This window comes from Bacillus paramycoides (genome assembly GCF_038971285.1).
Lineage (GTDB): Bacteria > Bacillota > Bacilli > Bacillales > Bacillaceae_G > Bacillus_A.
The window spans coordinates 661,029-718,699 of sequence record NZ_CP152427.1 but is presented as its reverse complement, the minus strand read 5'-3'; the positions used below and the strand labels follow the sequence as shown (position 1 = coordinate 718,699).

General features: G+C 35.6%; 53 protein-coding genes and 3 pseudogenes (2 of these 56 cut by a window edge). 22 read left to right on the top strand and 34 right to left on the bottom strand.

Features of this window, described 5'->3' with window-relative positions; all coding sequences use genetic code 11:
* The 5 genes from qoxC to AAG068_RS03595 all read left to right on the top strand — a co-directional run.
* On the top strand, window positions 1-378 hold the 3' portion of the coding sequence (qoxC, locus tag AAG068_RS03615; protein WP_000729315.1) for a cytochrome aa3 quinol oxidase subunit III. 225 nt of this gene lie to the left of the window's left edge; the window shows 378 of its 603 coding nt (coding positions 226-603); the start codon falls outside the window, past its left edge; the stop codon is at window positions 376-378.
* Window positions 379-690 carry a cytochrome aa3 quinol oxidase subunit IV gene (gene qoxD / locus AAG068_RS03610; protein ID WP_000081349.1) on the top strand — a complete coding sequence of 104 codons (312 nt, stop codon included), beginning with the start codon at window positions 379-381 and terminating at the stop codon, window positions 688-690. It abuts the gene before it with no gap.
* Window positions 691-909: 219 nt separating this feature from the next.
* Entirely contained in the window at window positions 910-2,739 is a 1,830-nt protein-coding gene (locus AAG068_RS03605; RefSeq protein WP_342718145.1) for a monovalent cation:proton antiporter family protein, read from the top strand.
* A gap of 70 nt (window positions 2,740-2,809) precedes the next feature.
* Window positions 2,810-3,049 carry a DUF4022 family protein gene (locus AAG068_RS03600; protein ID WP_098669161.1) on the top strand — a complete coding sequence of 80 codons (240 nt, stop codon included), beginning with the start codon at window positions 2,810-2,812 and terminating at the stop codon, window positions 3,047-3,049.
* A 14-nt stretch (window positions 3,050-3,063) separates the two neighbouring features.
* Entirely contained in the window at window positions 3,064-3,501 is a 438-nt protein-coding gene (locus AAG068_RS03595; protein WP_342718143.1) for a GNAT family N-acetyltransferase, read from the top strand.
* Between the two features lie 350 nt (window positions 3,502-3,851).
* Here AAG068_RS03595 and AAG068_RS03590 read toward each other — a convergent pair.
* The 3 genes and pseudogenes from AAG068_RS03590 to AAG068_RS03580 form a co-directional block, all read right to left on the bottom strand.
* Window positions 3,852-4,121: pseudogene (locus tag AAG068_RS03590) on the bottom strand (hypothetical protein); the annotation flags it as partial.
* A 4-nt stretch (window positions 4,122-4,125) separates the two neighbouring features.
* On the bottom strand, window positions 4,126-4,326 hold the full coding sequence (locus AAG068_RS03585) for a helix-turn-helix transcriptional regulator (protein WP_000301182.1): 201 nt from the start codon (window positions 4,324-4,326) through the stop codon (window positions 4,126-4,128).
* Between the two features lie 239 nt (window positions 4,327-4,565).
* Window positions 4,566-5,858: an NCS2 family permease gene (locus AAG068_RS03580; RefSeq protein ID WP_342718074.1), complete on the bottom strand. Its 1,293-nt coding sequence runs from the start codon at window positions 5,856-5,858 to the stop codon at window positions 4,566-4,568.
* 280 nt (window positions 5,859-6,138) lie between these two features.
* Between AAG068_RS03580 and AAG068_RS03575 the strand changes: the two genes are divergently transcribed.
* Window positions 6,139-7,530: an amino acid permease gene (locus AAG068_RS03575; RefSeq protein WP_342718072.1), complete on the top strand. Its 1,392-nt coding sequence runs from the start codon at window positions 6,139-6,141 to the stop codon at window positions 7,528-7,530.
* Window positions 7,531-7,711: 181 nt separating this feature from the next.
* Entirely contained in the window at window positions 7,712-9,259 is a 1,548-nt protein-coding gene (locus AAG068_RS03570) for a DNA-binding protein (RefSeq protein WP_342718070.1), read from the top strand.
* A 35-nt stretch (window positions 9,260-9,294) separates the two neighbouring features.
* Here the strand turns inward: AAG068_RS03570 and AAG068_RS03565 are convergent, their stop codons facing one another.
* Window positions 9,295-11,016, bottom strand: a complete 1,722-nt coding sequence (locus AAG068_RS03565; RefSeq protein ID WP_342718068.1) for a DUF2339 domain-containing protein — start codon at window positions 11,014-11,016, stop codon at window positions 9,295-9,297.
* A gap of 135 nt (window positions 11,017-11,151) precedes the next feature.
* The gene (gene brnQ1 / locus AAG068_RS03560) at window positions 11,152-12,453 is read right to left on the bottom strand and encodes a branched-chain amino acid transport system II carrier protein BrnQ1 (protein ID WP_342718066.1); all 1,302 of its coding nucleotides are present in this window, start codon (window positions 12,451-12,453) and stop codon (window positions 11,152-11,154) included.
* Window positions 12,454-12,705: 252 nt separating this feature from the next.
* Between brnQ1 and AAG068_RS03555 the strand changes: the two genes are divergently transcribed.
* Entirely contained in the window at window positions 12,706-14,091 is a 1,386-nt protein-coding gene (locus AAG068_RS03555; protein WP_342718064.1) for a peptide MFS transporter, read from the top strand.
* 30 nt (window positions 14,092-14,121) lie between these two features.
* Here the strand turns inward: AAG068_RS03555 and AAG068_RS03550 are convergent, their stop codons facing one another.
* The 5 genes from AAG068_RS03550 to AAG068_RS03530 all read right to left on the bottom strand — a co-directional run bounded on the left by AAG068_RS03550 (window position 14,122) and on the right by AAG068_RS03530 (window position 18,139).
* Window positions 14,122-15,201, bottom strand: a complete 1,080-nt coding sequence (locus AAG068_RS03550) for a YHYH domain-containing protein (protein ID WP_342718062.1) — start codon at window positions 15,199-15,201, stop codon at window positions 14,122-14,124.
* A gap of 139 nt (window positions 15,202-15,340) precedes the next feature.
* Window positions 15,341-15,973 carry a class A sortase gene (locus tag AAG068_RS03545; protein WP_048527835.1) on the bottom strand — a complete coding sequence of 211 codons (633 nt, stop codon included), beginning with the start codon at window positions 15,971-15,973 and terminating at the stop codon, window positions 15,341-15,343.
* Window positions 15,974-16,088: 115 nt separating this feature from the next.
* A complete protein-coding gene (locus AAG068_RS03540) occupies window positions 16,089-16,562 on the bottom strand; it encodes a DUF2178 domain-containing protein (protein WP_342718057.1) in 474 nt (157 codons plus the stop codon).
* Window positions 16,555-16,773 carry a helix-turn-helix transcriptional regulator gene (locus tag AAG068_RS03535; protein WP_000154008.1) on the bottom strand — a complete coding sequence of 73 codons (219 nt, stop codon included), beginning with the start codon at window positions 16,771-16,773 and terminating at the stop codon, window positions 16,555-16,557. Before AAG068_RS03535 ends, AAG068_RS03540 begins: the two co-directional genes overlap by 8 nt.
* 112 nt (window positions 16,774-16,885) lie before the next feature.
* Window positions 16,886-18,139, bottom strand: a complete 1,254-nt coding sequence (locus AAG068_RS03530) for a 3D domain-containing protein (RefSeq protein WP_342718053.1) — start codon at window positions 18,137-18,139, stop codon at window positions 16,886-16,888.
* A gap of 646 nt (window positions 18,140-18,785) precedes the next feature.
* Between AAG068_RS03530 and AAG068_RS29870 the strand changes: the two are divergent.
* The 3 genes and pseudogenes from AAG068_RS29870 to AAG068_RS03515 form a co-directional block, all read left to right on the top strand.
* A pseudogene (locus tag AAG068_RS29870) lies at window positions 18,786-19,304 on the top strand (methyl-accepting chemotaxis protein); the annotation flags it as partial.
* Between the two features lie 132 nt (window positions 19,305-19,436).
* The gene (locus tag AAG068_RS03520; protein ID WP_342718049.1) at window positions 19,437-20,249 is read left to right on the top strand and encodes an undecaprenyl-diphosphate phosphatase; all 813 of its coding nucleotides are present in this window, start codon (window positions 19,437-19,439) and stop codon (window positions 20,247-20,249) included.
* 165 nt (window positions 20,250-20,414) lie between these two features.
* Window positions 20,415-20,715, top strand: a pseudogene (locus AAG068_RS03515) (hypothetical protein).
* A 50-nt stretch (window positions 20,716-20,765) separates the two neighbouring features.
* Here AAG068_RS03515 and AAG068_RS03510 read toward each other — a convergent pair.
* Window positions 20,766-20,969, bottom strand: coding sequence for a hypothetical protein (locus AAG068_RS03510; protein WP_342718047.1), 204 nt, complete (start codon window positions 20,967-20,969; stop codon window positions 20,766-20,768).
* 172 nt (window positions 20,970-21,141) lie between these two features.
* On the opposite strand from AAG068_RS03510, the gene AAG068_RS03505 reads away from it, so the two are divergent.
* Entirely contained in the window at window positions 21,142-22,293 is a 1,152-nt protein-coding gene (locus tag AAG068_RS03505) for a VanZ family protein (protein ID WP_342718045.1), read from the top strand.
* Window positions 22,294-22,300: 7 nt separating this feature from the next.
* Here the strand turns inward: AAG068_RS03505 and AAG068_RS03500 are convergent, their stop codons facing one another.
* The 6 genes from AAG068_RS03500 to bdhA all read right to left on the bottom strand — a co-directional run bounded on the left by AAG068_RS03500 (window position 22,301) and on the right by bdhA (window position 28,591).
* Window positions 22,301-23,614 (bottom strand): D-arabinono-1,4-lactone oxidase, encoded by a 1,314-nt coding sequence (locus tag AAG068_RS03500; RefSeq protein WP_342718043.1) that lies wholly within the window; start codon window positions 23,612-23,614, stop codon window positions 22,301-22,303.
* Window positions 23,602-24,774 carry an amino acid deaminase/aldolase gene (locus tag AAG068_RS03495; protein ID WP_342718041.1) on the bottom strand — a complete coding sequence of 391 codons (1,173 nt, stop codon included), beginning with the start codon at window positions 24,772-24,774 and terminating at the stop codon, window positions 23,602-23,604. The genes AAG068_RS03500 and AAG068_RS03495 overlap by 13 nt, the downstream gene beginning before the upstream one ends.
* Window positions 24,775-24,884: 110 nt before the next feature.
* A complete protein-coding gene (sph, locus tag AAG068_RS03490) occupies window positions 24,885-25,886 on the bottom strand; it encodes a sphingomyelinase C (protein ID WP_342718039.1) in 1,002 nt (333 codons plus the stop codon).
* A 73-nt stretch (window positions 25,887-25,959) separates the two neighbouring features.
* Window positions 25,960-26,811: a phospholipase CerA gene (cerA, locus tag AAG068_RS03485; RefSeq protein WP_274311282.1), complete on the bottom strand. Its 852-nt coding sequence runs from the start codon at window positions 26,809-26,811 to the stop codon at window positions 25,960-25,962.
* A 264-nt stretch (window positions 26,812-27,075) separates the two neighbouring features.
* The gene (locus tag AAG068_RS03480; protein ID WP_342718035.1) at window positions 27,076-27,420 is read right to left on the bottom strand and encodes a potassium channel family protein; all 345 of its coding nucleotides are present in this window, start codon (window positions 27,418-27,420) and stop codon (window positions 27,076-27,078) included.
* Window positions 27,421-27,538: 118 nt separating this feature from the next.
* Window positions 27,539-28,591: a (R,R)-butanediol dehydrogenase gene (gene bdhA, locus AAG068_RS03475; protein WP_342718033.1), complete on the bottom strand. Its 1,053-nt coding sequence runs from the start codon at window positions 28,589-28,591 to the stop codon at window positions 27,539-27,541.
* A gap of 225 nt (window positions 28,592-28,816) precedes the next feature.
* Here bdhA and AAG068_RS03470 point away from each other — a divergent pair, with 225 nt between their 5' ends.
* Window positions 28,817-29,971 carry an MFS transporter gene (locus AAG068_RS03470; RefSeq protein ID WP_342718031.1) on the top strand — a complete coding sequence of 385 codons (1,155 nt, stop codon included), beginning with the start codon at window positions 28,817-28,819 and terminating at the stop codon, window positions 29,969-29,971.
* Window positions 29,972-30,006: 35 nt separating this feature from the next.
* Here AAG068_RS03470 and AAG068_RS03465 read toward each other — a convergent pair whose 3' ends face one another.
* The 11 genes from AAG068_RS03465 to AAG068_RS03415 all read right to left on the bottom strand — a co-directional run bounded on the left by AAG068_RS03465 (window position 30,007) and on the right by AAG068_RS03415 (window position 42,099).
* Window positions 30,007-30,348 (bottom strand): hypothetical protein, encoded by a 342-nt coding sequence (locus AAG068_RS03465; RefSeq protein ID WP_342718029.1) that lies wholly within the window; start codon window positions 30,346-30,348, stop codon window positions 30,007-30,009.
* A 318-nt stretch (window positions 30,349-30,666) separates the two neighbouring features.
* Entirely contained in the window at window positions 30,667-33,066 is a 2,400-nt protein-coding gene (gene inhA2, locus AAG068_RS03460) for a M6 family metalloprotease immune inhibitor InhA2 (protein ID WP_342718027.1), read from the bottom strand.
* A gap of 464 nt (window positions 33,067-33,530) precedes the next feature.
* Window positions 33,531-34,178 carry a fructose-6-phosphate aldolase gene (gene fsa, locus AAG068_RS03455; protein WP_342718025.1) on the bottom strand — a complete coding sequence of 216 codons (648 nt, stop codon included), beginning with the start codon at window positions 34,176-34,178 and terminating at the stop codon, window positions 33,531-33,533.
* A 35-nt stretch (window positions 34,179-34,213) separates the two neighbouring features.
* Window positions 34,214-35,140, bottom strand: coding sequence for a ribose ABC transporter substrate-binding protein RbsB (gene rbsB / locus AAG068_RS03450; protein WP_029437476.1), 927 nt, complete (start codon window positions 35,138-35,140; stop codon window positions 34,214-34,216).
* Window positions 35,141-35,154: 14 nt separating this feature from the next.
* On the bottom strand, window positions 35,155-36,090 hold the full coding sequence (locus AAG068_RS03445) for an ABC transporter permease subunit (protein WP_001074633.1): 936 nt from the start codon (window positions 36,088-36,090) through the stop codon (window positions 35,155-35,157).
* 2 nt (window positions 36,091-36,092) lie between these two features.
* Window positions 36,093-37,577 carry a ribose ABC transporter ATP-binding protein RbsA gene (rbsA, locus tag AAG068_RS03440; RefSeq protein WP_342718014.1) on the bottom strand — a complete coding sequence of 495 codons (1,485 nt, stop codon included), beginning with the start codon at window positions 37,575-37,577 and terminating at the stop codon, window positions 36,093-36,095.
* Between the two features lie 18 nt (window positions 37,578-37,595).
* Window positions 37,596-37,991 carry a D-ribose pyranase gene (gene rbsD, locus AAG068_RS03435; RefSeq protein ID WP_342718012.1) on the bottom strand — a complete coding sequence of 132 codons (396 nt, stop codon included), beginning with the start codon at window positions 37,989-37,991 and terminating at the stop codon, window positions 37,596-37,598.
* Window positions 37,988-38,884 (bottom strand): ribokinase, encoded by an 897-nt coding sequence (rbsK, locus tag AAG068_RS03430; RefSeq protein ID WP_342718010.1) that lies wholly within the window; start codon window positions 38,882-38,884, stop codon window positions 37,988-37,990. Before rbsK ends, rbsD begins: the two co-directional genes overlap by 4 nt.
* A 13-nt stretch (window positions 38,885-38,897) precedes the next feature.
* Window positions 38,898-39,869 (bottom strand): ribose operon transcriptional repressor RbsR, encoded by a 972-nt coding sequence (gene rbsR, locus AAG068_RS03425; RefSeq protein ID WP_087953828.1) that lies wholly within the window; start codon window positions 39,867-39,869, stop codon window positions 38,898-38,900.
* Between the two features lie 138 nt (window positions 39,870-40,007).
* Entirely contained in the window at window positions 40,008-41,621 is a 1,614-nt protein-coding gene (locus AAG068_RS03420) for an MDR family MFS transporter (protein ID WP_342718007.1), read from the bottom strand.
* Window positions 41,622-41,640: 19 nt separating this feature from the next.
* Window positions 41,641-42,099 (bottom strand): MarR family winged helix-turn-helix transcriptional regulator, encoded by a 459-nt coding sequence (locus AAG068_RS03415; RefSeq protein WP_342718005.1) that lies wholly within the window; start codon window positions 42,097-42,099, stop codon window positions 41,641-41,643.
* A 272-nt stretch (window positions 42,100-42,371) separates the two neighbouring features.
* Between AAG068_RS03415 and glpT the strand changes: the two genes are divergently transcribed.
* The 6 genes from glpT (at window position 42,372) to opp4A (ending at window position 49,641) form a co-directional block, all read left to right on the top strand.
* Window positions 42,372-43,721, top strand: coding sequence for a glycerol-3-phosphate transporter (gene glpT, locus AAG068_RS03410; RefSeq protein ID WP_342718003.1), 1,350 nt, complete (start codon window positions 42,372-42,374; stop codon window positions 43,719-43,721).
* A 284-nt stretch (window positions 43,722-44,005) separates the two neighbouring features.
* Window positions 44,006-45,025, top strand: coding sequence for an ABC transporter ATP-binding protein (locus tag AAG068_RS03405; RefSeq protein ID WP_342718001.1), 1,020 nt, complete (start codon window positions 44,006-44,008; stop codon window positions 45,023-45,025).
* Window positions 45,012-45,938, top strand: coding sequence for an ABC transporter ATP-binding protein (locus AAG068_RS03400; RefSeq protein WP_342717999.1), 927 nt, complete (start codon window positions 45,012-45,014; stop codon window positions 45,936-45,938). The genes AAG068_RS03405 and AAG068_RS03400 overlap by 14 nt, the downstream gene beginning before the upstream one ends.
* A 14-nt stretch (window positions 45,939-45,952) precedes the next feature.
* Window positions 45,953-46,921, top strand: coding sequence for an oligopeptide ABC transporter permease (gene opp4B / locus AAG068_RS03395; RefSeq protein ID WP_342717997.1), 969 nt, complete (start codon window positions 45,953-45,955; stop codon window positions 46,919-46,921).
* 18 nt (window positions 46,922-46,939) lie between these two features.
* Window positions 46,940-47,845, top strand: a complete 906-nt coding sequence (locus AAG068_RS03390) for an ABC transporter permease (RefSeq protein ID WP_000880733.1) — start codon at window positions 46,940-46,942, stop codon at window positions 47,843-47,845.
* Window positions 47,846-47,859: 14 nt separating this feature from the next.
* Window positions 47,860-49,641, top strand: coding sequence for an oligopeptide ABC transporter substrate-binding protein (gene opp4A, locus AAG068_RS03385; RefSeq protein ID WP_342717989.1), 1,782 nt, complete (start codon window positions 47,860-47,862; stop codon window positions 49,639-49,641).
* A 103-nt stretch (window positions 49,642-49,744) separates the two neighbouring features.
* Here opp4A and AAG068_RS03380 read toward each other — a convergent pair whose 3' ends face one another.
* The 4 genes from AAG068_RS03380 to AAG068_RS03365 form a co-directional block, all read right to left on the bottom strand.
* Window positions 49,745-49,870 carry a DUF4027 family protein gene (locus AAG068_RS03380; RefSeq protein ID WP_000738295.1) on the bottom strand — a complete coding sequence of 42 codons (126 nt, stop codon included), beginning with the start codon at window positions 49,868-49,870 and terminating at the stop codon, window positions 49,745-49,747.
* Window positions 49,871-50,064: 194 nt separating this feature from the next.
* Window positions 50,065-50,487 (bottom strand): universal stress protein, encoded by a 423-nt coding sequence (locus AAG068_RS03375; protein WP_342717984.1) that lies wholly within the window; start codon window positions 50,485-50,487, stop codon window positions 50,065-50,067.
* Window positions 50,488-50,552: 65 nt separating this feature from the next.
* Window positions 50,553-52,004, bottom strand: coding sequence for a SulP family inorganic anion transporter (locus tag AAG068_RS03370; RefSeq protein WP_342717982.1), 1,452 nt, complete (start codon window positions 52,002-52,004; stop codon window positions 50,553-50,555).
* A gap of 156 nt (window positions 52,005-52,160) precedes the next feature.
* The gene (locus AAG068_RS03365) at window positions 52,161-53,408 is read right to left on the bottom strand and encodes a cell wall-binding repeat-containing protein (protein WP_342717980.1); all 1,248 of its coding nucleotides are present in this window, start codon (window positions 53,406-53,408) and stop codon (window positions 52,161-52,163) included.
* 174 nt (window positions 53,409-53,582) lie between these two features.
* Here AAG068_RS03365 and AAG068_RS03360 point away from each other — a divergent pair, with 174 nt between their 5' ends.
* Both AAG068_RS03360 and AAG068_RS03355 read left to right on the top strand, forming a co-directional pair.
* Window positions 53,583-54,260 (top strand): response regulator transcription factor, encoded by a 678-nt coding sequence (locus AAG068_RS03360; protein ID WP_048525043.1) that lies wholly within the window; start codon window positions 53,583-53,585, stop codon window positions 54,258-54,260.
* Between the two features lie 11 nt (window positions 54,261-54,271).
* Window positions 54,272-55,657, top strand: a complete 1,386-nt coding sequence (locus AAG068_RS03355; protein ID WP_342717977.1) for a sensor histidine kinase — start codon at window positions 54,272-54,274, stop codon at window positions 55,655-55,657.
* 19 nt (window positions 55,658-55,676) lie between these two features.
* On the opposite strand, the gene AAG068_RS03350 is transcribed toward AAG068_RS03355, so the two are convergent.
* Complete coding sequence (locus tag AAG068_RS03350; protein ID WP_342717975.1) at window positions 55,677-56,198, bottom strand: dihydrofolate reductase family protein; 522 nt, start codon at window positions 56,196-56,198, stop codon at window positions 55,677-55,679.
* Between the two features lie 97 nt (window positions 56,199-56,295).
* On the opposite strand from AAG068_RS03350, the gene AAG068_RS03345 reads away from it, so the two are divergent.
* Window positions 56,296-57,258: a helix-turn-helix transcriptional regulator gene (locus AAG068_RS03345; RefSeq protein ID WP_428845984.1), complete on the top strand. Its 963-nt coding sequence runs from the start codon at window positions 56,296-56,298 to the stop codon at window positions 57,256-57,258.
* A 33-nt stretch (window positions 57,259-57,291) separates the two neighbouring features.
* Here the strand turns inward: AAG068_RS03345 and AAG068_RS03340 are convergent, their stop codons facing one another.
* Window positions 57,292-57,671, bottom strand: partial view of a DUF4367 domain-containing protein gene (locus AAG068_RS03340; RefSeq protein WP_342717973.1) — the 3' portion only. Its footprint extends 1,054 nt past the window's final position; the window shows 380 of its 1,434 coding nt (coding positions 1,055-1,434); its start codon lies off the right edge, out of view; the stop codon is at window positions 57,292-57,294.

Genomic DNA, 57,671 nt, shown 5'->3' with positions numbered 1-57,671 from the left:
TTCACATGTGGTATCGTAATTCACGAAATGCGTAAGCATAACCAAAAAGCAATGCTTGGATGGTTCATCCTTACATTACTTTTAGGTGCAGGTTTCCTATTCTTCGAAATCGAAGAGTTCATTATGTATATTGGTGAAGGCGCGACAATTCAAACAAGTGCTTTCTTATCTGGATTCTTCGTTCTTCTTGGAACGCACGGAGCCCACGTAACAGGCGGTATCATTTGGGCGATTTGTGTTATTATCCAAATTTTAAAACGAGGTTTAACACCAGTTACAGCTCGTAAAGTATTCATTATCAGCTTATACTGGCATTTCCTTGATCTTGTTTGGGTATTTATTTACACACTAGTTTACTTGAACGGGATGGTGGCGTAAATGAGTCAAAATAACAACCAAGCAAACGGGCATGCGCATAGCGGATTCCCTTGGTCACACGTTTTCGGATTTATTTTATCGCTTGCACTAACGTTTCTAGCTCTATACGTGGCACTTTATACAAACCTGCCACTTTCAACGATCTTAACAACTATTATCATAATGGCTGTTGCGCAAGCGTTGTTACAATTAATTATGTTCATGCACTTAAAAGAAGGAGAAGGAAGAGTTCAAATTCTTACTATGATATACAGTTTCTTCGTTGCAACTGCAACAGTTGGTTTAACTGTATGGATCTTCTTCTCAATGTAATGTACATGAAAAGACTGCTGAGATTTCTCAGCAGTCTTTTTTTATTACTTCCCCTATTACATCCACATTACGGAATTAACAACAGAATCATGAAAAATATACTTATTATGACAAATGTTAAGAAAACTCTTTCTTTATGAAATCGAATCCATATGCGTTGCTTTTCTACCTATTATATGGCTAAATAAGTACTATATTTATTTGAAGGGAGAGAACGCAATGGAACATCACACTTCTGTTCTATCACTTATGGTTGTCGTTGCAATCGCGTTTTTCGTTCCCCTTTTGTTACAACGCTTTAAATTAAAAGCACTTCCTGTCGTTGTTGCAGAAATCATCGCAGGAATCTTTGTAGGTAAAAGTGGGTTTAATATTATTGAGCCAGATATGTGGCTTCAAGTCTTATCAACACTAGGATTTATCTTCCTTATGTTTTTAAGCGGTTTAGAAATTGATTTTTCTATCTTTAAACAAAAAGGGAAAAAGAATACGACAAACGAACCGAACACATTTCAAGCAGCAAGTATTATCTTCTTCTTTATTTTCATCTTATCTTATGCCCTATCATTACTATTCGTATGGCTAGGATTTGTAGATAATGCAATGTTCATGACTTTAATTATTTCAACTATTTCTTTAGGGGTTGTCGTACCGACATTAAAAGAGAATAACTTAGGAAAAACGGCAATCGGACAAATCATTTTATTAGTCGCTGTTATTGCAGATTTAGTTACAATGATTTTACTCGCTGTATTCGTCGGATTAAATTCTGAAAGCGGCCAAAGCATGTGGCTCCTTCTTCTTCTATTCGGCGCTGGTATTGTTATTTACTTCGTTGCAAAACGCTTTAAAAACATTCCATACTTAGATAGCTTAAAAGCTGGTAGTGTACAAATTGATACACGAGCTGTTTTTGCACTCATCTTAATATTAGTTGGGTTATCTGAATCCGTTGGAGCTGAAAATATTTTAGGTGCCTTCTTAGCAGGGGTACTCGTATCATTATTATCACCAAATGAAGATATGGTTGAAAAACTAGATTCTATCGGATATGGTTTCTTCATTCCTATTTTCTTCGTAATGGTCGGTGTAAATTTAGAGGTTTGGTCTATTTTTAAAGAACCTTCTAGCATGCTAATGATCCCAATTTTAATTGTGGGACTCTTTATCTCGAAGCTGCTACCATCACTCGTTTTACGAAAATGGTATCCACGTAATATCGTACTGGGAAGTGCCATCTTATTAACATCAACACTTTCTTTAGTTATTGCTGCTGCACAAATTGGTGAAAAACTAGGAATCATCAGTCCAAGTTTATCTGCTTCGCTTATTTTAAGTGCAGTTATTACTTGTATTTTTGCACCTATATTATTTAAAAAGATGTTCCCAAAAGTAGAAACATCAAAACCAAAGGTTTCTATTATTGGCGCGAGCAGAATTACCCTTCCGTTATCACTTGATTTAAAACGAGAAGATTATGACGTAACGCTTTATATGATGCGTCAAAATAAAATAAATGATGAGGAAGCAAAATCACATGACTTCCCTATCGTAAAATTAGATGACATCACAATCGCATCATTAACTGAACAAACAGCATTTAACGCAGACCGCGTTGTTGTTGCAACAAGTGATGATGAGCAAAACTTATTATTAGCAGAACACGCAAAAGAACTAGGTGTTGAACATGTTATTGCAAGCGTAGAAGATCCACTTCTACAAGAAAAAGCAACACAAGAGCATATCGCTGTATTCTCAACAATTAACTCTACACGTATTCTATTACGTGCACTTATTGATAAACCGAGTCTCGTTCGCTTAATTACAACAGCTAACGAAACGGTCCGTGAAGTTGAACTACGAAGCAATAAATATAACGGCGTGGCACTTCGCCGCCTTCCTTTTTTAGGTGATGTACTAGTCATTCAAATTTATCGTGGGAATAAAGCATTAATTCCACATGGTGATACGAGACTACAGCACGGTGATACATTACTTGTAACAGGTTCAAAAGAACATATCGATACACTAAAAAGCATATTAGAATAGAAAATGCCCCTCACATAATTGAGGGGCATTTTTTTCCATTTCATATGGTAAAATGTAACTATCACATATTATGAGGGTGGATCACATTATGTCTATTGTAACTTTAGCTCTTTTATTATTAGCGGAAATACTCGTTGCCATTATTCTCATCGGTGTTAGTATTGAAATTTGTAGTTACGGATGGAAAAAATCGAATGGAATAAAATATTCGTGCCTCCTACTTTCACTCCTTCTTGGAACTGCTAGCATACTCGGACTTCTCGCCGCACCTGCCTATTTCTTTATACAATTAACAGAAAAAGCCTTATAAGAAAGGATGTTAATATGATTACCGTGAAAAATATTGAGGGATCTGAAACTTACGTATTACGTCAAAAAATTTTGCGCCCCAATCAAACATTAGCAGATTGTAAATATCCTTCCGATTATGAAACAGACACCTTCCACTTAGGTGCATTTATAAACGATGAACTAATTAGTATCGCTTCCTTCTCAAAAGAAATATATCCCGACTTACCAACGGGTATTCATTATCGTCTACGAGGAATGGCAACATTACCTGAATTTCGAAACAACCGTGCTGGAAGCTCCTTAATTCAGAAGGCGGAACAAGTCTTGCAAGAGCGTCAAGCAAATATATTATGGTGTAATGGCCGAATTACTGTAGCTGATTATTACAAACGCTTAGGCTTCCAGGAACATGGTGAAATCTTTGAAATTGAACCGATTGGCCTTCATAAAGTACTATATAAAAGAATATAAGAAAAGCTTTCCGCAATACGGGAAAGCTTTTCTTATATTTCAATCTTCACTTCTTATTCTCTTCATATATATGTATATAAACAAACTAGGCACTAAAAAACAAGCAAACATAATAAGTCCTGTCATACTAATTTCCTTCATCGAAATATCCGGTGTTACAACGATACAAATGGCTAAAATCCCAATAATAATACCTACCGGAATAAAGTGAAACTTTAATCAGTGGGGGTTTTGTTCATCCCCCACTGATTATTAGTTGAACCAATCGGGCTTTTACGGGCAGTTGATCCCCCACCTAACTTCTTTGCTTCCCCTGAATTTTGAGGTGGGGGTCTTACTGCCCGTTAATGCGGGATAAATAATAACTTCATAAAATAACTACGTGATACTCCGCCCGTATGCTCATACACTTCCACTGAATTTTTCAGATTTAAAAAGTTAATAACTACTATCCCACACATAAATACCCTTAATAAATCCGAAACACTTTCATATCCTGCACCTTGCAAAACGTAGCGATAAAAAACAATACCTAGTATGACAATATTTTGTAAGATGAAAACGAGTCTAATATGTTTTAGCCTCTCAATCATTAAGCGTTCATCTTTCACGATTCTCATCCTCTCACTCCTTTTCCTCCCAAAATAAATCATTCAAAGTTTTATCTACTGCATAACAAATTTTCAAACATAAATCTAAAGACGGGTTGTATTTCCCCTTCTCAATTAAACTAATCGTTTGCCTTGTAACGCCTACTTTTTCTGCTAATTGTTGCTGTGTTAAATCTAACTGAACACGCGCGACTTTTATTTTACTTACAGCCATTCATGTTCCTCCTCTATCTATATTGTAACATATATATTCCATTAAGTAATTTATATTTTACTTATTTGACTATAACTTCACTTTATCCCGCTATTTATAAGCAGGAACATCCCTACCTCAATATTCGGCTAGAACAAAGTAGTTACGTGGGAAATTAACTGTCTCCACTGATTATAGTTTCACTTTATTATACACAAAAAAGGAGCCTCTCATAAGAAGCTCCCTCTCCTATATCTATATTATAAGAATAAATGACATCCAAATAAAATTGTAAATAAGTAGAGTAACGGATGTACCTCCATCCCTTTTCCTTTCACAATTTTTAAGACTGGATACACTAGAAATCCAATTGCAATTCCATTCGCAATACTAGACGTTAACGGAATACCAACGAAAATTAAAAATGCTGGTAACGCATCATCAAATTCATTCCAATTAATATCACGAAGACTTTGCGCCATTAAACTACCTACAATAATTAATGAAGGAGCTGTAATAGCGGCTACGCTTGATAAAGAAGCAATGACAGGGCTGAAGAATGCCGTTATAATCGTTAGACCGACTACTACAATACCTGTTAATCCTGTTTTACCACCCGCAGCAATACCAGCTGACGATTCAATCGTCGCTGCTGTTGGGCTTGTCCCAAAGATAGAGCCTGTAGTCCCACCAATTGCATCCGCAATAAACGCTTTACCAAAACGCTTCTCTGTATTATCTGTAATTAAACCTGCTTGTTTAATTAAACCCAGTAATGCACCTGTTGTATCAAATAACAGTACAAGTAAAAATGAAAATACAACACCGTATAATCCGTATTCAATTACATCTGAAAAGGCGTTGATTGGATTTGAAACGATAATTCCCTCTGGTAAATGAGGCATCGCAACAATTTTATCCGTAAACTTCAGTTGCCCGGTAAAGAAGGCTATAATTCCTGTCATAATCATACTAATAAATAATGCACCGCTCACACGTAATGCCATTAATACCGCCGCTAAAATTAAACCAATTAAAGTTAAAATAACGGCTGGAGAATGGAAGTCACCAATCGTAACTAAGTTAGATGGATGATCAACGATAATTCCAGATAGACGTAATCCGATAAAAGCAATAAATAACCCAATTCCACCTGCAATCGCATGTTTTAAACTGTCAGGAATTGCGACGATTAGCTTTTGTCTAAACGAAGTGAAAGATAATAAAAGAAAAATGATACCTGTTACAAATACTGCTGAAAACGCAATGACATATGTAATCCCCTCTGCCTGTTGAACAACAGAATAAGCAAAATACGCATTCATTCCCATAGCTGGAGCAATAACAATTGGATAGTTAGCTAAAAACGCCATACATAGCGTCCCTACAACAGTCGCAATAATAGTTGCCGTAAAAGCTTGATCAAATGGTACACCTGCATCAGATAATATTTTCGGATTGATGACAAGAATATACGCAAATGTAAAAAAAGTTGTGATGCCAGCTAAAAGCTCTTGCTTCACAGAAGTGTTATATTTTTGTAATTGAAACATGGTTATGTACCCTTCCTACATCTGAATTATTATCACACATTCTCTTCTTACTAGTATGTGAGAAAATATAATACTTAATCTTAACAATCAATAAAAAGAAGAGTCAATATATTCACTAATAGTTCGAATTTTAAGTTTAAGTCTGACAAGCACAGATATAGTACAGTTCATACTGATTATTTTTGTAGCACAACAGATAGAAATGTTTTATAATTTGAAATAGTTAAACATTTAGCAAACGCATTCAAATATCGTTCACTCTACAAGGGGGATTCTTCTTATGCAGCACACAAACAAATCTGGAACTTTAAACCGTGGTTTAAAAGAACGACATATTACTTTAATGTCACTCGGTTCAGCTATTGGCGTTGGACTATTTTTAGGATCTGCTTCTGCTATTAAACTAGCTGGTCCTTCTATTCTACTAGGTTATATGATTGCTGGACTCGTTATTTTTTTCATTATGCGAGCACTCGGAGAAATGGCAATTGAACAACCTGTTGCTGGTTCTTTTAGTAAATATGCTTATGATTACCTTGGACCACTAGCTGGCTACATTACCGGTTGGAACTACTGGTTCTTATGGGTTGTTACTTGTATGGCTGAAATTACAGCAGCTGGCATTTACATGCAATACTGGTTCCCAGATATCCCGCGCTGGACTTGGGCTTTACTCGCTCTATTATTAATGAGTGCTTTCAACTTCTTATCTGTAAAAGTATTTGGAGAACTTGAATTTTGGTTTGCTCTCATTAAAATCGTCACAATTATCTGTATGATAGTAGTTGGAGCTGGTATTATTTTATTCGGATTCGGAAACGGCGGTATCGCTACCGGTATTTCAAATCTTTGGTCACATGGTGGCTGGTTCCCAAATGGTTTTTCTGGATTACTACTCTCCATGCAAATGGTGTTATTCGCTTATTTAGGCGTTGAACTAATCGGCGTTACAGCGGGTGAAGCGCAAAATCCGAAAAAAACACTCGCAAAAGCAATCGATAATGTATTTTGGAGAATATTACTGTTCTACGTTGGGGCTCTATTCGTTATGATGGCAATTTATCCATGGAACGAACTTGGTGAGAAAGGCAGTCCATTCGTATTAACATTCCAGCAAATCGGTATTGCAAAAGCAGCAGGAATTATTAACTTTGTCGTATTAACAGCAGCTCTTTCTTCTTGTAATGGTGGTTTATTTAGTACAGGCCGTATGCTGTATACATTAGCTCATCAGAAAAAAGCTCCTGAAAGATTCGGTCGTTTAAATAAAAATGGCATTCCAAGTCAAGGAATTATAGCAACAGCTATCGTTTTACTCGTCGGTGTTATATTAAACTATCTTGTGCCCGCAAAAGTATTTACATGGCTCACTAGTATTTCAACTTTCGGGGCAATTTGGACTTGGGGTATTATATTAGTCGCTCAAATTAAGTTCCGTAAAAGTTTGCCTACGCAAAACAAACAAAAGTTATCGTATAAAATGCCTTTATACCCATTAAGTTCATATTTCTCACTCGTTTTCCTTGCACTCGTATTAGGTATAATGGCGTATTCAGAAGATACAAGAATTGCATTAATTGTTGGACCAATTTGGCTTATTGGTTTAACTATCGTGTATTACATGAAAGGTTTTCATAAAATTGATAAAGCACCTAATTCAAAAATTAGTTAAACAAAACATCCCTTTCTTATTACTTGGAAGGGATGTTTTTAAATCTATATAAATATTTCTCAACAAAATTCACGTTATTTTTACAAATTTTTAATATTTTTTATGTTTTCCGTCTTTATTTTTACAGAAAAATAAATTACATTATTAAAGCACATATATTTATTATTAGGGGGATTCTTCTATGAAGAATAAAAAATGGATTACATTTTCTTTAGCAACAGCAATTACACTAAGTATAGGGACTTCGTTCATACCGTCTACTTATGCAGAAAGCTCTGTAGACCCAGCTCCTGAAATTGCTGCAAAAGTTGTAAATCAAAACAATGGGAAAAAAGTATTATTCGATAATACACACGGTCAAACTGCCGGAACTGCTGACTGGGTTATTGATGGTGGCTTTTCTGATTTCGGAAATGGTATTGCTCAAAACGGCTATCATGTAAAAGAACTACGTAAATCAACACCAATTACATACGAAGATTTAAAAGACTACAATGTGTTTATCGTTCCAGAAGCAAATATTCCTTACAAAAAATCTGAACAAGATGCTATGTTACAATACGTGAAAAATGGCGGTAGTATCTTCTTCATTGCCGATCATTATAATGCAGATCGTAATAAAAATCGCTGGGACTCTTCTGAAGTATTTAATGGATATAGACGCGGCGCTTGGGCTAATCCTGCAAAAGGAATGTCTACTGAGGAAGTAAACTCACAAGCTATGCAAGGAGTAGAAAGCTCTGATTGGCTATCTGACAACTTCGGTATTCGCTTCCGTTACAATGCAATCGGTGATGTTTCCGCTAAAAATATTGTGTCACCTGAACAATCGTTTGGAATTACAAAAGGTGTTTCATCTGTAGCAATGCACGCTGGTTCAACTCTAGCAATTACAAATCCAAAACTAGCAAAAGGACTTGTTTACCTTCCAGAAAACCCGTCAAAATGGAATAACGCTGTTGATAGCGGTGTTTATAATGGCGGGGGTGTTGCAGAGGGTCCTTATGCTGCTATCGCTAAAGTAGGACTTGGAAAAGCTGCCTTTATCGGTGATTCTTCTCCTGTTGAAGATGCATCGCCAAAATACGTTCGTGAAGATTCTGGTCAAACAAAGAAAACTTACGATGGATATAAAGAAGAAAACGATGCTATTTTACTAGAAAACATTGTAAATTGGCTATCGAATAAAGAAACATTCACAAGTTTAGATCAAGTAAATGGTTTACAACTTGATTTACCTACTACTTTACAAACATTTGAACAACCAAGCTTATCAACTGAGCCACAACCTGAACCTTGGAGTGCGCCAAATGCAGGTTATCAATGGTTTAATACAAACACTTTCAAACCAGGTTCATACGGTTATAACGGTGCTGTAACAGCAAACGACTACGTAGTTACACATCCTAGCACTCTACCAAACAATGAAGTGTTCAAAATGAAAATTCAAGTAAATAACTTATTACCAAACACAACATACGATAATTACTCTTTAGGTATCTTCACGACTGGTGGTACACAAGTAGCAAAAGTTCAAAATACAAATGGTACTTGGCCATCTACTTTCGGATATAGTAGTGCATTCTCTTTCACAACAAACAGCTTAGGTTCTGCTGAGAAAATTGTAAATGTGCAAATCAATCCAAATACGACTGGACAAGCAACGCTTCGTCTACGTCAAAATACAACAGCGAAATACAGTGAAGCTGTAACAATTGATAAGAAATAATGAAAAAGGCAATCCGGATATGGATTGCCTTCTTTCTACTTCTCTTCTTTTGAGAAAAACATTCTTGAAATAACGATACCTATACTACCTACTATTAAGAATAACACCGCCCTGATCATCATCGATACTTCTGGTAGGTCCAAAAGGAATAGCTTCCCTATCGTTACAACTAAAACGACTAATCCAGCATACAATATTTCATTCATATGTTTATTCCGTCCAAGCCAAACTGCAAATAAAGCATATACCATCCATAATAATGATACAGATACGCTAATTATGCTTCCATCTGTAGAAAGAACTTCACCAACTCTAGTAATTGCAATAAATACGATAACCATAAACCAATAGAGCGCTATAGAATAAACATATTTCCCGAAACTCTTTAACAGATCTTTCGCTTGTTTCATGCAGTAATAAAATGTAACTATTAAAATAATATGAGCAACAAACCCAGCTGAAAGGAAATAATCAAACGGACTAAAAATAGTCTGTATCATTCCAATCGCATAAATCGTCGCACTAACATACAATTTTATTTGTTGTTTTACTTTAATAGCAGTCACCATACCCAGGAAACCTTGTAATAATAATACAATCGCTGCATTCACTAAACTATACTCATATAAAATAGCTAAACTAAATGCACCCATTGCGAAACCAAATAAAAGATTGGTAAATGTAGAGTGTCGATTCTTCCTATATTCAAACACGAACATAATAGCATGCACAAGCGCACTAATCATTAATCCCCATGTTGTAAATTCGGGTATTTTTGAAATGGCTAATATAAAGAAAACTGCATTCGCACTAAATATCGCCAAGCGTGGTTCTAATATAAAACTTCTCTCCGTAAACATATGCCAAAATAATAGTAAGTGAATTAAACCATAAACAACCGTTAACTGTACTTGCAAATCCTTTACTAACATTGACATAATAGCAAAGAAGACAAAAAGGACAATAGCAGCAACAGCATAAGAAATCATATATAAATACTGATAACGATTTTTCAGCGCATACCATAATAAGCTAAGTGTTAGTATCGTCTCATATCCAAAGAAAATATACGGATTAGGAGTCGTACTATTTAATAAGAATGGCACGAAGAAAGCTCCTACTGCTACGAAAATAGTAAGATATTCCGATTGATACCTCTTCGCTACATAAATACCTAAAATGACCCATGCAATATTACATACAAATGCAACACTTGCTGGAATAAAGCCATATAAATAATGTGCCGCAAATGTCGTTAAAACTATACCCGTTATACTTCCTCCTGCTAATACTAATCCTAACGCTTGCCGCTCTCGTTTAATTTGAATATCCCCTATATAATAAAAAACAATTGATAGGACAATACCGAACACAATTCGTATTGCTGGCGTTAATAATCCAGCATCTACCCCTGCTTTAAATAACCAGATTACTCCAAGTAACATAATACCGACAAATATACGTGGCAACCACGTTTGGCAAAACTGAATAATATTAAATGATTCTCGTTTAAAAGCAGATATATCTACTTGTTTTACCTCAAGTTCTTGCACAGGCTCTTTTATTGTAACTACTTCTTCTTTTCTTTTTTCTTCCGTTACCGTTTCAATATGTTCTTTCTTTTCCTTACTAACATGTTGCTGGGCATTTTCTACTTCTATTTCTTTTTGTTTTGCTTTCAATTCAAAAAGTGCCTCTTGCATCGTTTCAATTGCCGTTTCGAGCGCTTCTATTTTCTTATTTAAATCTTCCTTCATACACTCCCCCCTCACCGTTCATTCGAAACCTATATATTACCAATTATCTTTATCATACTCTTAGTCTATTCATTTTCAATACCATTTTTCCAAAAAAAAGAAAGGCGTTCTCCAAAATAGGAAAACACCTCTTACTTATTTCTTCTTATTGAAAACACTACTCACTATAACACCAATACAAACACCTATAATAGCTGGAACAATCCATCCAACACCTTCTGCATAAAACGGAATGTATTTCAATACTGATGTCCACTGATTCATCATCACATTTTTATTGAAAATATCGATTGCACTAAATACTGCTACAATCCCAACAGTTACTGCATATACGTATGCATACTTTCCAATATACTTATGGAATAACCCTAAAATAATAAGCGTTAATGCAACTGGATAAATAAATCCAAGAATCGGTACTGATACTTTTAAAATTTGTGTTAATCCTAAATTAGCTAAAATCATACTAATACAACTTAATATAAATGCCCAAACTTTATACGCCACTTTCGGAAATGCACTTACGAAAAATTGACTACAAGATGTAACAAGTCCAATTGAAACACATAAGCACGCAATCGTAAAAATAAGACCTAATAAAACGACTCCGCCTTGTCCAAATAATGTAGTCATCACTTGCGCTAACACTTTCGCTCCATTATCAAATGTCCCTAATGATCCACTCATTGAACCAACATATCCAAGTATGACATAAATAATAGATAATAATAGTCCTGCTCCAATTCCAGCAATACTCATATATTTCGCTAACCCTTTATCATCTTCAATACCTTTTGCACGAAGAGCATTTGCAATAACAATCCCGAAAATTAAAGCTGCTAATGCATCCATCGTTAAATACCCATCTAAAAACCCTTGGAACATAGGAGCTTGTCCATAGTTTCCAGCAGCCTCTTTTACATTACCTACCGATGTAAACATGCTCTTTATAAAGATAAGGCCAATCATAGCTAATAATAATGGTGTTAAAACCTTTCCGAACAACCCCATTAATTTAGATGGCGATAAACTTAACCAGTACACAATACTAAAGAAAATAACCGTATAACATAATAAAACTACGCTTCCCGCTTCTGGGAAGAATTGACCTGGCCCCATTTCAAAAGCTAAACTTCCTGCACGTGGTATACCAAGTCCTGGTCCAATGAATACATACACGATACACGGAAAAATAATGGCGAATGAAGAATGAACCCTACCCGCTAGCGCTTGAAAACTTCCTGCTTTTGCAATCGCAATAACTCCCAATATCGGAAGACCTGTTGCTGATATAATAAACCCTACTAATGAAATCCACACATGTTCTCCTGCTTCATACCCAAGGAAAGGTGGAAATATAAGATTCCCCGCTCCAAAGAACATCGAGAATAACATAAGACTAATAAGTAAAATTTCTTTTTTCTGTAACAATTTCATTTCTTTCTCCTTCTTTAATTTCACCTTTCATGAAATCCATTTCACATATAAAAAAGTGCAATAAACCGCTTCTTTACAAAGAAAACATAGTCCATAGTCTAACATAAAAGAAACACTCATTCTATAGCTATATCTCTTTTCCAATTTCTTCTGAAAAATCAACCTTTATTGACTTATAATAGTTAATAAGGTAAAATATTAAATATACAAAATTATTAACTTTGTTTTTGTTTGTGTCAGGAGGAAAATAACATGGAATCAGCGATACAACTAGAAAGAGAACAACAAAGAAAAAAGAAACATCCTCCAGGTTTATACTTACTCTTCTTTACAGAAATGTGGGAAAGATTTAGTTACTATGGATTACGAGGATTATTAACATTATATTTAACGACAGCTTTAGTAAGTGGTGGTCTTGGGTTTAGTCCTGCATGGGCACTCTCCATTTACGGATTTTATACTGGAGCCTGTTATTTCACACCAATGATTGGTGGATACTTAACAGACCGGTTCCTAGGTAGACGAAAAGCGATCACAATTGGTGGTATAACAATGGCAATCGGTAACCTTACACTATTTGCCTTGCAAAACCAAGTCGGCCTATACCTCGGATTAGCGCTTATTATTATCGGTAACGGATTCTTCAAACCGAACATCTCTACACTGGTTGGGGAATTATACGAAGAGAACGATCCAAAACGTGATAGTGCATTTACTATTTTCTATATGGGTATTAACGTCGGATCATTTTTAGCTCCACTCGTTTGCGGATTTTTATCAGAAAATTTATTCAAAACAACAGTTAATGGCGTTGTACATTACGGATTCCGTTACGGTTTCTTAGCCGCTTCAATCGGAATGATTATTGGACAAATTTTATTTACAACACTATCAAATCGCTTCCTTGGTGATATCGGTAAAAAACCAACTCGCGATTTGCAAGCAGCTGCTGGACAACCATCAGTAGGAGATACACCGTTAACAAAAAAAGAAAAACAACGTACTGCAGTTATCGTCATTTTAACATGCTTCGTTGTCTTCTTCTGGGCTGGCTTTGAACAAGCTGGTAGCTCATTAACATTATATACAAACAAATTTGTAGACCGCTCTGTGTTCGGATGGGAAGTTCCAACATCTTGGTTCCAATCGGTCAATCCATTATTTATTATTTTACTTGCTCCAGTCATTTCAGCATTATGGGCAAAACTTGCAACTCGCAAGCGTGGGGATTTAAAAATCCCAACAAAAATGGGACTTGGTATGATCTTGCTCGGTATCGGTTATATCATTCTCGTTATCGCTACATTAAAAACTGGTAGTGATGAACATAACATTACAGAAAAAGCAAACTTACTATTTATCGTCTTTACGTATCTTTTCCACACGTTAGGTGAGCTATTCCTATCACCTGTTGGACTTTCAATGGTTAGTGCTCTTGCCCCAGTAAAACTTGCTTCTTTATTAATGGGAGTATGGTTAGCAAGCTCAGGAATCGCCAACATTTTAGGCGGACAACTTGCAAGCTTCACAACTTCACTTGGATATGCTGAAGTATTTACCGTAATCGGAGCTGTAGCAATTGTATTAGGTTGTGTTTTATTATTAATTTCTAAAAAATTAGTGAAATGGATGGATTAAAAAAAGATGAGGGGAAATCCCTCATCTTTTTTATGCATTCTTACCTTTTTCTATCGCTTGTTCGTACAGCTCTTTATGTTCTTTATATTCACTTGGCACAAAATTCTTATAGAAGAATGCAAGCCAACTGTCTCCTTTTTTATATCCTTCTTCTCTAATTTCTGCTGCTTTTTTATTTGATTTAAATCCTTCAATAAACCATTTCTTTAACGATTCATTTTTTTCATACTTAGCAGGAACTTTCAAATCATAGTTTTCAAATGCATACTTATAGCCAGTCTTTTCTACTGCTTTTTTTGTAGACTTATAACCCTTTTCATAAGCTGTTTCATACGCCTTCACGTACACATCTTTCTCTCTATTTCCAGGGTTCTTTCCAGCTAGTTCTTTACCTGCCTTTTCCCCTAGTTCAGCTTGCTCTTTTTCAATTTTTTCTGTTCTTTCTTTATTCCCTACTTGGAAACCTTCTGCAAAGTTTGGCTTAAACTCTGGAGCAATTTGACTATCTTCCATCGTCTCTTGTGCTAAACCTTGCTCTTTTCCTTTTTCAAAATGCGTTTTCTTCTGCTCTTCTAAAGACCAAGATGCAGCATAAGCAATTTTGAATGCTTCTTTATATGTATCTGATTTTCCAGCTAAATGTGATTCCACATCATTTTTCTCTGCTTTAAAATCAGTCTCTCCACTCTTTTGTCCCTCAAGCTGCCCTTTTTCCATATCAGCTTGACGCTGTGCTTCCTCTCGCTTACGTGCCTCTTCTGCTTTTCTTTGTTCTTCAGCTACACGTTGTCTCTCTTCCTCTGCCTTTCTTTGTTCCTCCGCTACACGTTGTCTCTCTTCTTCAGCTTGACGCTGCGCTTCTGCTTGTCTTTCAGCTTCTACAGCACCATTATTATTTTGACTAGGAGCTGGACTTGTTGCACCACTACTAGAAGCTGGTTTATTGTGATAATGATATTCCCCGTACTGCAATCCCCATTTTTCACAATTTGTACGACACGTATGTCCCCCATTAGCATCTGTACGCCCTGGATGCGCATAGGCTGAAACCGGAACTACCAATAACGCTACACTTGTTGTTAAAAGAAGTTTCTTCACCTGTTGTTTCACTCTTGTTCCTCCCAAAGTCTTGAATTCTAACTTTATTATACATAAATAGAGAAATACTTAAATACCAACCAAAATATTCTATTATTTCTCAACATTAGTAAAAAAGAAGGTCAACTCTTTAAAGAGTTGACCTTCTTTTTTACTTCTTCGCCTTCGTTCCTACTAAATCACCAGCAACAACGTAACGCTTAGAATTATCCTTCACAGATACACATGTAATAAGCGTTATTTCATCTTTCCCATGATCCTCAACAACTTCCCACTTATCAGGAGTTACTTCAGATACACCAGTAACCGCATATTCATATTCGTTTTCATTATCATACAAATAAATTTTGTCACCTTTTTTTAAAGAGGCTACATCACTAAATAAAACACCTTTTTTAGACATATTATGTCCTGCTAATGCATAGTTCCCTTTTCCCATTACTTGATTTTCTTTTACTGTTGCTGCACCAGATAATAGATTTTTCTCAGTAGAAGATTTTAAAACAGGAAGTTCTAATGAAACACTCGGGATCGAAATACGACCAATTACTTGTTTCTTATCTAATGATGCATTCGCCACTTCTGCCAAGTCTGGCTGATTAATTTTCGAAGCATCTACAAATTCCGTCTCATGTTTTTCATAATCCATCTTTTGAACAGCCTGCACATTTTCAGTCTGTTTCTTTTCAGCCTGATATCCATCATAAAATGGCTTTCCGATTAACACACCACCTACAACAAATAGAAGGATTGCTACTATACTATAAATTCTTTGCTTATTCATATACAATTCCTTTCCCATACAAAATCTTACTCTATATAAAATGATAAGATAATATTGCTATATGTACAAGTATAAGCTAAAAAGAAACCTTCTTGCCGATGCAAGAAGGTTTTTTTCAAGCGATTTTATTTCGATATAAGGATACGTGGAAAATTGTCATTTGAATAAAGAAAATACTAAATGCAATATATATTGGATATGCAGGAATATATAGATTAGCAATTGGAGAAAGCGTTAAAAAACCAACCGCACAAGGCAACACGTACCATAGTGACATAAATGTAGTACGACAAGCCTTTTCTGTAATTGCCCTTTCCCGCTCGTCTTCTTGAGGGAATAATAGTGGAAACATCCAATATGATAGCTCTTTATATTTTTTCTTTTGAATTTTATAAAGAACAGTCGATACAATACCAAATATTAAAAGTAATCCTAGTGGCATTAAACTCACCGTCACTTCAAATGGTACCCTCTTCGTTTGAATAAAATTAGCAACTTCGATAGTAAAATAATACAACTCAATAAATGCCCAACCTGCTAATACCATTAAAAGTACATTCAACATATAGGAAAATACAAGTCTATTCATCCTCTTTCCCCTCCTTATTTAAAACAAACACATCTTCCATCTTTAACTGAAATACATCGCAAATCATAAGCGCTAATAATAATGAAGGAACATAATCCCCTTTTTCAATTGCAGCAATCGTTTGTCTCGTCACTCCAACCTTTTCTGCTAATACACTTTGCGAAAAATTAAACCGAGCTCTTAATTCCTTCACTCTATTTAAAATGGTCAAATTTACCACCTCTCATTTATATTGTATGCTAACCTTAACAAAATGTAAACTCAACTTAACATTATTTTCATAAAAAAATCCAACTTTACGTATTGTAAAGTTGGATTTCTGTTTAATTTAAGATTGTAACTTTAACTGTTCTTCTGCCCCATTCATTTGCTTGAGCTGAATTTGGCATTAATAAATCAATTATATGCCCTTTTATTGCACTACCAGTATCTCCAGCAATCGCTGTTCCATATCCATCTACATATACAGTAGAGCCTAAAGGTATAACAGCTGGATCTACAGCAATTAATTTCATGTTTGGATTTGCAGTTAAATTATGTCCTAACTTGGATTTTACAGTTTCACCCGGTTTATAGCCATTTTCAGATGGGTCAGCTGTATAAGCTGTTGCTGTTACATAAAATTCTTTTCCACCTTTAGCTGGTTTCGTGTCAGGCTTAGACTCTGGTGATGTATTTTTTGCTACAGGCTCTGCCGACTTAGCTACCTGTTCCTCTTTTTGCTTAGCTACCGCTGCCTTTGCTTTTGCTAACTCCTCTTGCTCAGCCTTTGCAGCTGCTTCTGCTTTCGCACGCTCTTCTGCTGCAATTCTTGCTGCTTCTTGCTCACGAGCAATTGTTTCTTGCACTGCCTTCATATTTGACTCAATTTTAGCTTTTTCTTCTGCTGCTAAATTAAGTTGGCTTGCAACCTGATTATATTTAGCTTGAACTGTTTGTAAGTTAGCTTGACGTTTTTTCAAGTTATCTTGCAAATCAGCTTGTGCTTTTGCTAATTTTTGTTTGTCTACTACTAAAGATGCTTCTTTTTCATCAATTGTTTTCTTATCTTCTTCAATTTGACGAAGATCTTGTTCTTGTAGACGTAAAATTTCTTTATCAGCTTCTAAAATAGTAGAAACTGCGTTCATACGTTGTAAGAAGTCTGCAAAGTTCTTTGACTCTACTACAACTTCTACTACTAAACTCGTATTTGAACTGTTTTGAACAGAAACCATACGTTTTCTCATAATATCTTTACGAGCTAGGACTTTATCCTCTAAAACGACAATTTCGTTCTTTTTTTGCTCAATCTGCTTATGTGTTTCATCGATTTTACGTTGAATAGCAGCTTGATCCTCTTTATTTTTTGCAATTGTATTATTTAAATTATGTAGTTCGTTTTCGATACCTTGAATTTCTTTACTAACAGCTTGCTTCTCTTGCTCTTTCTTTTGCATTTCTGCATCGTTTTGCTGCAATTGCTGTTGCATGTTGTTAAGTTTCTCGTCGTTTGACTCTGCTTTAACAGCGACTGTACTAGAAAGACCTATAATCCCTGCTAATACTAGACTACTGATTCGCTTAAAATAGTTCATAATCCGACTCCCTTCTTATACAGTTATACATGATTTATTTTACAGTTTGTTTACAATATCATTAAATACAGTTTATTTTTCATGACGAAAAAAAGGGAATTATGCATAAAATGTAATAGATTCTTAAATATTTAACAATTCCTATATTTAAAAATTATAAAAGATGCTAAAATCCAAATATAGAGAAAATATAACTTCTAAAGGCGGTTGAAATAAATATATGTTTACTCAAAAGAAATCACTCCAACATAAAATTGATCAATTAGAAAGTCGTATACAAGAACTAGAAGCAGAATTAAAACAAAAGGATATCGAACAACAAGAGACTATTTCTTCTATCCACGATCGTGTACAAAACGTTGTTCAAGAACATAAACTTGTAAACAGCCAGCACCATACACTTCAAAATTTAGTTCAACAATTAAACTCATGTTTCGAAAATGTTTCAACGCGTACAACACATTCCAATGAATTGAATAACGAAATGTTACAAAAAGAACAAAGCTTAATTCAATCTATTGAAGAAATTATTGACTGTTCTAATGAAGGTAAAGAATCTGTTCACCGTTTACTTATTGTAATTAACAAATTAGGTGAACAATCTCAGCGTACGTCTAACAGTATGAATCATTTAAGTGAACGCTCAAAAGAAATCGAGCAAATTGTAGAAGTCATTCAAAACATTGCAGCCCAAACAAATTTACTTGCTTTAAATGCAAGTATTGAAGCCGCGCGTGCTGGAGAGCACGGTAAAGGATTCGCTGTCGTTGCTAATGAAGTAAGAAAACTAGCAGAAAGTACAGCGGAAAGTACAAAAAACATCGGCAACTTAACGAAAAAAATTCAAGAAGAAATTGAGAAAGCATACGATAATACAAAAGATAATTTACATTTAGTCGATGAAGGTGTAGAAATGAGTGCCGATACAAACGCTAGAATCGAAAATATTTTAATAATGATTCAAACATTACAAAACGGTGCTACAAATGTTATTAAAGCTATTGAAAACCAAAAGTCTTGCAATGATGATATATTACGAGAATTCGCTAATACACAACAAATGTTCCAAAAGTTAAATACTACTATTATGAATCACATTCATGATGCTGAGAAAGTCGATGTTCAATTAACGAAAAGTCTTGAAGAAACAGTAGTTTCTCATTAATAATAAAAATCCCTTATACTTTTATAAGGGATTTTTATTATATTTCGAATATTTATTTCTTCTCAATATTCATCTGTATCTTTGTTATAATGGACAAGTTGTTTCTTTCGACTATTAAACAAGGAGGTTATTATGGAACAAATTTACTACATTTTAAAATATTTAATTCTTGGTCTGTTCCAAGGACTAACAGAACCGATTCCGATTTCTTCAAGCGGTCACCTCGTTTTAGCACAGCGTTTGCTAGAACTAAAAATAGAAGGGTTTAGCTTCGAACTACTTGTTAATTCAGCTTCATTATTAGCTGTATTACTTATTTATAGAAATGATTTAATTCGTCTAACAAAGAATGGTCTATCTTATATATTTACAAGAGCAGAAGATGCAAAATCAGATTTCTTCTTTATTATTTATCTTGTTATTGCGACTATTCCAGCAGGTGTTATTGGTGTTTTATTTAAAGATTACATCGACCAGTACTTAAAAGGTGTGAAAATGGTTGGGATTTCCCTTCTTATTACCGCTGTCGGCCTCTGGATTATTAGAAACTTGCGTGGACGTAAAAATGATGGCGATCTTTCTATGAAAGATGCAATCATCGTCGGATTAGCACAAGCTTGCGCACTAATTCCTGGAATAAGCCGCTCAGGTGCAACAATTGTAGCCGCGATGTTACTTGGTATGAAGCAAGAAACAGCACTTCGTTTCTCATTCCTACTATATATCCCTGTTAGCTTAGGTGGCTTATTACTAAGTATTACAGACATTGCAAAAGATCCAAATCTAGACACACTATTCGTACCATATGTCGTTGCTTTTATCGCAACATTTATCATGACATATATTTCGTTAAAATGGTTTATGAACATTATGGCAAAAGGAAATTTAAAATATTTCTCTTTCTATTGCATTATCGTAGGTGTACTTACTCTTATTTTCTTATAAGGTGAAACTTACAAATCAAAAAGCGAGTCATTCTATTACACTAGAACGATTCGTTTTTTTATAACTCTATGAAGTTAAAACCTATCATTTACTTTAATTTTCCTGAATAGTACAATATTTATTACAGTAAATCTTTTCTACCATTATCGCAAAAGAGGTGTTCATATGTTTATTGTTACTAAACTCATTCGCATTAAATATAGTTATGAAAATGAACTACTTAATTCGCTTAAAAAATGTTATCCATCCCCTGGAACAAATGGGTTGTATTAATATAGAATTTTTACATATGCATCGTACAAGTGATGATGCACAATATATGATTCGTATGTTATGGAAAACACAACAAAATTATCATACATGGCTTTCTCAAAGAGAAGAAATTGAAACTTGGAAACGTAACTATATCCTTTCTTCAAAATCAAATGCTACCTATATGCACGACCCTCTCGCTTGCCATTCCTAAAAGACATGTAAAGCCCCTCTTACTTTTTTTGTACAGTAAGAGGGGCTCTTTTATGCGTATACTTTCTTTTCTTGACAATACAAACGAATAACATGTTTATTTTGTTGAAATACATCATGCGTTAGGCGGATAATAATAAAATTTCGTTTTGTTTGATCATCATGAACAAAAATCTGTTCTCCCTCCTGAAAACGCCATGCACTTTCAAAAGCTGTAATATGATCCCCACTTACAGAAAAAAGCTCATATCGCATATCTTGTACCCTCTCTCAACTTATAATAATCATAATATCCTTATATTAAATTTAGCATAACTTAATTCCGTTTAAATTTGTAATTTTTTCTATTTCGAAATATTTTAATTTTGTTTTCAGGTTCTTTTAACGTTATAATGATAAACGAATTTTCATTGAAAGGAGTTTCATTTTGACTGCATATTTATTTCCAATAAAAACAGCATTTATTTTATTTCCTATTTTAGCAATGTTTCTATTAATCCCTTTTTTAATATTTAATTATCGCAAGTACGGTTATTTAAATAAATGGCGTTCATTTATTTTATACTCATTATTACTTTATGTATTAAATGCCTATTTTCTTGTTATTTTACCTTTACCCCAAACATATGACACGTGTAGCCTACAACCGGCTAACACACAGCATATGCAGCTCTCACCATTTTATTTCATACAAGAGATTGGTAATCATACCTCAACGATTTTAACGAAACCAGCTACGTACTTCTATTTATTAAAGGAGTCTGCGTTTTTACAAGTTGCTTTTAACGTTCTACTAACCGTTCCGTTCGGTATATACTTACGTTATTATTTCCGACGCAGCTTCTTACAAACAGCGTGCATTTCTTTTTGCCTTTCGCTGTTCTTTGAGTTAACACAAGTAACTGGATTATATGGTATTTATAATTGTGCCTATCGCTTATTTGATATTGACGATTTGTTTTTAAACACACTAGGTGGCGTAATTGGTTTTATCATTGCACCAATATTTACGTACTTCCTTCCGAAAACAAGCGAATTAGATATTCATATTGATTTAGAAACAAAACCAGTCGGATTTATTCGTCGTCTCATTGCTATGCAAATTGATTGGATTTTCTTATCTATTGTTGTACCGTTCATTAAAAACAAAGGAAATTCACTATTTATCGCTAACATCCAATCTTATACAAATGTATACGAACTCCTTTTCATTACATGTTCAGTCTTCATTTACTTTATTATCATTCCATACTTTACAAATGGAAGAACAATAGGAAAAGCATTGCTTCGGATTTACATTAAAGGCCAGGCAGAGCGTATTACACTAAAAGAATTATTCATCCGCTACGGTATATTCTATTTCATTTTAGGTGGAATCAATTATATTCTTTCGAGTAGCTCTATCTTAAACCTTAAAGAGCCTTTAGTATTAGTAGTTATATTATTATTCCAACTCGTAATTAACGGTCTATTTATTATTCATGTTTTATTACATGTATTTAGTCGTGATAAGTTACTATTTTACGAGCACATTAGTCAAACAAGAAATGCGATCATACTCAAAAAAGCTGACAAGTAATAATTTGTCAGCTTTTTTGAGTAATCGTAAATAATTTTTCTGTGTAAGGATTTGAAAACACTTCTGCTTCATCTAGTAACTTTCTCACCTTTAGAAACGAATGCATTTCCGGATATATATTTTGTAATTTTTCGTACGTTAACGTATGCATTTTCCCCCAATGCGGACGCCCTTCATACTTTAGAAAAATTTTCTCCACCTCACCAAAATAAGCAGCATACTTCATACCTTTATACATATGAACAGCAATGTACGCTGAATCCCTTCCGTATGCTGGACTAAGCCATATATCATCACTTTTCACATAACGACATTCAATCGGAAAGTGTACTTTATACTTTTTCTTTTCAATAAGATTTGATATTTCTTCTACAACGACCTGCATATACTTTGACGGAACACTATACTCCATTTCATAAAATGGAACCGCACGAGATGTAGCAAATACTTCATAACTCGGACCAATTATTTTTGTATTCGGTACAGCTTTAGCTGATAATCGACTTACTCCTTTACTTATAGAAGGAAACCATTTACATCCTTTAGATAACAAAGAGAACATCTTATTTTCAAGCAACTCTACCTTTAGTTTATGCCATTTCAAATCACTTTTTTTACCCGTCGTTTCATTTGTAAATTTCACTTGTACTTCATCTGAATAAGGAAAAACGAAAAATTCAAAATGGCGATTTTTTTTATATTCTTCTAGCTTGTTCATTACAGTAGATAATGACTGTTTTTCACTTTTATAAACGAGTGAATAGGCTGGAATAACCTTCAATTTTATTTTTACAATGATACCTAACATTCCAAGCGATAACTGAAAGGCTCTCCAATATTCCACATTCTCAGTTTCCGAACAAACTATACTCTCACCTGTAGATAAAACTGCGGTAATCTCTATAACTTGTGTTGATAAACTTCCAAAGGTAATACCCGTTCCATGAGTCCCTGTACTAATCGCCCCTGCGATCGATTGTGAATCAATATCCCCTAAATTTTCTTGCGCATAACCTTTTTCTGCAAGTAACTTCCCTAAATCATGTAGCTTTGTTCCTGCCCATACTTCGGCAACCATCTTCTCTTCATCAATATTCACAATACCTTTCAATTCATCTAAAGAAATTAAAATTTCTTCCGTCTGCACAAGAGGTGTAAACGAGTGTCCTGAACCGACAACGCGAATTTTCTTCCCTTCTTTTCTTGCAAGCTCTACAACTTCTACTACATCTTGTATACTTTCTGGATACATCGTATAATGCGGCGTTCCTTCTACATTCCCTGTCCAATTTCTCCATTTTTGTCCCTCTATAGAAAGCATTGGCCATCCCCCCGATATGTTGAATACTCCCCAACAATCTCTCCTTCTTTCACACGATATAAAAACGGAAACCGCTCACATAACTCTCCAGCTTTACTATGGCGAAACAAGATAGAATCTCCTATCTCTACTCGTTCCTCACCGTTATAAAAAATTGGTGTTTGTACTTCACCAGCGCCTTCTAAAGCTAATAGTTTGGCATCATTTGGCCTCCAAATCTCAGGTTCTTTATCTTTCCCGATTGCGCCTGAGGCAATATATCCACCACCTAGACAAGTGTAAATAAACGGGGCTGGTTTACGCACAACTGGTAAAGCAAATCCGACAGCTGGATGAAATTGCACCTCTTTATAATAATCAAATAGCTTCGGGGCATAAAAAGCAGAACCTATTGTAATCTCCGAAACTGCATTATCTTTCTCAGTTGTTTTTATGCTTCCTGTGCCTCCCCCATTTACAAACCTTAGTTCAATACCTAGTTTTTGTATTTCTTTTACGATATGTCCTCTTCTTCCTTTAACTTCTAACACCGATTTCTTCTTTAAGTACGAAATCACTTTACTTTTCACTCGTTGATTCGGTATGTGGTCTCCTACCCCAGCAATTTGTGCTTCATATCCCATGACACCGTCTAGTATTAAAAATGATGATTCCTTCAATTTTTTTACTATTTTCAAAGCACCCTGCACATCTTTTACCGGTGATCTTTTGACCCCAAAATGAAGCTTAAAAAAACGACTACTCATATCAATATCTAAGCAAACACGAAAACATCCTTTAGACTTCTCAGCAATTTTTTCTAAATACACAATATGATCTTCACAATCCACCATACAAGTTATAATGAGCCCTTGCTTTGTTAGCAAACTTATTTCATGTAACGCTCTATCATCATAAGCAGGATATCCGAGCAATAAATCATTGAATCCTTGTTCAATTAAAAACAAAACTTCCCTAGGTGAAAAACACATAATACCTTGAAAACGATCATTTGCAGATAAAATCTTTTGCATCACCGGAACAGAACGTAACGATTTACTCGCTATACGAATCTTCTTATTTCCACTTAATTCTATAATCGATTGAATATTTCTATCTAAAGCTACTTCATCCAAAAATGCACACGGTAATGGAACTTCTTTAAAAATTCCTCGATCCACATTTTTTCTCTCCTCTTCTCTATATGTCTTATACATATTGGAAAGAAAGTTGGAATCTCCTCTACAAAATAAAAAAGTTTCTTCTTAAATAGGAAGAAACTTTTTTAGGACTACTTCATAGAAATAGTTGCCGCTACTGGATAATGATCAGAATAATCATCATACGTATATTTTTTGAGCCATGATGTAACAGTCCACTGTGGAGATTTCGGTTGTAATACTTTATTCTCTATAAATGACGGATTCGCATGGTCTTTACTTGCAATAATATAATCTAAATACTCGGCAGGGCTATCAGGGAAATTATATTTCGCAATACTGTTTGTCGTCGCATCCCAAGTTGCTGTATGTCCTGTATACGATGGAATAGAAGCGTGCAATGTTTTGAACATGGATGCGTACTCTGATTCACTATTGTTCTCTGCATTTATTTTATTCACGTTCATATCACCACCAAATAGAACGTACTCGTTATTTGGTATATTTTTATTTTTAATAAAATCTTGAATTTCTTTTAGCTGGTTTGTACGTACAGATGCAGGTGAAGTTTTTCCACACATACTATCTTCAGCCTGCAAGTGTGTCCCAATCACATGAACGAAATGATCATTTTTCTTAATTTTCGTGTATACAAACCCTTTATTTGATAAATTATCTGGTCCGCATCCTTTTGAAAATACGTATTGAACCTTTTCAACGATCGGCCATTTACTCACGATTGCAACGCCTCCATCTTCAGGCGTTGAAGATGAATAGCTACCTAACGTTTTATCCCATTCATTTCCGTTACTACGACCTAATACCGCTGTTTGATTTGGATATTCTTTCTTCAAATTTCCTAACAAACGATCTGATGCGCTATTATCAAACACTTCATTTAATATAATAACGTCTTGATTCTTTATATAATCTGCCGCCCCAATTAAATCGGCACGCTCACTTTGTCCCCAGTTCGGATATAAGTTAGTTGATAGCATGTACACATTATGCGTCATCACTTTTAATGTATCATTTTTATTTGTAGACACTTCCGCTTGAGCTGAGGATCCACTATATAAAGCCGCTAGACCGATTCCAACGCTAAGTATACTTTTTAGTAATTTACCTTTCACGTTTCATACCTCCATTTGTATAGTGATAAAAAGGCCAAATACTCTATTGTGAGATTTGACCTTTTTGAAATACTTAACGATCTCCGTACGTATCAAACCAAAGCTGAATGTATCCAGCAGTAACACGTTGTGCATCCATTAATCGCTTACCTGTCATTGGTGTAACTTCAGCGCGCCATTTATCTGCATATTCTTGTGATACAGCTGCTTTTACGAACCAATCTTTCGTATTATCATTTACAATTCCAAAGTAATCTTGTTTCGCCACTACTGCCGCTCCATGAATCCAATCTTCTGGATTTGTACCTTTCCAGTTCCAATATCCATTTCCATCCGTTACTTTATAATTATCTTTTATCGTATCTACAAAGTTTTCATATTTAGAATGGAATCCTTGTGGGTACGAAAGATTTGTAAAGTTTGCCGCATGCATCGGTTGGTTTACATCTCCTAAATAATGAAGAGATAATCCTAAGTAGAAGAATGCTTGTTTCATATCTTTATTTTTATATGATTCACCAGCTAATTTAAAATATTTAGCTCCAGTTTCTTTTGCCTGCTTTGCAAATGGAATATATGTTTTTCCATTGTCTGGATCATAGAAATGTGAAGCAAATGTGCTATTATCATAATAAGGATTTTCATAGTCAGCAGCATAAATACCGTTCTCTAACTCCGTACGCCATTCATTTAATTGTGCAACTCGATCTTGTTTTACAAGTGTTGTATTGCGAGACATAATATCAATCGCACGGTTTACAATCCATAAATGAGAGTTTACGCCTTCTTTATGTTTATCTTCAGCAGACCAGCGATGAACTATTTTTATTTTACTTCCTCCATCATTTTCATGAGCAAATGCAACACTTTGTAACGGAGCTACTAATGTAATAGCTGCTGCTAAAGCAAGTACTTTCTTTTTCATCTGAAATCCTCCATTTTATAATTGAATTATTGTAAACTTTTTTGTTAGGATCCTATGATGTCGTCCGGTTAACCTATGACTAGAATATCCCACCTTTCATAAAATTTCCATCACTAAATTAAAATATGCAAATGTTCATATCATTATAACTTTATACATAGTGAATATAATGATTGAATGCACTTATATTGTAATAAAGTATTGTTAAGCTACTGCAAATACTTGTCTAAACTAATGTAAAAAAGAGTAAAGCATCCACATGCTTTACTCTTTTTTTCTACTCGATAATATACTTGGCAATTGTACATTAACCGCCAACTTATGAATAAATCCAAACACTAATCCAATTCCAATAAATATGTATAAGATTGTAAATATCTTTCCGAAATCAGTTTGCGGACTAAAATTCCCATCACCGATAGTCGTCAACGTGACCACACTAAAATATAAAGCGTCAAGAGGACGCAATCCTTCAACTGTACTATAAAAAATCGTACCAGATGTTAATGTTAAAAATGTTAACACGAATAATACTTGAAATTCTTTATCTTTCCACGCTCGTAAACAAGCTTTTAGCATCCGTTTCAACGTCAACATAAATGAAAGCATTCGACTTCCCCTTCCAAACAAAATACCTGTAGTTAAAGGAAAGTCTATCACCTTTCTGTATAGAAAAAAAGTAGCCCTCTTCTATTTCTAGAAAAGAGCTACTTTTTACTATTCTCTATTATTTAGGTGAAACAAGAATTTTCACTTGTGTTTTATCTTTTACAAGTGCTTCAAATCCTTCTTCCACAACTTGATCCACTGTGATTTTTTTCGTAATTAATTTCTCTGCTTGAATTTGGCCAGAGCTAATTAATTTAATAACAGCTGGGAAGATATGACGGTATCCTAAAATACCAACCACTTCTTTTTCTTTTAGTACAAGATTGTTTGGAGTAATTGTTGCGTCTTTTTCCCATACACTAACAATTACAGTTTGTCCTTCGAAACTTGTACTTTCAATTGCTTGACGAAGTACTACTTCAACACCTGTTACTTCAAAGCTCACATTTACACCTAAACCATTTGTTAAGTTACGAATTTCTGCTAATACATCTTGAGTAGCTGGATTTAATACGTAATCCGCACCTGCTAATTTTGCTAACTCTTGACGCTCTTTAGAAAGTTCAACTGCAATAACAGGAGTTGCTCCTGCTGCTTTAGCTGCTTGGATAACAAGAAGTCCAATTGGACCACAACCAAATACTGCTACAGCTTCGCCTTCTTTTAATTTACTTTGACGTACTGCATGAACTGCTACAGCTGCTGGTTCTACAAGCGCACCTTGTTCATACGTCATTTCATCTGGAATACGGTGAACCATATCTTCTGGTACTACTGTATATTCAGAGAAACCGCCGCCTTCTCCGCCAAGACCGTGGAAAACAAGTTGTTCACAAACATTGTAATGTCCATGTTTACAAGCTTCACATTTACCACAAGAATAAATTGGTTCTACAACGACGCGGTCTCCCACTTTATGAGATGTAACGCCTTCACCGATTTCAACTACCTCACCGCTAAACTCATGACCTAAAATAACCGGTGCTTTTACGTGTGTTAATGGATGCTCTTCTGTTGGAATAAAAATAGGTCCTGCTAAATATTCATGCAAGTCTGTCCCGCAGATACCACACCATTTAACTTTAATCTTAACCGCTCCTGGTTTTACAGTTGGTTCTGGTACTTCTTCTACTCTTACATCACGTTGATTATGCCAAAGTAATGCTTTCATTTTATACATCCCTCTCTATGTATATACTTAACCTGGTGAAGTTTACAAATCTATTATAATACTTCTATCCATATATTTCAAAAAAACAATCTCGTTTCCACTAAATTTTAACAAATAACGTTCGATATTTTGTCACTTTGTACTTTTTTCCACATCTGTTAATTCAATTTCATTGCGGTTGAAATTAGCATTATGCCATAATAGCATAGGAGAGGTGAATATCGCTTGAAATATTTTATTTACTTTATTGTTATCGTAGCGTTTCTAGATACATTTTCACAATTACCTATTATGAGTACGTTCGCTCAAAGTCTTGGAGGATCCCCTCTTATTATTGGACTAGTTGTCGGCATGTACTCATTCGCTAATATGATTGGTAATATTATTGCTGGCGCTGCTGTCGATAAATTTGGTGCAAAAAAAATACTTTATATAAGCATGGGACTTACGAGTTTCATAGTCTTGTTATACACCGTTGTTCAAAGTGGTGAACAACTATTAGTTGTGCGCTTTATGCACGGCTTTAGTGATGGATTTTTAATTCCTGCTGCCTTTACGTTTTTATCAAAACAAACAAATGCAGCAAGACAAGGTAAAGCAATGGCTCTATCTGGTGCTGCTGTTGGAACAGCGGCAATTGTAGGACCTGCTTTCAGCGGGATTATGAAAGCAACTGCTGGTATAGAGTGGGTGTTCATTACCATTTCTATTTTAATGGTTCTTGGTACAATCGTATCTCTATTCTTCTTACCAAATAACGTATCGAGAAAAGATACCTCAAGAACACAAACGATGAACAAAGAAGATATGATTGAACTATTGAAATCAGAACCGTTATTACAAGCATATATTGGTGCTTTCACACTAATGTTTTCACAAGGAATTGTCACTTATATGTTACCAGTGAAAGTTGAGGCATTAGCACTTAAAGCATCTACAACAGGCATGATGTTAAGTGTATTCGGCATTACCGCTATCCTCTTCTTCTTACTACCAACAAATCGTATTTACGATCGATTTAATCGTTCAAAACTAATGCTAATTGGTATTGCAGTAATGGCATTAGCATTATCTTTACTTGGATTATTCGCAACAAAAGGTATGCTCTTTATCGTTATGATGATTTATGGCATTGGATTCGCTATCCTTTTCCCATCAATAAATGCATTACTTGTTGAAAATACGACAGATGATAAACGCGGAAAGGCATTCGGATTGTTTTATGCTTTCTTCTCATTAGGAGTTGTTGCTGGATCCTTTGCAGTTGGTGCAATCGGGGCATCCCCTAGCGTTAGCTTCGTTATTGGAACTGCATTCTTATTAACATTTGCCGGAATGATTTACGTAAGAAGCAAAGTAAAAAAGACAATGATGGGTTAATTTCATCATTGTCTTTTTTTATGATAATCTCCTATTCAATTTTTAACTTTCAATAAACCATATTTAATAAACAATATGGCATTATATTTTTCATAGAGATAATACAATGGATAACAAAATAAGAAGAAAATAAGTACAGTTGGTACATTATCTATAATAGAAAAATATTTTACTAGTAATTCCTTAATACTCTCCCCAATTATAATAAACAGTAGAATAATACAAATTGCTGCTAATATTAAGCACGGTGTGATCCTCATTTCTTTTAGCCTCACCTTGCAGTGTGGACATCTGAATGAAAAAGGATACGGGAGATCCATAATATATTGCGCAGTAATATTCCCTTCACACTGTGGGCATTCAATTACTTCTTTCATTTAATTCAACTCCTTTCTATCCATAAAAAAGAGCACTATCCAAGAGCGCTCTTTTATTGCCGAATATATTAATTCTGTGTATAGCCAAGTAACAATGTAAATAAATTAAACTGTAAAGGCAATACTACATTTCTTCTTTTACAAAAAAAGTGTATAAATACCGACGATACTTCGACAATTTCCTCGGAAATATTTCCTTTCCCCACATAATTTGATACACTACATATGAACAGACACTTGTATTACATAAGCTAAAATAATAACTTACTGTACAATTAAAAAGCACATTCTTCATATGAAGAATGTGCTTTTCTGTTATTAACGTTTAATCCAAACAGCGCCTGCCGATTTATCATCTGCTTGTCCAACAACTTGGAATTTAAGTCCAAGGTTTGGAACTTTTCTTCCTGCGTCTGCAATTTGTTTGTTACTATAGACTTTTGAATCGTCAAAAGTTGTAACACCTTGTAATCCAGAATAGTTAAACTGTCCACGTGTTAATGAATTTACACTCCATGCTGTTGTTTGATCAAATGAAAATGCAGCGTCAGCAATTTGCATACCTGTATTACCGTATGCTGGTTTCCCGTTTAAATTACCAACAAGGGCTTCTGGATGAGAATCTACAACACCAAGGAATCCTTCACCTGGATGCACCCCAACCCAGTTATCTTTAAAGCTATCATCTGCATACCAAACGACAAGACCTGTATTATACACTGGACCTTTTCCTGCTTTTAATCCATTATCTGATCCCGCATAGTTTCTCCACTCTAAGTAATAATAATGAGCTTTTTTCTCCGTCCCATCAGAAACAACAAAACCATTTACATTCATTTTAGACTGTCCTTCTGCATCATCAGAAAATACAACTTGTCCATCAACAGTTACATTTACATTATCCATCGCGAAACCTTTATATGTTACAGCCGGATCTGTAATATAATCGAATTGTAGTTTCACCTTTTTTCCTTTAAATTGACTTAAATCATATGATTTATCAATCCATTTCCCATCTGTTGTATCTTTATCTCCTTGGACTACTTTTTCTCCAAGTCTATCAATTAATGTTTTCGTTCCATCTTCTGTTACTGCATGTACTTCGACAAAATCGCACTCTGCTTCTAACTCATAATTTGCTTTATAATCGAATTTTGCATTTGTTCCTTTTGTTAAATCAAAGAATGGTGTTTCTAATGTTGTATGCATATCATCGCCTCTTGTACTATAATATACATGTTTTCCAAACTCAGGTTTAATCGTTTCAACACTCTTACCTGGTAAGTTAACACGTACAACGCCTGGACGATTTGATTTCGTAACACTTTGATCGATATATGTAGGAACTCCTACACCACGCTTAATTTTATCGTAATCTACTTCTAAAATTTTTGCCCAGTTGCCACCCATATTCTTTTGTAAGAAGTCTTTATTTTGTGGTGAGAAACTAGTTGGTTCTGTTCCTGCAATTTTCCCTGTCCAACTACCTCCACTCATTAATGACCACGCTTCGACAGGTGAACCAGTTCCAGTATATTTCGTGTCATATTCATCTGGTAAGCCAAGATCATGTCCAAATTCATGCGCAAATACACCTACTGCTCCATCTTCTGGTTCAATTGTATAATCATGCGCCGCTACTTTTCCACCAAAGTAATCTACCTTTGATTCTGTACCTTCAACCGCTACTGGATCTATTGCTAATTTTGAACGATGTGACCAAATTGCATCATCGCCTAATTTACCGCCACCAGCTTCTTGACCGACGCCAGCATGGATTACCATTAAATGATCAATTACACCATCAGGTTCATTTTGATTTCCATCACCATTTGTATCATATCTATCAAATTGATCAAATTGAGATAAATCTAACCCTTTCTCAGCGGCTGCATGTAAAGCTTCTTTCACTAAATCGCGTGCGCCTTTTGGTCCTTTATTATCGTGACCACTACTACCATCAGCACCGTAGTCAGACGCTTTTCCTGGAACAGTTAGCCATTCCGTTACATATCCATCTGTCGTATAACTACCGCCAGATTGCTCTTCATAATATTGTTTAAACGTTTTTACTTTTGAACCATCAAATAACGTGTACGGTTCATTACCAAATAACATTTTTTGATAATGCTCTCTACTAAAGTCATTCGAATACATATACCCTGGTGTTTGATCAATATTATTATGTTTATAATCACTAAATTCAACGAGTAATACTAATACTTTATCAGTTCGAACAGACCCTTTATATGGCGCTTGCTTTGCTTTAGAAGTTGGGACTTGTCCATTCAATTGTTTTTTATTTGGTTCTGGTTTTTGCTCAGGACTAACGTTTTTTTCAGGTTTTTTTACTTTCTCCTTTTCTTCCATTTTTTTCTCTTTTACTTTTTTCACGAAATCAGATGCCTCTTTAGCAGTATCCGCTGGTAGGATTTCTTTATTTGCCTGATCACCTTGTTTCTTTTCAATATACTTTTCTACAGCTTTTTTCGTCTCTTCTTTAGAAGATGCTGGATTAATTGTTCCTCTTTCTTTCAACGCTTCCGCTAAACGATCTTCTTGAATTAAATTGTAATCAATTGGTGTTGTAGATACATTGTCTTTCTCTTTTGCTGGCGTTTCTGCGTACGCTAGCGGAGTACTCATTACAGATGTGCATCCGATAATTGCCGCAATTGCTAAAGATGATAACACTTTAAATGGCGCTTTTCTTCTCATTCTATTTCTCTCCTTTTATAAAACTTAAAATTCAGATAAATTAGTGCGTTTAAATCGAAATCCCTACTTTCTGCCCTCCCTATATACAGTGAAACTTTAATCAGTGGGGAGTTTGTCCATCCCCACTGATTATTAGTTGAACCAATCGGGCATTTACGGGCAGTTAATTTCCCACCTAAATTCTTTGCTCTAGCTGAATTTTGAGGTGGGAATCTTACTGACCGTTAATGCGGGACAAAAAGGCATAATTCTATAAACGTTAAGCTTTCTGTTATAGAATCATGCCCTCCAGTTTTCTGGTCAGACCCTCTATCTTCTTATATCAAAATATGAAAAATAAAGAGTGATTTGTATATATTAAATAGTTTATATAACAAATTTAAAAGACAATATGCAAAATTGCATGAAAATTCTTTTAAATAAAAAAGAATCCTAGTCAATTAAACTAGGATTCTTGATTTCTATTATTTCTCTTGTGTTTTTTCCCAATCAGCTAAGAATTTCTCAATTCCTTGATCTGTTAATGGATGCTTCACTAATGAAGCAATTACGTTTGCTGGGATTGTTGCAATATGTGCACCATTTAATGCTGCGTCAGTTACGTGAACACTGTGACGTACAGATGCTGCGATGATTTCTGTTTCGATGCCATGAATTGCAAAGATTTCTGCGATTTGGCGAATTAAGTCCATACCGTTATGACCGATATCATCTAAGCGACCTAAGAATGGTGAAACGTATGTTGCACCAGCACGAGCTGCAAGTAATGCTTGAACTGCTGAGAACACTAATGTAACGTTTGTACGAATTCCTAAGTCAGAGAACGCTTTTACTGCTTTTAAACCTTCTGTTGTCATTGGAACTTTTACAACAACGTTTGAAGCAATTTTCGCTAACTCTTTTCCTTCTTCGATCATTTTATCTGCTTCTAAGCTAATTACTTCTGCACTTACAGGTCCTTCTACAACGTTGCAAATTTCACGAATGCGCTCGTGGAAATCTACGCCTTCTTTTGCTACAAGTGATGGATTTGTCGTTACTCCAGCTAATACGCCTAATGCATTTGCCTCTTTAATTTCGTTAATGTTTGCTGTATCAATAAAGAATTTCATTTGTTATTCTTCCTTCCTAATTTTCATTTTTATATTTATTTATTTTTCTTAATAAGCTCTAATTCAATCGGAATAGATTTGTCCACTTTTTTACCTTGCGTGATCTCTTTTGCTGTTTGCATCGCCTTCTCTCCGATTAATTCCGGTTTTTGAGCAACAGTTGCAGCCATGCGCCCATCGTTAACCGCTTTCACAGCATCTTCAGTTGCATCAAATCCAACAACGACTACATCTGTTTTTCCAGCAGACTTCAATGCTTCAAGTGCACCTAATGCCATCTCGTCGTTATGGGCAAACACCGCTTTAATATCACCATTTGCTTGCAAAATGTTTTCCATAACAGATAATCCTTTCGCTCTATCAAAATCAGCCGCTTGTTTAGCAACTACTTTTAAAGACTTATCGGCTACGTTATGGAATCCTTTCCCACGTTCACGAGCAGCAGAGGATCCAGGGATTCCTTCTAACTCAGCAACGTTTGCTCCTTCGCCGACTAATTCACGAATGTAATCACTAGCCATTTGACCACCTTCGATGTTATTAGATGCAATGTGAGAAACAACCTTACCTGAATTCGCAACGCGGTCTACTGTAATAACAGGAACGTTCGCTGCATTTGCCGCACTTACTGCTGAAGCAACAGCATCTGAATCGGTCGGATTAATAACAACTACATCGACACCTTTTTGAATTAAATCTTCAACATCATTTGTTTGCTTTGCTGCATCATTTTGAGCATCAACAGCAATCAATTCAATGCCGCTCTCTTTCGCTTTCTTTTCTGCCCCTTTTTTCAAAGTCACAAAAAATGGATTGTTTAAAGTTGAAACAGAGAATCCAACTTTAATAGTTTTATTTCGACCTTTATCGCTAGAATCCTTTGCCCATTCCGGTGGTTCCATTGAACAACCAGCAGTAATGACCATAATACATGCAACGAGTATAAGTAACCATTTCTTCATGAACTATCCCTCCATTACGCTTCTTTTCGACGATCAATTAATACAGCTAGTAAGATTACAAGTCCTTTTACAACTTGTTGGAAGAAAGAAGATACACCTAATAAATTTAAACCGTTATTTAGTACACCGATAATAAGTACACCGATGAATGTACCAACGATCCAGCCTCTTCCTCCAGAAAGACTTGTTCCACCTAATACAACTGCTGCAATTGCATCTAATTCGTAAGAAGTACCTGCAGTCGGCTGTGCAGAATCTAGTCGTGATGTTAAGACAATACCTGCAAGCGCTGCCAAAATTCCGGAAAGACCGTAAATCATTACTTTAATTCTCGTAACATTAATACCTGATAGTGCTGCTGCTTCTTCATTTCCACCAATCGCAAATGTACGGCGACCAAATGTCGTTTTCTTCAAAATGAAGTACAGTACTGCAAAAGCGATCATCATTGTAACAGCTGGTACCGGAATACCGAGAAAATAACCGCGACCAAACATTTGGAACATTAAATGATCACCAAGGCCAGTGATCGGACGTCCGTCCATATAAACAAGCGTCAACCCGCGAAAAATAGTCATTGTTGCTAACGTCGCAATAAATGGAGCTACTTTTCCCTTCGCTATGATGATACCGTTTACAATTCCCATTACAAGACCAGCTAATAATCCAACTGCCATCGCAAGGAACGGGTCCATGCCACTTGCCATCATTCCAGCAACAAGTGCACTTGATAATGCTAAAATAGAACCTACCGATAAGTCAATACCCCCTGTTAAAATTACAAAGGTCATTCCGAATGCAATAAGCGCATTAATCGATACTTGACGCAGTATATTAAATAAATTTGGAATTTCAATAAACGCTGGATTTAAAGCCGTAATTACTACAATAATTAGCGCTAGTCCAATTAAAGACCCAAGTTGTTGTAATACATTCCCCTTCTTAGCCATCCTTACTCTCCCCCTGTAGCTAGTGCCATAATAGACTCTTGTGATGCCTCATCTTTCTCTAAAATGCCGCCGATTTTTCCTTCATGAATAACAAGAACACGATCACTCATCCCTAAAACTTCTGGAAGCTCAGATGATACCATAATAACGGCATCTCCTTGCTCGGTAAGCTTATTCATAATAGAGTAAATTTCTTTTTTCGCTCCAACATCAACACCCCTTGTTGGCTCATCTAAAATGAGTAACTGCGGGTGGATACCTAGCCATTTTGCAATAACAACTTTTTGCTGATTTCCACCAGAAAGAGATTTCACCGCTTGCTCTCCACTGGATGCTTTCACATTAAGAAGTTTCATCATGTCCGCCGTAAACTGTTGTTCTAGTTCATTACTTAAGACACTTCCCTTTGAAAGACTTTCTAAATTCGGTAAAGCTAAATTTTCTCGAATTGAGAAATCTAACACTAATCCTTCAGATTTTCTATCCTCTGTAATGAAGGCTATTCTTTGTCTAATCGCATCTATCGGACTATCAATCTTTACTTCTTGTCCATTTATAAAAATTTGGCCAGAATCTAAAGGTTCGTATCCAAATATCGCTTTCATAATATCTGTACGGCCAGCTCCCATCAAACCAGCAACACCAAGGATTTCACCTTTTCTAACTTGAAACGAAACATTTTCAAACTTCCCTTTTTTCGTTCCATTACGCATTTCAAAAATAACATCGCCAATTTGACTATTTCGTTCTGGATAACGTTCACCAATGCTGCGCCCCACCATCATACTCACTACTTCATCAAATGATGTTTCCGGAATGGATCTCTTTCCGACGTATTCCCCATCACGTAAAATCGTAATGGTATCACATATTGAAAAAATTTCTTCCATTCGGTGTGATATATATACGAACGAAACGCCTTCTTTACGTAATTTATTAATGACAGTAAACAACGTTTCAATTTCACGATCTGTTAATGCAGCTGTAGGTTCATCCATAATAATAACACTCGCGTTTGTCATTAGGGCTTTCGCGATTTCGATAATTTGTTGTTGTCCAACCGATAAATCTCCTGCCAACATAGCACCTTTTACATGTAATCCTAACTCCGCTAGTTGCTGCTGCGCAATCGCGTTCATTTGACGCGTACGTAAAATACCTGTCTTTCCATACATTAACTCTTTACCGAGAAACATATTTTCAGCTACCGTTAAATTCGATAATATGTTCAATTCTTGATGTATAAATGCAATACCGTACTCTTCAGCTTCTTTCGCATTTTTAAAGGTGCGCTCTTGCCCATCAATCGTGATTGTTCCACTATCTCTTTTGTATACACCTGTTAAAATCTTCATGAGCGTTGATTTACCCGCTCCATTTTCCCCCATCAATGCATGGACTTCTCCTGTTTCAATCATAAATTGTGCATTCTTCAAAACAGGATTGCCATTGAACGCCTTTGAAATACTTTTCATTTCAATACGCATTCTCATCACTTCCCTTTATTAGAAAATCACGCCTGCATGTAAAATTACATTGGCATAAGGAGTAGCCTCTCCTGTACGAATAATGGCTTTCGCTTTCTTCGTATGCTCTTTAAATTGTTCATGAGCTACATATTCAAACGCTGGCTCTATTAATTTCAGCCCAATCTCTTTATTTACTTCCACATTATTGTTAATAACTTCTTCTGCTAACGTCACCTTTTCAATTGCCATATCATCAGCTACCACTTGCAATACACCTAAAAAGCTAGGTTTTCCAATTTCAACAGCTAAATCAATTCTTTTTACTCCGTCAGGAATTGGTAAACCGCAATCAGCGATTACAATCGTATCCGTATGCCCAAGTGAAGCAAGGACTGCTGCAATCTCACTGTTTAATACACCGTGCTTTTTCATCCGACAATCACCTGCACTTCACGTACTCTATCTCTCGTTGGCATACCGCCTTGCGCCCCAAGCTTCGTTACAGAAAGACCACCAGCAATATTCGCAAAACGAATTGCTTTTTGAAGTGTTTCTCCTTCAGAAAGAGCAACTGCTAATGCACCATTAAATGTATCACCAGCTCCAGTCGTATCTACTACATCAACAGCAATGCTAGGAACATGTACAATCTCCGTACCATTATGGAAACGTACACCGTTAGAACCTTCTGTCATCAATAGTTTGTTTGGATATTTAGCCAGTAACTCTTCAATTGGTGATGTGAAATCATCTAATACGATGCGACACTCATGTTCATTTGGCGTAATATAAGTTGCCTTTTCTAAAATATCTTCTGATAACACTTGTGCTGGTGCTGGGTTTAACATAACCGGGATTTTGTATTCCTCACAAATAGCCAATACATATTTTACTGTTTCAAGTGGAATCTCTAGTTGAAGAACAACCATATCTGCTTTTATAAGAAGATCTTTTGAACGATTTACAACCGACTCATTTACAAGAGCATTCGCTCCTTGCACAACAACAATACTGTTATCCTCTTCTGCTAAAACGATATGAGCAATTCCTGTCGCTGCATCTGTAACCGGTACCACATAGTTGATAAAAACGTGCTCGTTCTCTAAATTTTTCCTAACTACAGTTCCATAATTATCGTTTCCTACCGCTCCAACCATCGCTACATTTGCACCTAATCTAGCTGCAGCAACCGCTTGGTTGGCTCCTTTCCCTCCTGGAATTGTATGAAATGCTTCACCAATTACTGTTTCCCCTGCTTTCGGGCGTTTTTTTGAAACGGCCACTAAGTCCATTGAAATACTACCTACTACTGCAATATTTGGCATCTGTTTCATCTCCTTACTTCGTTGTATTTCGTTCTATAATTTCAATCGGTAAACGATAGTGTTTCTCTTCTAATACATTTCCTTCCATCTGCTCTAACAGCAGTTCTGTTGCAATTTTCCCCATTTCATAAATTGGCTGTGCAACAGTTGTAATAGATGGATACATCATTTCTGTTAAAGAAATTCCATCGAATCCGATAATTTGTAAATCATCCGGAATAGAAATCCCCTTTTGAAGCGCAGCCTTTACGATACCTATTGCAATTAAATCATTCCCAGCAACAATACCATCAATATGTGGGTATTCTTCTAATAGTTCTACCGCTACACGCTCACTATTAGCTGGATCAAATGTACTCTCTGCAATCATATAAGAAAGATTATTTTGTGTAATAACGTCTACAAAGCCTTCAAAACGTTCATTAGCTGTGCTTACGTCACGCGGTCCACGAATATGCGCAATATGTTTACAGCCCTTATCTATTAATAACTTTGTCGCTGCCTGACTTCCCGCATAGTTATCTGCATACACAGCAGGTATACGCTCATTAAACATACGATCAATCGCAACGACTGGTACTGACAGATTCATGTAATTAACACTATTTTTTGGATTTGTTGCTACAATAAATCCGTCCACATTATTTTGCCTAAGTACATCAATATATTGCTTTTCTTTCTCTAAATTTTCATCAGAGTTACAAAGTACAACTGTATATCCCTGCTTATGAGCTACATCTTCTACGGCACGTGCAACTTCTGGAAAGAATGGATTCACGATATTTGGAACAACTAAGCCAATTAAACGAGATTTCTTATTATATAGTGAACGTGCTACTGTACTAGGTTTATAATCTAGCATCTCAATCGCTCGTTCTACTTTCTTTAATGTATCTTCATGAACATATCCATTTTTATTTAACACCCTGGAAACGGTCGCAACAGATACTCCCGCTAATTTCGCAACGTCTTTAATCGTACTCATTCTTTTCCCTCTCCATTCCATGTAACCGTTTACAGAAAATAATATAACTTATTTCTAGAAATACGTCAATCATTTCTCACGAAAAAGCTTTTAAGGTTATACTCAAAAAAAGCACCGCCATAAGGCGATGCTTTTTCATTACGAATAGGATACAGTTTGTTCTTTTTCCTCTGTAGCTGGCTCTTCAGCGTCTTTTTTACGATCTGACAGTTTAATCTTCTGTAAGAAAATCGTAAAGATAGCGCCTACTACGATAAATACTAATCCTGTTAAGAATACAGTATGAAGTGAGTCTACTAAAGAGTTTTTCAAAATTGGTACAATGCTGTTAGCAAACGCTTCTGGCATTTGTTTTAATGCCTCTGGACTAAATAGCATCGAATATAAACCTTGTGGATCTGTATGAATCATATCTTTAAATTTCGTTACCATTTGTCCCGCTTCTTTCGGGAACGTATCTAATACAGGTACTAAATTCTTTGTTAATGTTGTACCTGAAGTGTTATTCATAATTGATCCTAAAATTGTAATACCAAATGTTCCACCAATTTGACGGAAGAACTGACTTGATGATGTTACGACACCAAGGTCTTTTTTCGGGAAGCTTTCTTGTAACGCTAATGTTAACGTTGGCATTACAAGACCCATGCCTAAACCGATAACCATCATATAAGACGTTGCAGTTAATTTAGTTGTGTGCATATCCATCGTTGTTAATAACCAGAATCCCCCAGCCATTATAAGCATTCCTGTAATAATTTGTGGTTTTACACCAACTTTTAATACAAGTTGCCCACCGATAATACTCATCACAATCATTGTAATCATCATCGGCGTCATAATTGTTCCTGATTCAGCAGCACTTACTCCTACAATTCCTTGCATAAAGAATGGTACGAACATAATCGCACCGAACATTCCAATACTCATAAAGAATCCAATCGCATTTAATAATGTAAATGTACGATTTTTAAAGAAATGCATCGGTAAGATCGGTTCTTCTGCTTTCGTTTCAACGATAACAAAGCTAACGATACCAATTAAAGCTAATGCAAATAACCCGATAATTTGCCATGAATCCCATGGATAATCTTTTCCGCCAAATGTTAAGGCAAGTAATAAACTGACAACACCGAGAATCATCGTGAAAATTCCAGCGATATCAATTTTAATTGGTCCTGTTTGTTTATGTGATTTTAATCCCATTGCAATAAAGATTGTTGCTAAAATACCAACTGGTAAGTTAATGTAGAATACCCATCTCCAGTTCACTGCATCTACAATCCAACCACCAACTTGTGGTCCAATTACAGAAGCAAGACCGTATAACGCACCAAAAATACCTTGCCATTTTGCACGTTCTTTTCCCGTGAACATATCTCCGATAATAATCATAGCCATTGGCATCATAATACCGCCACCAAGACCTTGAATACCACGGAAAATAATTAATTCTGTCATACCATTTGCCATACCACATAACGCCGAGCCAACCATAAAGATAACTAGCCCTGTTATATATACGTTACGACGGCCAAGTAAATCCGCTAATTTACCTGCAATTGGTACAACTGTTGTTGATGTTAACATATAAGCTGTTGTTAACCACGTCATTAAGCTTAATCCGCCTAATTCACCAACGATACGCGGCATTGCTGTACCAACGATTGTTCCATCTAATGCAGCAAATAGCATCGCGATTATTAAACCAACTAACAGCAACTTTCTATTTATGTTTTCTTGTTGCTCCATGTAATCTCCTCAATTCCTCTTAGTTATTCTCTTTTTTCTCTTGTGTCCCGCAAATAATTGTTTCTAGCTTCTCAAAGAGGCGTAATAAATCTTCTCTTTCTTGTAATTCTAAATGTGAGAAATATTTTGCAAGGTGCTCATTACGAGCAGTCATTGCCTCTTCTACCCTAGCTTTACCCTTTTTTGTTAACTCAATGACGACAACACGACGGTCATCTTTATCGTGATAGCGCTCGACAAGCTCTTGGTCAATTAAGCGATCAATCATCACTGTAATTGCACTAGGCTTTACATACATCTTTTTTGCTAATTTTGTCGCTCTTGAAGCTCCATAATGATCTAAAATCTTTAAAATATAAAACTGTGGTGGTGTAAGTCCTGTTGCTTGCATTTGTTCTAATAACTCCGTCTGCATTTTCTTTCCAATCGAAAAAGCAAGAGCTTGAATTTTATCGATATGCGTCATATCATTTGGCATGTTATCCACCTCTTATTTAAACAATAAAATATTTAATGTATTTAAATATTAATCCCGCGAACAAAATCCGTCAACACTTTTTATTTATAAAAACGTTTACAATTTTGTCACAAAGTTGTATAATTTTCGACGAAGTTAATATTGACAGTCACGGAGAATCGGAGTACACGGCTATGAATCATAAAAAAGGAAACTTTTTTATATTTCATGGCCTTTTTATATTCTCTCTGCCTTACAACACTTCGAATTAATTAGGGGAGGATTTTCATTTTATGTTTTTTACACAATTCTTTAAACCTGCGCCCCACGCGGAACGCTTACCAGCTGATCGCGTTGATAGCGAATACCGTAAATTACGTTTACAAGTATTCTTAGGTATCTTCATCGGTTATGCGGGTTATTACTTTGTTCGAAAAAACTTTTCACTTGCAATGCCATACTTGATCGAACAAGGATTTAGTAAAGGGGAACTTGGGGTTATCCTTTCAGCAGTTTCTATCGCTTACGGATTAAGTAAATTTCTTATGGGTATCGTATCCGATCGTTGTAATCCTCGCTACTTTTTAGCAGCTGGGCTATTTTTATCAGGTATCATTAATATTATTTTCGGCTCATTTTCTTTCATTACAACGAGCATTATACTTATGTTTGTACTTCAGTTTTTAAACGGATGGGTACAAGGTATGGGATGGCCTCCTTGTGGGCGTACAATGGTTCACTGGTTCTCAATTAGTGAACGTGGTACAAAAATGTCTATTTGGAACGTCGCTCATAATGTCGGCGGCGCACTTATGCCTTCTCTTGTAACATTAGGCCTATATTTCTTTGCAAATGACTGGCATAGTATTTTTTACTTCCCAGGTATTCTTTCAATTTTAGTTGGTATTTATGTGTTAATTACGATGAAAGATACACCTCAATCTTGCGGATTACCTTCTATTGAAGAACATACTGGAGAATATCCACCAGATGAGAAAGTACAAGATCGCGAACGCGAACTTTCAGTAAAAGAAATTTTATTTAAATACGTACTAAACAATAAATTTTTATGGTACATCGCTATTGCGAACGTTTTCGTATATTTCGTACGTTACGGTGTTGTAGACTGGGCTCCTACTTATTTAGTAGAAGAAAAAAGCTTTACTCATAGTAGCTCACGTACAGCTTATGCTCTATATGAATGGGCTGGTATTCCAGGTACACTTCTTTGTGGCTGGATGAGTGATAAATTGTTTAAAGGACGCCGCGCACCTGCTGGTATTTTATTTATGGTTGGTGTATTTATCGCCGTACTTGTTTACTGGCTAAACCCTCCTGGTAATCCAATGATTGATAGTATCGCACTTGTCGCAATTGGATTTTTAATTTACGGACCTGTTATGTTAATTGGTCTACATGCACTTGACTTAGCGCCAAAGAAAGCGGCTGGAACTGCAGCTGGATTAACTGGCTTCTTCGGTTACTTAGGCGGAGCTGCTTTCGCTAGTGCCGCTATGGGCTTTATCGTAGATGCATTCGGATGGGATGGCGGATTCATCTTATTACTTGCATCTTGTGTACTTGCAATGTTCTTCCTTGCTCTTACTTTAAAGACAGGATCTACAAAACAAAAACAAGCTTAAGTACTAATATTATTCTTATCAAAAAAAGAGAGACTGTTCTTTCCAGAACACCTCTCTTTTTTCTACATATAATACTTTTTTCTTACAAAAGATTTATTTCCCTCCTACATATATGTTAGCGTTTCCAAAACACTTCAACTACTACTACAACTGTATTCAATTTTTATATAAAAAGATTTTTGAATATTTTCTCAACTTATGCTTGTCAAACATTGTCAATTTATATTAAAATAACAACAACATACAAAATATTTAGTCTTTTCAGAAAAGATGGAGGGATAGCCATGAAGAATCCACTTCTTCGCATTGAAAACTTACAGACTTCCTTTCGCATACAAGATCAATATCATGCAGCAGTTGATGATGTTTCGTTAACTGTCCATGAAAATGAAATTGTCGCGATAGTCGGTGAATCAGGTTGCGGAAAAAGTGCACTTGCCCTTTCCATTATGCGACTGCATAATGAAGCAAATACAAAATTACAAGGGCAGCTTTACTATAGAGATAAGGACTTACTCAGCATGTCAACCGCTGAAATAAACAAAGTACGCGGTTCAAATATCGGAATGATTTTCCAAGAACCTCTTACAGCTTTAGATCCTCTTATGACAGTTGGAAAACAAATAGAAGAAAACTTAGACTACCACACAAATCTTTCGAAATTAGAAAAGAAAGAACGCACCTTAGAACTACTTCATCAAGTTGGTATTCCAAAACCAGAACTTACATATAAACAATACCCTCACGAATTATCTGGCGGAATGAGGCAAAGAATTGTTATCGCAATTGCAATTGCTTGCAAGCCTGGACTCATCATTGCAGATGAGCCGACAACTGCTCTAGATGTAACAATTCAAGCGCAAATTTTAGATTTATTACGTTCCATTCAAGAACAAACAAAAATGGGCATCATCTTAATTACCCATGATTTAAGTGTTGTTGCTGAAACAGCTGATCGCATCATCGTTATGTATGCAGGACAAATTGTAGAAACAGGGACTGTTGAAGAAATATTTAATAACCCTCTTCACCCATATACTCGTTCCCTATTAAACTCAATCCCATCTGCATATGCTGAAAAAGAAAAATTGCATGTTATTCAAGGTGTTGTACCGACGTTAGCTAAGTTACCTCGCACAGGTTGTCGCTTCCAAGCACGAATTCCATGGATTAGACCTGATCAACACGAGGAAAATCCAATTTTACATGAAGTAAAACCAAACCATTGGGTGCGTTGTACTTGCTACAAACATTTTAACTTCCAAGATAAGAAAGGAGATGACGTAACTCATGGCACTGCTTAAAGTAGAAGATTTAAAAGTACATTTTCCAATTAAAGGCGGTATTTTCGGTCGTACATTAGACTACGTTCGTGCTGTTGATGGCGTAAGCTTCGAATTACAAGCTGGCGAAACATATGGCATCGTTGGAGAATCTGGAAGCGGCAAATCAACAACTGGAAAAGCAATTATGCACTTAACGAAAGCGACGGGCGGTAGTATTCATTTTAATAATAGAGATTTAACAAAGTTAAGTCGCTCAGAACTAAGAGAACAACGAAAAGATATTCAAATGATTTTCCAAGATCCTTATTCATCCTTAAACCCAAAGAAACGTGTTATGGATATTATCGCGGAACCACTTCGGAATTTTGAGAAACTCTCACCCGACGAAGAACGTAGAGCTGTTCAAGATTATCTTGATAAAGTCGGCTTAAATCCGGAGTCTATTTATAAATATCCACATGAATTTTCCGGTGGGCAAAGACAGCGGATTGGTATTGCACGCGCTCTTACATTAAAGCCAAAGCTTATTATCGCTGATGAACCTGTATCAGCACTGGATGTTTCTGTACAAGCCCAAGTTTTAAACTTCTTACAAGATTTACAATCTGAACTCGGACTAACGTACTTATTTATCAGTCATGATTTAGGTGTAATTCGCCATATGTGTGATCGTATTGGTGTTATGTATCGCGGACGCATTGTGGAAGAAGCAACTAGTGCTGAAATTTATAACAATCCACAGCACATCTATACGAAGCGCCTAATATCAGCTATTCCTGATATTCGTCCAGAAAACCGCGAACAACAGCGTAAATTGCGTCGTGAAGTAAGCGCTGAGTACGAAAAATCATATGAAAATTATTTCAATGAAAATGGACGTGCTTACGATTTAAAACCAATCTCGCCAACTCACCGGGTGGCATTACCATAAGGGAGTGATAAAACATGTGGAAATTTATATTACGCCGGATTTTAGTTATGATACCACAATTATTCATATTAAGTGTACTCGTCTTTACACTTGCTAAAGCAATGCCAGGTGATGCATTAAGTGGCGCTGAACTAGCAAACCCAAAAGCCGATCCAAAAGTAATTGAAGAACAACGTGAGAAACTTGGGTTAAATGATCCTATTCCCAAACAATATGTAAGGTGGATTTCAAATGCCGTACAAGGGGATTTCGGTATTTCTTACGCACATAAAATACAAGTAACAGATATTATTGGGGAACGCCTTGGTAATACAGTGCTGTTAGCTCTTCTAATTCTTATTCTTACTTATTTAATCGCCATTCCACTTGGCGTTATAAGTGGACGTTGGAATGATACGTGGGCTGATCGACTCATTACACTCTATAACTTTTTAGGATTTGGTACACCCCTATTTATTTTTGGATTAGTAATGTTATTCTTATTCGGCTTTTTATACCCAATCTTCCCTACCAGTGGTAGCGTTGATCCACAAGTGGCAGCCGGATCATTTGATTACTATTTAAGTAAATTAAATCATATGATTTTACCAGCTTTATCTGGGGCATTAATTGGCACAGTAGGAACTGTACAATATTTACGAAGTGAAATTATTGATACGAAACATAAAGATTTTGTACGCACAGTAAAAGCAAAAGGTGTACCAGAATCTAAAGTATATTCCAGACATATTTTACGAAATTCATTTTTACCAATTGCAGCATTTTTAGGATATGAAATTACAGGTTTAGTTGGTGGCTCTATTATTCTAGAAAATATTTTCGGCTACCCAGGAATTGGACAACTATTTTTCCAATCTATCACTCAACGTGATTTCAGTGTCGTAACTGCTCTTGTATTATTTACTGGATTCGCAACGCTACTCGGGACTCTTCTTTCCGATATTATTCTAAGCATCGTTGATCCACGTATTCGTATTGATTAATGGAGGTGAAGAAACGTTATGTTAGCAAATCCTGAAAAACAAACTGAAGTCATTCATTACGAAAAGAGCCCTTCTGGTTTCTCCATTATGTGGCGCGAATTTCGTAAAGATAAACTAGCAATGTTTTCCCTATTCTTTTTAGCTTTAATATTAATAGCCGTTTATACAACTTCATTTATTATGAAACAAGAAGATATCGTTCGAGTTGATCTGTTCGCCATTTATGATCCTCCTTCAGCTGAACATTGGCTAGGAACTGATTATGGTGGCCGTGATATTTTCGGACAATTAATTATTGGTACACGTAATTCCTTTACAGTTGGTTTAGCCATCACTCTTTTATCAACTCTTATCGGTCTTACAATGGGACTAATTGCTGGCTATTTTGGAGGAGTTGTCGATAACATCATCATGCGTTTTATCGACTTTATGATGATTTTACCATTCTTAATGATTGTTATCGTATTTATCTCACTCGTTCCAACTTTCAATATTACTACATTTATTCTCATAATGACCGCTTTCTTATGGGTCGGAAAAGCAAGGCTTATACGCTCTAAAGTATTAACTGAGAAAGAACTTGATTACGTATCTGCATCCAAAACGTTAGGAACACCAAATTGGAAGATTATCTTCCAGCAAATATTACCTAATTTAAGTTCTATTATTATCGTAAATATTACATTAAATCTTGCTGGTAACATCGGGATTGAATCTAGTTTGACTTACTTAGGATTCGGTCTACCAGAAAGCACACCGAGTCTTGGTACACTTGTAAGTTACGCAACAAATCCAGATGTATTGCAAGAAAAATGGTGGATTTGGTTACCCGCATCAATCATGATTTTAGTGTTGATGCTTTGTATAAATTTTATTGGTCAAGCGTTAAAACGTGCGGCTGATGCGAGACAAAGAAAAGGATAAGGGGTGGAGAAGTTATGAACAAACCAAAACTGTACAAAGTATTAAGTACACTTGCTACTTCAACATTATTACTATCTGCATGTGGGGGTGCTGATAGCGGTAGCAACAAAGCAAATACGAAAAAAGTAGAAACAAATAAATTTAGTGCTACTGTAAAAAATGATGGCAAAGAGATTAAAGACGGATCATTAACATATGGACTCGTTTCAAATTCACCTTTTGCTGGTGTTTTAAGTAGAGTACTATATGAAGTTGCTCCAGATTCAGAAATTATGGATTTCTTTGATGAACAATTATTAGCTACAGATAAGAACTGGGAAATTACAAATGACGGTGCTGCAACGTATACAATTTCTGAAGATAAAAAAACAATTACAATTAAGATTAAAGATAATGTAAAATGGCACGATGGTAACCCTTTAACAGCTGAAGATTTAGAATATTCTTACTTAATTATTGGGAATAGCAAATATACAGGTATTCGTTACGATACACAAATGCAAATGATTGAAGGTATGGAAGAATATCACTCTGGAAAAGCTGACAAAATTTCTGGTATTAAAGTAGTCGATCCAAAAACAATTTCCATTACTTATAAAGAAGTAAACCCTTCACTAAAAACTGGTATTTGGACATATCCTACACCTAAAAAATATTTAAGTGATGTACCAATTGAAAAACTGGCTGAATCTGATAAGATCCGTCAAAATCCAATTGGATTCGGACCATTTAAAGTGAAGAAAATCGTCCCTGGTGAATCAGTTGAGTATGAGCGCTTCGATGATTATTGGGGTGGCAAACCTAAACTAAAAAATGTAACGTTAAAGGTTGTAAACCCATCTATTGTTAGTGCATCTCTGAAAAAAGGTGATATTGATATTGCAGCAATTACTGCTGATCAATATCCGAACGTAAGTAAATTAAAAAATACACAACTAATTGGTAAAACTGACCTTGCTTACACTTATATCGGATTTAAGTTCGGACATATGGACAAAGCAAAGAATGAAGCTGTAATGGATAACGATAAGTTCAAAGACGTTCGTTTACGTCAAGCGATGGCTTATGCAATTGATAGAGAAAAATTAGGAGAAAAAGTATATCACGGACTTCGTGTTCCAGCTAACTCTCCAATTCCACCATCTATGCCAAAGTACCATAATAACAATGTTGGCGCATATAACTTAGATGTAGATAAAGCGAAAAAACTATTAGATGAAGCTGGCTATAAAGATAAAAATGGTGACGGATTCCGCGAGGATCCAAAAGGTAATGAATTTAAAATTAACTTCCTAGCTAGTAACGGTAGTGAAACAAGTGAACCACTGGCTAAATTCTACATTCAATCTTGGAAAGATATCGGCTTAAAAGTAGAACTTGTTGACGGACGATTACATGAATTTAATGCTATGCGTGACATGATTAAAAAAGATGATCCAAAGGTTGATATTTTCTCTGGTGCTTGGAACACTGGTTCTGATCCGGACCTTTCTGGTCTATGGGGTAAAAATGCTGGATTTAACTATCAGCGCTGGGTAAATGATGAAAATACTAAATTATTAGACGCTGGATTATCAGAAAAAGCTACTGATGAAAAATATCGTAAAGAAGTATACGATAAATGGCAAAAATTAATTCATGACGAGGCACCGATGATTCCAATTCATTACACATTCGATTTAACAGGTGTTAATAAGCGCGTGAAAGGTTTCAATGTCAACACTGAAGTGAACCAAATTACTTCACATTGGAAAGACGTTACTGTAACAAGTGAGAAGCCAGAAGTAGAAAAATAATCATAAAAATAGCTCTTAGCATTTACTTACTGCTAAGAGCTATTTTTTATTTATAATTCTTCTCTTACTATTAATAACAACCAATTCCTTCCCGACTCTAATATTAAAAGATTTGATGAATCATCTTTATTACAACAGCTAACGTAACAGATGCAGCAAATCCCCCTAAACAAATAAGACCGACACCTTGGCTATATGATAAATTTTGAAATGCTTTCATCTTTTTCATCCTCCCTATCTCCCCTTCAATACTTTTATTTTACCAATGGAATAATTTTCATAACATCGATTTTTCTGACAACAAACTTACAAATTTGTAAGTTAACATCTTTTTAGCTTATATATCTAGTATTCCCACAATTAAGGGGCATTTATACATAAAAAAAGACCCCAGCTATCCTAAGGTCTTAGTTACATTCTATTTCACTTTATAATCATTACCGGGCATTTCACTCGTTTCGCTATTTTATGACTGACACTACCAAGCACCATCTCTTGCAGTGTATTTAATCCTCTACTTCCAGCTATAACAAGATCTATATCCCCTGTATTTACATATTGAACGATTGTATCTCCAGGATCACCATGTAATATCGTAATTGTATAAGGGATGTTCTCTTTCTTTAATAAACCTTCAATCTCTTTTAATTTATCTTTTCGGCTAGCCGATATTGTTTCTAAATCTGTTTGGCCTTGTATAATATCTGATTTTGCTGTTCTATTATCTACTACGTACACAACTTCAACATTTGTTTCTTCACTACATTTCGCAATATATGTTGCATGTTCCGCTGCTCGAAGTACATGTTCAGAGCCGTCACATGCTAATATAATTTGTTTGTACATATGCTGAATCCCCTTTTCGTTATCCTACTCGTATTATATAATAAAGCCCCCTAAAAAGGAGGCTTCTAACTCGCAATTCTTTTATTATAAGTAGCTAAATTTGAAATAATCTTCGAGCTTCTTTCATTTAATCCCGCTATACTTACCTTCACGCCATTTTGCTCATACTTCATGATAACTTTATCAATTGCTGCTACCGCTGAATCATCCCATACGTGTGCGTGAGTAAAATTCAACTCAATTTCTTTTACATCTTCCTCAAATGAAAAGTGATTTATAAAGTCTGCTGTAGATGCAAAGAAAAGTTGACCATGAATTTCGTATATTTTCTTATTTTCAATATATAAATGTTTCACGTGAATCTTTGCCATATTGAATGCAAATAAAACCGCACTAATTACTGTTCCGATAATTACACCTAATGCTAAATTATGTGTAATTAAGACAATCACAACTGTTACGATCATAACAAATGCGTTTCCTTTTGGTACTTTATGAATCGTTGTTACAGAGTTCCAATCAAATGTTCCGATTGAAACCATAATCATAACTGCAACTAAAGCTGCCATTGGAATATGAACGACATAGTCACCTAAAACAAATAGTAATACGATTAAAAATCCACCCGCTACAAATGTTGATAAACGGCCTCGTCCACCTGATTTAATATTAATAACAGATTGTCCAATCATTGCACATCCTGCCATTCCTCCGAAGAAACCAGTAACAATGTTTGCAATACCTTGCCCACGTGCTTCTTTATGTTTATTACTTTCCGTATGCGTCATATCATCTAAAACTGAAGCTGTTAATAAAGACTCTAGTAAACCGATAATTGCAAGCATAACTGCGTACGGTAAAATAATCCCTAATGTCTCAAGTGTAAAAGGCACATCAGGCATGCTAAAGAACGGTAATTCTTTCGGCAAGCTTCCCATATCCCCTACTGTTTTTAACTGTAATCCGCTCATAATTGCAATACTTGTCACAATAATAATAGAAATAAGTGTAGACGGTACAGCCGTCGTAATACGTGGAAATACATATATAATTACAAGTCCTAATGCGACAAGTGCATACATTTGCCAAGTTGCATTTTTAAAATGTGGCAATTGCGCTGTAAAAACTAAAATTCCAAGTGAATTTAAAAAACCACTCATAACAGATTTCGGAACAAACTTCATAAATGAGCTCAGTTTGAACACGCCAAAAATAATTTGGACAATACCCGTTAATATCGTTGTAGCAAATAAATATTGCAAACCATGATCTTTAACGAGCGTCACCATTAACAATGCCATTGCACCTGTTGCCGCTGAAATCATTCCAGTTCGTCCACCAACAAATGAAATAGTAACTGCAATACAAAAGGCTGCATATAACCCAACTGTCGGATCCACACCTGCAATAACTGAGAAAGCAATTGCTTCAGGAATTAACGCTAAAGCAACAACAATTCCTGATAGCACATCTCCTTTCACGTTGGAGAACCAATCATTTTTTATCGTTTGAAACAAAATACCACTCCTCTACTCTTTTCTCATTTGATTTTCTCCATAAGAAAATTTAAGCCGACTGCACGAAGGCTATTATATAACGAGTAGAGAGATTTTTGCTATGTAAAAGTTTCCTAAAAAAAAGACGCTACTTCGGTAGCGCCTTTGCTCCTTTTATTAATGTCCACCGTGCCCTTGACCACTTTCTTGCACAATCTCTAACCTCTCATCCAGTACACCTTGCGTTTCAAATGAAATATCACTCGTACTTCCTAATAAGAAGCCGTGATTATATGGTCCAAGTGTTGGGTCATCTTTAAACTTCGGCTGAATAGTAGCAAGGAAGTCATAAACTGGTTGTGAAGCTTTGCCTTCTTCTAACAATACGACAGGTGCGTGTTTACCCATATGCGAAAATGGTGCTCCTGCAACTGCTAAGTCTGGTGTTTTGCTTGAAACAAATGATAAACCGTGGCCTGGTTTTGTGAACCCCCAGCCAAATTTCGTTTTCTCATCTTTAAACTTCGCAAATGCAACCGAATTTTCTGTTGGAGTCTCACCACTAATACGCGTTACTTTCCCATATTTACTTAACTCTTTTTCTACTGCTTTTGAAATGATTTTTTCTGGTCCTAATACATATATATTCGCTTTATCTTTTCTCATTTTTAATGCCTCTATCGTCGCTTCTGGCACCTTCTCTTTCTCTGTATATAAAAGCGGTTCTGGCATATGAGAGATCCAATTTACAGCTGGTGTTGTATATAAACGTCCTTCTTCTTCAGACGAACCGATAATAACACTATTTGGATAGCTTCCTGTTATATCGGCATACTCTTTATCCACATCTTTTGCAAATGTAGCTGGATCTGTTTCTTTTATTTGCTTTACTTTATATTCTTTTAATTGCTCAAGGATAGATGCACCTACATCCCCCATCACCATAATTTGTGTTCCATCTTTCGTTCCGAGCGGATTTAATCGTTTTATTTCTTTTAACGTCATTTCGGGTACCTTTTCTTTTTCTATAAATAAAATTGGCCCGTTATTCGGATGATGAATAAGATCTGCACTCGCAGTACCTAATTGCCACTCGTTTACTGGTACTAAAATAATAGCGCCTGGCCGATTCTCTTTATGCGTTGCTGGCCATATCGTTTGCGAAGTTAATACTGCCATTTGCAAAGGATCGTTTGTGTTTAATCTCGTTACATTTTTTAAGCTTGTCGTTAATAAATCATTCGATGCACTTTCGTTCATTTCTTTCGGCGCAGTTACCTCCTGATTCATTTTCATTTCCTTTTGCTCTGTTTTTTTCTCTTCTTTAGTTTCATGATTTTTATGATCCGTGTTCGTTTGTCCACATGCAGCAAGACCAACTGCTGTAATTATTGTTATCCCAAAGATTCGGGTCATCTTTTTCACTATACCGCCTCCGTATGAATCGTTTTTGAGCCAATATTATTACCTAAAATGGAATTTCAATTTTACAATAACAAGCAATTCTGAAGAAATTATGCAGATGCATGATAATCTGCACCATTTCTTCATGATTTTGACTTACAATTTAAGTAATAACTACAAATGCGGAGGTACTCTATGGTCGATATACTACTCGTAGATGATGAGCCGAGAATGCTTGAATTATTAACACTTTATCTTACTCCAATCGGATATAACTGCGTATGTGCAGTGTCCGGGGAAGAAGCTATTTCACATATAGAAAATCGAAACTTCAAATTTGTTTTACTCGATATTATGATGCCAAAGATGGATGGGTGGGAAACGTGCAAAAGAATTCGATCATTTAGTAACGTTCCTATCATTATGGTAACTGCTCGTGATCAAACAGTAGATGTCATCCAAGGTTTAAAACTCGGAGCGGATGATTACGTAACGAAACCTTTCCATGAAGAGGAGCTTTTCGCAAGAATTGAAGCTGTTTTAAGGCGAACGAACCAACACGCGCAAATCCAATATCACGGCATTTTATGGGATGAGGCAAAGCATTTCGTCTCTGTCGATAATGAAGAACTTCTTCTCACTCCAATCGAATTCTCTTTACTCGGATTATTTTTACGTCATGTGAACTACGTATTAAGCCGCGATCAGCTCATTGAACGAATTTGGGGATTAAATACAAATACAGAAGATCGAACAGTCGATTCACATATTCGTAATTTGCGTGATAAATTACGAAAAGTAAATTTCCCTATTGATCACCATTTAAAAACGGTTTATGGAGTCGGGTATCGATGGGTTGATACTCTAGAGTAAGGAGCAAAACGATGAAGCGAATTTCTATTCAACTCGGATTTTATTTTTTAATTGTTACACTTTTAATCGAAAGTGTTCTATTTGTCTTGCTTTATTATAGCCTTGTCAACAATAGAGTAAATGAAGAAATGACAGCTTTATTAAAGCGCGGAAATAGTCACAGAGATGTCCTTGAAAAGTATTTTGATAAGCAAACAATCTCCCATGTTGCACTAATGGAATCTGAAGCCGAAACCACTGTCGTTATTACAAATGCACATAAGGATGTACTAGCTAAATCTAATGAAATTAATACTACTATAAAAAAGCATATTGAAAAGATGCAAACACGGACAGATCATGACGGAGCAATTATAGAAAATCATTGGAAAACATCTAATTATATATGTACAGTTAGCCCTATTATAGTGGCAGGGAAAACGGAAGGCTATGTATATATGTTTCTCGGAACGGAATCAATCGAGGAAATGGTTAACGGGCTAACAAGACAATTTATTATTGCCGGAGTCATTACTTTTCTATTAACAGCCATCACCATCTTTCTCTTATCACGGTTGTTAACAAAACCATTGTTACACATGAAACATGCCACTGAAAAAATGAGTAAAGGCGATTTATCTGTTTCATTAACGACTACTCGAAATGACGAAATTGGTGAACTAGCCTCATCTATTCAAACGCTTGCTAATGATTTACATTATATGAAAACAGAGCGAAGTGAATTTCTAGCAAGTGTTGCTCACGAATTACGAACACCACTAACATACGTAAGAGGTTACGCTGACATTGCTTTAAAAGAAACCACATCCCCTGAGCAACGTTTGCGATATTTATCTATTATAAAAGATGAGTCTGATTACATTACAAACTTAGTTCAAGATTTATTTTCACTTGCACAAATGGAACAACATAACTTTTCTATTCAAGTAAAGGAAGTACATTTACACACCTTCCTTACTCGCATAGCCGAAAAAGTTAACGCTATGTATAAAGAAAGGTACATTACAGTTTCTTTCTCTTGTCCTCCTACACTACTAGTAAAGTTAGATGAACAGCGATTTGAACAAGTGATAATAAACATTTTAAATAACGCTTATAGACATTCAAAAGAACATTCTCATATAAACATTTCTGTTACAGAAGAACATAAACGTATTTCCATTACAATTGAAGATGAAGGCGAAGGTATTCCGCCTGAAGACCTCCCTCACATTTTCGACCGTTTTTATCGAGTTGATAAAGCAAGATCACGAGCTACAGGCGGAACTGGTTTAGGGTTATCTATCGTAAAAGAAATTGTAGAACTACATGGCGGGAATATTACTGTAACGAGCGAAGTTGATCACGGGTCTTGCTTTATCATTTCATTGCCATCTATACAAAAGCACGACTACTGATGGTAGTCGTGTTGCTTTATCATTTTACTTTATAATATAAATTTACAAATTGCCCAAAACGTTTCGTATCCGTTAAAGTTAAATTAATTTCCGGGTTCTCATCTTGGAATAACGGAACTCCAGAACCTAATATATGCGGTGTAATTGTAACAACATATTCATCAATTAAATTATTCTTAAAGAATTCTCTTAGTAGACTTCCTCCACCGACCATCCATATTTTAGATCCTTCTTGTGCTTTTAACCTTTTTGTAAACTCCACTACATCTTCATTTACAAACTCCACGTGTTCGTTTGAACCTTTTTGTAAGTTAGAAAAAACATAACATTTTTTATCTAAATACGGGAATGGTTCTATATGCTCTACTACATAATCGTACGTTCTTTTTCCCATGAGTATTGTATCAATTGTTTCATACATTTCTGTATAACCGTTATCTCCCTCTCCTTCCGTTTCCATTAACCACTCTAAATCATCATTTTCTTTCGCAATATATCCATCTAAGCTCGCCGCAATAAATAAAACAATTTCACGTGACATCTCTTTTCCTCCTTGTGTTTCATCTTGATAACATTATGATGTAAACAATATACTAACAATAAAACATGACACTTTATGTCATGTTAAAAAGAAAAAGGTGATACATTTGTCAAAAGCTAAACGCTTATTAGATATTCTTATATTTGCTTCTGCCAAAAAGACATTTACAGCTCAAGAAATAGCTGACGAATTTAATATCTCCGTTCGTACTGTCCATAGATATATTGTAGATTTAAGTGATATGGGATTACCTATTTATGCTGAACAAGGTCGTAACGGAGGCTATAAAGTATTAACGAATAGAGTCATTCCCCCTATTTTATTTACGGAAGAAGAAGCAGTCTCCATCTTTTTTGCTTTTCAATCTTTAAGTTACTATCGAGACTTACCTTTTAACACAGAAATCAATTCCGTTACACATAAACTGTATAGCTCTCTACAGCATGATGCGAAAGCGAAAGTTGATAAAATACGTTCTTATATCGCTTTTTGGAATCCGAAGAGAACAATTAATACACCTCTTTTAAACGAAGTACTAACTGCGGCTATTGAAAATAAAAATTTACACTTTCAATACGAATCTAAATCGGGGATAAAAACAAAACATGTTCATCCTATCGGTGTATATGCTCATGACGGGCTATGGTACTTACCATCCTATGACTTCAGTAGAAAAAAAGTATTACTGTATCGCGTTGATCGTATTCTTTCTATATTATCAACAGAAGAAAATGAAAATACGTTCATGAATTTAGAAGAATGGTTCGATTCGAGCTCTAACGTAGTACACATTCCTACCCAGTTACATGTCTCATTAACAGCAGAAGGTGTACGCCAATGTAAAAGCGTTCCTTACCTTGAAGAGTCCGTGGTAGTAAACGAAGACGGTTCAGGATATATACATTCAACAATTGATAAAGGTGAAATTAACTTTATTACCCCTTTATTTTATAGGCTTGGAAAAGATGCACGAGTTTTAGAACCGAAAGAATTAATAGATGGTTTACGTATGCGTGCGAAAGAAATTTTACATATGTATGAAGACGAAAAAAGCTGCTAAATATAAGCAGCTTTTTTCGTCGATTTGTTTCTATTATTTTGACTGTTGACGAATATCAATCCACCAACGATATGACGCATTCATATTTTCAGTACTTCCATTCCCTCTGTAATGGAAAGCATCAAGGAAGATGGAATCTAGTTTATCCTCATCTACAAAATAACCTAACTTAACATTTACCGTTTGTCCTGGTCGGATACTACCAATATTGTAAAAGCTTTTTCCCTCTCCGTGAGGTTCTAAATAATCAACCTCGCCCGTCATAATATTTTTCTCGGCAATTCCATCTTCTTCAGCGTATTTCCATACATTACCTTCAGATTTAAGCAGTTTTATAGATGGATGCATATAGATTTCTTCTGTCGCGTGCTTACCTATATTTTTAACTTTTGTTGTTAAGTAAACAAATTTAG

Bases quoted from the DNA above. Each gene is read 5' to 3' on its own strand.
- AAG068_RS03530 (WP_342718053.1), bottom strand. From the start codon at position 18,139: ATGAACTATTTTAAGCGAATCAGTAGTCTAGTATTAGCAGGGATTATA.
- AAG068_RS03600 (WP_098669161.1), top strand. From the start codon at position 2,810: ATGAGGGTGGATCACATTATGTCTATTGTAACTTTAGCTCTTTTATTA.
- bdhA (WP_342718033.1), bottom strand. From the start codon at position 28,591: ATGAAAGCATTACTTTGGCATAATCAACGTGATGTAAGAGTAGAAGAA.
- AAG068_RS03595 (WP_342718143.1), top strand. From the start codon at position 3,064: ATGATTACCGTGAAAAATATTGAGGGATCTGAAACTTACGTATTACGT.
- AAG068_RS03465 (WP_342718029.1), bottom strand. From the start codon at position 30,348: ATGAAAGAAGTAATTGAATGCCCACAGTGTGAAGGGAATATTACTGCG.
- AAG068_RS03480 (WP_342718035.1), bottom strand. From the start codon at position 27,420: ATGCTTTCATTTATGTTGACGTTGAAACGGATGCTAAAAGCTTGTTTA.
- AAG068_RS03580 (WP_342718074.1), bottom strand. From the start codon at position 5,858: ATGTTTCAATTACAAAAATATAACACTTCTGTGAAGCAAGAGCTTTTA.
- AAG068_RS03555 (WP_342718064.1), top strand. From the start codon at position 12,706: ATGGAATCAGCGATACAACTAGAAAGAGAACAACAAAGAAAAAAGAAA.
- rbsD (WP_342718012.1), bottom strand. From the start codon at position 37,991: ATGAAAAAGCACGGTGTATTAAACAGTGAGATTGCAGCAGTCCTTGCT.
- AAG068_RS03420 (WP_342718007.1), bottom strand. From the start codon at position 41,621: ATGGAGCAACAAGAAAACATAAATAGAAAGTTGCTGTTAGTTGGTTTA.
- inhA2 (WP_342718027.1), bottom strand. From the start codon at position 33,066: ATGAGAAGAAAAGCGCCATTTAAAGTGTTATCATCTTTAGCAATTGCG.
- AAG068_RS03355 (WP_342717977.1), top strand. From the start codon at position 54,272: ATGAAGCGAATTTCTATTCAACTCGGATTTTATTTTTTAATTGTTACA.
- AAG068_RS03510 (WP_342718047.1), bottom strand. From the start codon at position 20,969: ATGCGATATGAGCTTTTTTCTGTAAGTGGGGATCATATTACAGCTTTT.
- rbsB (WP_029437476.1), bottom strand. From the start codon at position 35,140: ATGAAGAAATGGTTACTTATACTCGTTGCATGTATTATGGTCATTACT.
- fsa (WP_342718025.1), bottom strand. From the start codon at position 34,178: ATGAAATTCTTTATTGATACAGCAAACATTAACGAAATTAAAGAGGCA.
- AAG068_RS03400 (WP_342717999.1), top strand. From the start codon at position 45,012: ATGGCACTGCTTAAAGTAGAAGATTTAAAAGTACATTTTCCAATTAAA.
- AAG068_RS03570 (WP_342718070.1), top strand. From the start codon at position 7,712: ATGAAGAATAAAAAATGGATTACATTTTCTTTAGCAACAGCAATTACA.
- AAG068_RS03605 (WP_342718145.1), top strand. From the start codon at position 910: ATGGAACATCACACTTCTGTTCTATCACTTATGGTTGTCGTTGCAATC.
- AAG068_RS03405 (WP_342718001.1), top strand. From the start codon at position 44,006: ATGAAGAATCCACTTCTTCGCATTGAAAACTTACAGACTTCCTTTCGC.
- AAG068_RS03585 (WP_000301182.1), bottom strand. From the start codon at position 4,326: ATGGCTGTAAGTAAAATAAAAGTCGCGCGTGTTCAGTTAGATTTAACA.
- AAG068_RS03350 (WP_342717975.1), bottom strand. From the start codon at position 56,198: ATGTCACGTGAAATTGTTTTATTTATTGCGGCGAGCTTAGATGGATAT.
- AAG068_RS03500 (WP_342718043.1), bottom strand. From the start codon at position 23,614: ATGCTTTCTATAGAGGGACAAAAATGGAGAAATTGGACAGGGAATGTA.
- AAG068_RS03575 (WP_342718072.1), top strand. From the start codon at position 6,139: ATGCAGCACACAAACAAATCTGGAACTTTAAACCGTGGTTTAAAAGAA.
- AAG068_RS03445 (WP_001074633.1), bottom strand. From the start codon at position 36,090: ATGGCTAAGAAGGGGAATGTATTACAACAACTTGGGTCTTTAATTGGA.
- cerA (WP_274311282.1), bottom strand. From the start codon at position 26,811: ATGAAAAAGAAAGTACTTGCTTTAGCAGCAGCTATTACATTAGTAGCT.
- AAG068_RS03360 (WP_048525043.1), top strand. From the start codon at position 53,583: ATGGTCGATATACTACTCGTAGATGATGAGCCGAGAATGCTTGAATTA.
- AAG068_RS03520 (WP_342718049.1), top strand. From the start codon at position 19,437: ATGGAACAAATTTACTACATTTTAAAATATTTAATTCTTGGTCTGTTC.
- AAG068_RS03380 (WP_000738295.1), bottom strand. From the start codon at position 49,870: ATGAAAAAGATGAAAGCATTTCAAAATTTATCATATAGCCAAGGTGTC.
- rbsA (WP_342718014.1), bottom strand. From the start codon at position 37,577: ATGCGTATTGAAATGAAAAGTATTTCAAAGGCGTTCAATGGCAATCCT.
- AAG068_RS03565 (WP_342718068.1), bottom strand. From the start codon at position 11,016: ATGAAGGAAGATTTAAATAAGAAAATAGAAGCGCTCGAAACGGCAATT.
- AAG068_RS03390 (WP_000880733.1), top strand. From the start codon at position 46,940: ATGTTAGCAAATCCTGAAAAACAAACTGAAGTCATTCATTACGAAAAG.
- rbsK (WP_342718010.1), bottom strand. From the start codon at position 38,884: ATGCCAAATATTGCAGTAGTAGGTAGTATTTCAATGGACTTAGTGGCC.
- AAG068_RS03375 (WP_342717984.1), bottom strand. From the start codon at position 50,487: ATGTACAAACAAATTATATTAGCATGTGACGGCTCTGAACATGTACTT.
- AAG068_RS03545 (WP_048527835.1), bottom strand. From the start codon at position 15,973: ATGAATAAGCAAAGAATTTATAGTATAGTAGCAATCCTTCTATTTGTT.
- rbsR (WP_087953828.1), bottom strand. From the start codon at position 39,869: ATGAGTACGATTAAAGACGTTGCGAAATTAGCGGGAGTATCTGTTGCG.
- AAG068_RS03540 (WP_342718057.1), bottom strand. From the start codon at position 16,562: ATGAATAGACTTGTATTTTCCTATATGTTGAATGTACTTTTAATGGTA.
- brnQ1 (WP_342718066.1), bottom strand. From the start codon at position 12,453: ATGAAATTGTTACAGAAAAAAGAAATTTTACTTATTAGTCTTATGTTA.
- AAG068_RS03415 (WP_342718005.1), bottom strand. From the start codon at position 42,099: ATGCCAAATGATATGACGCATATCGATAAAATTCAAGCTCTTGCTTTT.
- glpT (WP_342718003.1), top strand. From the start codon at position 42,372: ATGTTTTTTACACAATTCTTTAAACCTGCGCCCCACGCGGAACGCTTA.
- opp4B (WP_342717997.1), top strand. From the start codon at position 45,953: ATGTGGAAATTTATATTACGCCGGATTTTAGTTATGATACCACAATTA.
- opp4A (WP_342717989.1), top strand. From the start codon at position 47,860: ATGAACAAACCAAAACTGTACAAAGTATTAAGTACACTTGCTACTTCA.
- qoxD (WP_000081349.1), top strand. From the start codon at position 379: ATGAGTCAAAATAACAACCAAGCAAACGGGCATGCGCATAGCGGATTC.